Source organism: Aminobacter aganoensis, from assembly GCF_014206975.1.
Lineage (GTDB): Bacteria > Pseudomonadota > Alphaproteobacteria > Rhizobiales > Rhizobiaceae > Aminobacter > Aminobacter aganoensis.
The window spans coordinates 1-53,842 of sequence record NZ_JACHOU010000021.1 but is presented as its reverse complement, the minus strand read 5'-3'; the positions used below and the strand labels follow the sequence as shown (position 1 = coordinate 53,842).

58 protein-coding genes and 1 pseudogene (1 of these 59 cut by a window edge) are annotated in these 53,842 nt (G+C 63.7%); 20 read left to right on the top strand and 39 right to left on the bottom strand.

From position 1 onward, the window contains the following. The 15 genes from trbJ to GGR00_RS28705 form a co-directional block, all read right to left on the bottom strand. Window positions 1-512, bottom strand: the 5' portion of a protein-coding gene (gene trbJ, locus GGR00_RS24815) for a P-type conjugative transfer protein TrbJ (protein WP_184701900.1). Its footprint begins 229 nt before the window's first position; the window shows 512 of its 741 coding nt (coding positions 1-512); it begins with the start codon at window positions 510-512; the stop codon falls past the left edge of the window. Next, window positions 509-3,016 carry a conjugal transfer protein TrbE gene (gene trbE / locus GGR00_RS24810; RefSeq protein WP_184701899.1) on the bottom strand — a complete coding sequence of 836 codons (2,508 nt, stop codon included), beginning with the start codon at window positions 3,014-3,016 and terminating at the stop codon, window positions 509-511. The genes trbJ and trbE overlap by 4 nt, the downstream gene beginning before the upstream one ends. Before the next feature lie 9 nt (window positions 3,017-3,025). Continuing rightward, entirely contained in the window at window positions 3,026-3,292 is a 267-nt protein-coding gene (locus GGR00_RS24805) for a VirB3 family type IV secretion system protein (protein ID WP_184701959.1), read from the bottom strand. Beyond that, the gene (locus GGR00_RS24800) at window positions 3,292-3,558 is read right to left on the bottom strand and encodes a TrbC/VirB2 family type IV secretion system protein (RefSeq protein WP_377863857.1); all 267 of its coding nucleotides are present in this window, start codon (window positions 3,556-3,558) and stop codon (window positions 3,292-3,294) included. Before GGR00_RS24800 ends, GGR00_RS24805 begins: the two co-directional genes overlap by 1 nt. Window positions 3,559-3,623: 65 nt before the next feature. After that, a complete protein-coding gene (gene trbB / locus GGR00_RS24795) occupies window positions 3,624-4,580 on the bottom strand; it encodes a P-type conjugative transfer ATPase TrbB (protein WP_184701895.1) in 957 nt (318 codons plus the stop codon). A gap of 203 nt (window positions 4,581-4,783) precedes the next feature. After that, on the bottom strand, window positions 4,784-5,242 hold the full coding sequence (locus GGR00_RS24790; RefSeq protein WP_184701893.1) for a CopG family transcriptional regulator: 459 nt from the start codon (window positions 5,240-5,242) through the stop codon (window positions 4,784-4,786). 6 nt (window positions 5,243-5,248) lie between these two features. Beyond that, a complete protein-coding gene (locus GGR00_RS24785) occupies window positions 5,249-7,240 on the bottom strand; it encodes a conjugal transfer protein TraG (RefSeq protein WP_184701891.1) in 1,992 nt (663 codons plus the stop codon). A 160-nt stretch (window positions 7,241-7,400) separates the two neighbouring features. Beyond that, window positions 7,401-9,140 (bottom strand): relaxase/mobilization nuclease domain-containing protein, encoded by a 1,740-nt coding sequence (locus tag GGR00_RS24780; RefSeq protein WP_184701957.1) that lies wholly within the window; start codon window positions 9,138-9,140, stop codon window positions 7,401-7,403. Between the two features lie 246 nt (window positions 9,141-9,386). Beyond that, a complete protein-coding gene (locus tag GGR00_RS24775) occupies window positions 9,387-10,415 on the bottom strand; it encodes a lytic transglycosylase domain-containing protein (protein ID WP_246441628.1) in 1,029 nt (342 codons plus the stop codon). A 46-nt stretch (window positions 10,416-10,461) separates the two neighbouring features. Further along, complete coding sequence (locus tag GGR00_RS24770; protein ID WP_184701887.1) at window positions 10,462-10,788, bottom strand: DUF736 domain-containing protein; 327 nt, start codon at window positions 10,786-10,788, stop codon at window positions 10,462-10,464. Then, window positions 10,785-11,381 carry a S26 family signal peptidase gene (locus tag GGR00_RS24765; RefSeq protein ID WP_184701884.1) on the bottom strand — a complete coding sequence of 199 codons (597 nt, stop codon included), beginning with the start codon at window positions 11,379-11,381 and terminating at the stop codon, window positions 10,785-10,787. Before GGR00_RS24765 ends, GGR00_RS24770 begins: the two co-directional genes overlap by 4 nt. Continuing rightward, the gene (locus tag GGR00_RS24760) at window positions 11,378-11,890 is read right to left on the bottom strand and encodes a DUF2840 domain-containing protein (protein ID WP_184701882.1); all 513 of its coding nucleotides are present in this window, start codon (window positions 11,888-11,890) and stop codon (window positions 11,378-11,380) included. Before GGR00_RS24760 ends, GGR00_RS24765 begins: the two co-directional genes overlap by 4 nt. 327 nt (window positions 11,891-12,217) lie before the next feature. Further along, the gene (locus GGR00_RS24755; protein WP_425488817.1) at window positions 12,218-13,099 is read right to left on the bottom strand and encodes a replication initiator protein A; all 882 of its coding nucleotides are present in this window, start codon (window positions 13,097-13,099) and stop codon (window positions 12,218-12,220) included. A 7-nt stretch (window positions 13,100-13,106) separates the two neighbouring features. Then, entirely contained in the window at window positions 13,107-13,394 is a 288-nt protein-coding gene (locus GGR00_RS24750; protein WP_184701877.1) for a helix-turn-helix transcriptional regulator, read from the bottom strand. A 137-nt stretch (window positions 13,395-13,531) separates the two neighbouring features. Then, window positions 13,532-13,807 carry a DUF2285 domain-containing protein gene (locus GGR00_RS28705; RefSeq protein ID WP_377863855.1) on the bottom strand — a complete coding sequence of 92 codons (276 nt, stop codon included), beginning with the start codon at window positions 13,805-13,807 and terminating at the stop codon, window positions 13,532-13,534. A gap of 90 nt (window positions 13,808-13,897) precedes the next feature. Between GGR00_RS28705 and GGR00_RS28700 the strand changes: the two genes are divergently transcribed. Then, a complete protein-coding gene (locus tag GGR00_RS28700; protein WP_184701874.1) occupies window positions 13,898-14,074 on the top strand; it encodes a hypothetical protein in 177 nt (58 codons plus the stop codon). A gap of 31 nt (window positions 14,075-14,105) precedes the next feature. Here the strand turns inward: GGR00_RS28700 and GGR00_RS24735 are convergent, their stop codons facing one another. Then, complete coding sequence (locus GGR00_RS24735; RefSeq protein ID WP_184701871.1) at window positions 14,106-14,321, bottom strand: transcriptional regulator domain-containing protein; 216 nt, start codon at window positions 14,319-14,321, stop codon at window positions 14,106-14,108. Window positions 14,322-14,450: 129 nt separating this feature from the next. After that, the gene (locus GGR00_RS24730) at window positions 14,451-14,729 is read right to left on the bottom strand and encodes a DUF2285 domain-containing protein (protein WP_184701955.1); all 279 of its coding nucleotides are present in this window, start codon (window positions 14,727-14,729) and stop codon (window positions 14,451-14,453) included. Between the two features lie 261 nt (window positions 14,730-14,990). On the opposite strand from GGR00_RS24730, the gene GGR00_RS24725 reads away from it, so the two are divergent. From GGR00_RS24725 to GGR00_RS24715, 3 genes are all read left to right on the top strand, one after another. Continuing rightward, complete coding sequence (locus tag GGR00_RS24725) at window positions 14,991-15,224, top strand: helix-turn-helix domain-containing protein (RefSeq protein WP_184701869.1); 234 nt, start codon at window positions 14,991-14,993, stop codon at window positions 15,222-15,224. Between the two features lie 141 nt (window positions 15,225-15,365). Beyond that, window positions 15,366-15,647, top strand: a complete 282-nt coding sequence (locus GGR00_RS24720; RefSeq protein WP_184701867.1) for a helix-turn-helix domain-containing protein — start codon at window positions 15,366-15,368, stop codon at window positions 15,645-15,647. A gap of 129 nt (window positions 15,648-15,776) precedes the next feature. Further along, window positions 15,777-16,325: a Ros/MucR family transcriptional regulator gene (locus GGR00_RS24715; protein WP_184701865.1), complete on the top strand. Its 549-nt coding sequence runs from the start codon at window positions 15,777-15,779 to the stop codon at window positions 16,323-16,325. A gap of 191 nt (window positions 16,326-16,516) precedes the next feature. On the opposite strand, the gene GGR00_RS24710 is transcribed toward GGR00_RS24715, so the two are convergent. The 3 genes from GGR00_RS24710 to GGR00_RS24700 form a co-directional block, all read right to left on the bottom strand. After that, on the bottom strand, window positions 16,517-17,716 hold the full coding sequence (locus GGR00_RS24710; protein WP_184701863.1) for a DUF932 domain-containing protein: 1,200 nt from the start codon (window positions 17,714-17,716) through the stop codon (window positions 16,517-16,519). 372 nt (window positions 17,717-18,088) lie between these two features. Next, window positions 18,089-18,403, bottom strand: coding sequence for a DUF736 domain-containing protein (locus GGR00_RS24705; RefSeq protein WP_184701861.1), 315 nt, complete (start codon window positions 18,401-18,403; stop codon window positions 18,089-18,091). Window positions 18,404-18,626: 223 nt separating this feature from the next. After that, window positions 18,627-18,842: a hypothetical protein gene (locus GGR00_RS24700; protein ID WP_184701859.1), complete on the bottom strand. Its 216-nt coding sequence runs from the start codon at window positions 18,840-18,842 to the stop codon at window positions 18,627-18,629. 89 nt (window positions 18,843-18,931) lie between these two features. Here GGR00_RS24700 and GGR00_RS24695 point away from each other — a divergent pair. Beyond that, window positions 18,932-19,039: pseudogene (locus tag GGR00_RS24695) on the top strand (DUF736 family protein); the annotation flags it as partial. A gap of 220 nt (window positions 19,040-19,259) precedes the next feature. On the opposite strand, the gene GGR00_RS24690 reads toward GGR00_RS24695, so the two are convergent. The 4 genes from GGR00_RS24690 to GGR00_RS24675 form a co-directional block, all read right to left on the bottom strand. After that, the gene (locus GGR00_RS24690) at window positions 19,260-19,679 is read right to left on the bottom strand and encodes a hypothetical protein (protein WP_184701951.1); all 420 of its coding nucleotides are present in this window, start codon (window positions 19,677-19,679) and stop codon (window positions 19,260-19,262) included. Window positions 19,680-19,738: 59 nt separating this feature from the next. After that, the gene (locus GGR00_RS24685) at window positions 19,739-20,110 is read right to left on the bottom strand and encodes a DUF2958 domain-containing protein (protein WP_184701857.1); all 372 of its coding nucleotides are present in this window, start codon (window positions 20,108-20,110) and stop codon (window positions 19,739-19,741) included. Then, the gene (locus tag GGR00_RS24680) at window positions 20,107-20,451 is read right to left on the bottom strand and encodes a PIN domain-containing protein (RefSeq protein ID WP_184701856.1); all 345 of its coding nucleotides are present in this window, start codon (window positions 20,449-20,451) and stop codon (window positions 20,107-20,109) included. Before GGR00_RS24680 ends, GGR00_RS24685 begins: the two co-directional genes overlap by 4 nt. 118 nt (window positions 20,452-20,569) lie before the next feature. Beyond that, the gene (locus GGR00_RS24675; RefSeq protein ID WP_184701854.1) at window positions 20,570-22,912 is read right to left on the bottom strand and encodes a ParB/RepB/Spo0J family partition protein; all 2,343 of its coding nucleotides are present in this window, start codon (window positions 22,910-22,912) and stop codon (window positions 20,570-20,572) included. 483 nt (window positions 22,913-23,395) lie between these two features. Here GGR00_RS24675 and GGR00_RS24670 point away from each other — a divergent pair, with 483 nt between their 5' ends. The 7 genes from GGR00_RS24670 (at window position 23,396) to GGR00_RS24640 (ending at window position 28,668) form a co-directional block, all read left to right on the top strand. After that, entirely contained in the window at window positions 23,396-23,575 is a 180-nt protein-coding gene (locus GGR00_RS24670) for a hypothetical protein (RefSeq protein WP_246441623.1), read from the top strand. After that, window positions 23,568-24,716 carry a DNA cytosine methyltransferase gene (locus GGR00_RS24665; RefSeq protein WP_184701850.1) on the top strand — a complete coding sequence of 383 codons (1,149 nt, stop codon included), beginning with the start codon at window positions 23,568-23,570 and terminating at the stop codon, window positions 24,714-24,716. The genes GGR00_RS24670 and GGR00_RS24665 overlap by 8 nt, the downstream gene beginning before the upstream one ends. Beyond that, window positions 24,713-25,564, top strand: coding sequence for a hypothetical protein (locus GGR00_RS24660; RefSeq protein ID WP_184701848.1), 852 nt, complete (start codon window positions 24,713-24,715; stop codon window positions 25,562-25,564). Before GGR00_RS24665 ends, GGR00_RS24660 begins: the two co-directional genes overlap by 4 nt. A gap of 11 nt (window positions 25,565-25,575) precedes the next feature. Next, the gene (locus GGR00_RS24655) at window positions 25,576-26,508 is read left to right on the top strand and encodes a DUF4928 family protein (RefSeq protein WP_184701846.1); all 933 of its coding nucleotides are present in this window, start codon (window positions 25,576-25,578) and stop codon (window positions 26,506-26,508) included. Further along, complete coding sequence (locus GGR00_RS24650) at window positions 26,505-26,948, top strand: very short patch repair endonuclease (RefSeq protein WP_184701844.1); 444 nt, start codon at window positions 26,505-26,507, stop codon at window positions 26,946-26,948. Before GGR00_RS24655 ends, GGR00_RS24650 begins: the two co-directional genes overlap by 4 nt. Next, window positions 26,930-27,724 (top strand): hypothetical protein, encoded by a 795-nt coding sequence (locus GGR00_RS24645; protein ID WP_184701841.1) that lies wholly within the window; start codon window positions 26,930-26,932, stop codon window positions 27,722-27,724. The genes GGR00_RS24650 and GGR00_RS24645 overlap by 19 nt, the downstream gene beginning before the upstream one ends. 182 nt (window positions 27,725-27,906) lie before the next feature. Then, window positions 27,907-28,668 (top strand): GIY-YIG nuclease family protein, encoded by a 762-nt coding sequence (locus GGR00_RS24640; protein ID WP_343065640.1) that lies wholly within the window; start codon window positions 27,907-27,909, stop codon window positions 28,666-28,668. Window positions 28,669-28,824: 156 nt separating this feature from the next. Here GGR00_RS24640 and GGR00_RS24635 read toward each other — a convergent pair whose 3' ends face one another. Both GGR00_RS24635 and GGR00_RS24630 read right to left on the bottom strand, forming a co-directional pair. Continuing rightward, window positions 28,825-29,586 (bottom strand): HNH endonuclease, encoded by a 762-nt coding sequence (locus GGR00_RS24635; RefSeq protein WP_184701839.1) that lies wholly within the window; start codon window positions 29,584-29,586, stop codon window positions 28,825-28,827. Between the two features lie 44 nt (window positions 29,587-29,630). Further along, window positions 29,631-31,970 carry a Z1 domain-containing protein gene (locus GGR00_RS24630; RefSeq protein WP_184701837.1) on the bottom strand — a complete coding sequence of 780 codons (2,340 nt, stop codon included), beginning with the start codon at window positions 31,968-31,970 and terminating at the stop codon, window positions 29,631-29,633. Window positions 31,971-32,616: 646 nt separating this feature from the next. Here GGR00_RS24630 and GGR00_RS24625 point away from each other — a divergent pair. Both GGR00_RS24625 and GGR00_RS24620 read left to right on the top strand, forming a co-directional pair. Further along, window positions 32,617-35,070, top strand: coding sequence for an AAA family ATPase (locus GGR00_RS24625; protein WP_184701835.1), 2,454 nt, complete (start codon window positions 32,617-32,619; stop codon window positions 35,068-35,070). Window positions 35,071-35,297: 227 nt separating this feature from the next. Next, window positions 35,298-35,663, top strand: a complete 366-nt coding sequence (locus GGR00_RS24620) for a helix-turn-helix transcriptional regulator (RefSeq protein WP_425488816.1) — start codon at window positions 35,298-35,300, stop codon at window positions 35,661-35,663. Window positions 35,664-35,760: 97 nt separating this feature from the next. Here GGR00_RS24620 and GGR00_RS24615 read toward each other — a convergent pair whose 3' ends face one another. From GGR00_RS24615 to GGR00_RS24605, 3 genes are all read right to left on the bottom strand, one after another. Next, on the bottom strand, window positions 35,761-37,014 hold the full coding sequence (locus GGR00_RS24615) for a tyrosine-type recombinase/integrase (protein ID WP_184701833.1): 1,254 nt from the start codon (window positions 37,012-37,014) through the stop codon (window positions 35,761-35,763). A gap of 315 nt (window positions 37,015-37,329) precedes the next feature. Next, the gene (guaA, locus tag GGR00_RS24610) at window positions 37,330-38,892 is read right to left on the bottom strand and encodes a glutamine-hydrolyzing GMP synthase (protein WP_055978128.1); all 1,563 of its coding nucleotides are present in this window, start codon (window positions 38,890-38,892) and stop codon (window positions 37,330-37,332) included. Window positions 38,893-38,989: 97 nt separating this feature from the next. Next, complete coding sequence (locus GGR00_RS24605) at window positions 38,990-39,448, bottom strand: MarR family winged helix-turn-helix transcriptional regulator (RefSeq protein WP_055978126.1); 459 nt, start codon at window positions 39,446-39,448, stop codon at window positions 38,990-38,992. Window positions 39,449-39,508: 60 nt separating this feature from the next. Between GGR00_RS24605 and GGR00_RS24600 the strand changes: the two genes are divergently transcribed. Then, entirely contained in the window at window positions 39,509-39,835 is a 327-nt protein-coding gene (locus GGR00_RS24600) for a hypothetical protein (RefSeq protein ID WP_055978124.1), read from the top strand. On the opposite strand, the gene GGR00_RS24595 is transcribed toward GGR00_RS24600, so the two are convergent. The 6 genes from GGR00_RS24595 to GGR00_RS24570 all read right to left on the bottom strand — a co-directional run bounded on the left by GGR00_RS24595 (window position 39,832) and on the right by GGR00_RS24570 (window position 45,519). Continuing rightward, window positions 39,832-40,467 (bottom strand): 5'-methylthioadenosine/S-adenosylhomocysteine nucleosidase, encoded by a 636-nt coding sequence (locus GGR00_RS24595; RefSeq protein ID WP_055978122.1) that lies wholly within the window; start codon window positions 40,465-40,467, stop codon window positions 39,832-39,834. The genes GGR00_RS24600 and GGR00_RS24595 overlap by 4 nt on opposite strands. A 3-nt stretch (window positions 40,468-40,470) precedes the next feature. Further along, window positions 40,471-40,929: a PaaI family thioesterase gene (locus GGR00_RS24590; RefSeq protein ID WP_055978120.1), complete on the bottom strand. Its 459-nt coding sequence runs from the start codon at window positions 40,927-40,929 to the stop codon at window positions 40,471-40,473. 72 nt (window positions 40,930-41,001) lie between these two features. After that, window positions 41,002-41,454, bottom strand: a complete 453-nt coding sequence (locus tag GGR00_RS24585; protein WP_055978118.1) for a TspO/MBR family protein — start codon at window positions 41,452-41,454, stop codon at window positions 41,002-41,004. Between the two features lie 96 nt (window positions 41,455-41,550). Next, on the bottom strand, window positions 41,551-42,837 hold the full coding sequence (locus GGR00_RS24580) for an RsmB/NOP family class I SAM-dependent RNA methyltransferase (RefSeq protein ID WP_184701831.1): 1,287 nt from the start codon (window positions 42,835-42,837) through the stop codon (window positions 41,551-41,553). Between the two features lie 177 nt (window positions 42,838-43,014). Next, window positions 43,015-45,228: a catalase/peroxidase HPI gene (katG, locus tag GGR00_RS24575; protein WP_184701830.1), complete on the bottom strand. Its 2,214-nt coding sequence runs from the start codon at window positions 45,226-45,228 to the stop codon at window positions 43,015-43,017. Window positions 45,229-45,297: 69 nt separating this feature from the next. Next, window positions 45,298-45,519 (bottom strand): hypothetical protein, encoded by a 222-nt coding sequence (locus GGR00_RS24570; RefSeq protein WP_184701828.1) that lies wholly within the window; start codon window positions 45,517-45,519, stop codon window positions 45,298-45,300. Between the two features lie 18 nt (window positions 45,520-45,537). On the opposite strand from GGR00_RS24570, the gene GGR00_RS24565 reads away from it, so the two are divergent. After that, on the top strand, window positions 45,538-46,443 hold the full coding sequence (locus tag GGR00_RS24565; protein ID WP_055978110.1) for a hydrogen peroxide-inducible genes activator: 906 nt from the start codon (window positions 45,538-45,540) through the stop codon (window positions 46,441-46,443). Here the strand turns inward: GGR00_RS24565 and hisG are convergent. From hisG to hisS, 3 genes are all read right to left on the bottom strand, one after another. Continuing rightward, window positions 46,409-47,113, bottom strand: a complete 705-nt coding sequence (hisG, locus tag GGR00_RS24560; RefSeq protein WP_055978109.1) for an ATP phosphoribosyltransferase — start codon at window positions 47,111-47,113, stop codon at window positions 46,409-46,411. The genes GGR00_RS24565 and hisG overlap by 35 nt on opposite strands. After that, window positions 47,113-48,231 (bottom strand): ATP phosphoribosyltransferase regulatory subunit, encoded by a 1,119-nt coding sequence (locus GGR00_RS24555; protein WP_184701826.1) that lies wholly within the window; start codon window positions 48,229-48,231, stop codon window positions 47,113-47,115. The genes hisG and GGR00_RS24555 overlap by 1 nt, the downstream gene beginning before the upstream one ends. Before the next feature lie 168 nt (window positions 48,232-48,399). After that, window positions 48,400-49,917, bottom strand: a complete 1,518-nt coding sequence (hisS, locus tag GGR00_RS24550) for a histidine--tRNA ligase (RefSeq protein WP_184701824.1) — start codon at window positions 49,915-49,917, stop codon at window positions 48,400-48,402. Window positions 49,918-50,114: 197 nt separating this feature from the next. On the opposite strand from hisS, the gene GGR00_RS24545 reads away from it, so the two are divergent. Both GGR00_RS24545 and GGR00_RS24540 read left to right on the top strand, forming a co-directional pair. Next, window positions 50,115-50,306 carry a hypothetical protein gene (locus GGR00_RS24545; RefSeq protein WP_055978438.1) on the top strand — a complete coding sequence of 64 codons (192 nt, stop codon included), beginning with the start codon at window positions 50,115-50,117 and terminating at the stop codon, window positions 50,304-50,306. Continuing rightward, window positions 50,306-50,734, top strand: coding sequence for a hypothetical protein (locus GGR00_RS24540; RefSeq protein WP_246441622.1), 429 nt, complete (start codon window positions 50,306-50,308; stop codon window positions 50,732-50,734). Before GGR00_RS24545 ends, GGR00_RS24540 begins: the two co-directional genes overlap by 1 nt. Before the next feature lie 186 nt (window positions 50,735-50,920). Here GGR00_RS24540 and GGR00_RS24535 read toward each other — a convergent pair whose 3' ends face one another. Next, complete coding sequence (locus GGR00_RS24535) at window positions 50,921-51,559, bottom strand: DNA-3-methyladenine glycosylase I (RefSeq protein WP_184701822.1); 639 nt, start codon at window positions 51,557-51,559, stop codon at window positions 50,921-50,923. Between the two features lie 205 nt (window positions 51,560-51,764). On the opposite strand from GGR00_RS24535, the gene GGR00_RS24530 reads away from it, so the two are divergent. Both GGR00_RS24530 and GGR00_RS24525 read left to right on the top strand, forming a co-directional pair. After that, window positions 51,765-52,559, top strand: a complete 795-nt coding sequence (locus tag GGR00_RS24530) for a L,D-transpeptidase (RefSeq protein WP_184701820.1) — start codon at window positions 51,765-51,767, stop codon at window positions 52,557-52,559. A 237-nt stretch (window positions 52,560-52,796) separates the two neighbouring features. Further along, window positions 52,797-53,720 carry a bifunctional 5,10-methylenetetrahydrofolate dehydrogenase/5,10-methenyltetrahydrofolate cyclohydrolase gene (locus GGR00_RS24525; protein WP_055978099.1) on the top strand — a complete coding sequence of 308 codons (924 nt, stop codon included), beginning with the start codon at window positions 52,797-52,799 and terminating at the stop codon, window positions 53,718-53,720. Window positions 53,721-53,842: the final 122 nt, after the last annotated feature.

Genomic DNA, 53,842 nt, shown 5'->3' with positions numbered 1-53,842 from the left:
CTTGCGCCGACCAGGCTGCTCGTCTGCCGCTCGATGGCATCGATGTTGTCGACGGCGACCGCGCCTGCCTTCAGGGAATGCTCGAAGGCGGAGAGCGATTCCTGCCAGCGCTCGCGCGCGCCGTCGACAAGCTGAGCGCCCGTCTTGTCAACCGCGAAATCCTCGAAGGTCGACGAGAATTGCTCCTCGATGTCGTCGACGCTGTAGGCAAGCTTCTCGGCTTGATCGAGCAGGCCCTTCATATCGGCGAAATTGCCTTCGATCTGGTCGAGCACCGATGTCGGCAGCGAGGTGAGGTTCATCGCATCGTTGATCAGCATCTGCGCCTCGTTGGCGAGCGAGGTCACCTGATTGTTGATCTGCTCCAGCGCCCGTGCCGCGCTCAGGATGTTCTCCGCGTGGTTCCAGGGATCGTAGACTGTGAGCGCCGAAGCTGGCTGCGCGGATATTGCGGTGCCGGCGACGAGTGTCGCCATTGCGATACGGCGAATGCGGACAGAAATGGGACTCATGGCGAAGTCTCCTTTGCGGATTGGTCGATGACGTTGGTGAGGTCGGGGATGAGGTCGGCCGCCCAGGCGAGGCCGCGATGAGCGAGCCATGCCCCGAGGAAGTATTGCGAGCCGGCTTCGGCCAGGGTGCGCTCGATAGCCGCCTGGTCGGTCTTCGCCGATGCTGCGCAAAGCGCGAGCGCTATCGGCCCGAGGCCCAGCTCGAACAGCCGGTTGCCGCGGCGCGACTGGCAGTAATAGTCGCGTTTCGGCGTCGCTCTCGCCACGATCTCGATCTGCCGGTCGTTGAGGCCGAAGCGGCGATAGATGGAAAGGATCTGTGGCTCGATAGCGCGCTCGTTGGGCAGGAAGAGCCGTGTCGGGCAGCTCTCGACGATCGCCGGCGCGATCCTGCTGCCATCGATGTCGGAGAGCGACTGCGTGGCGAAGACGACGGAGGCGTTCTTCTTCCTGAGCGTCTTCAGCCATTCACGGAGCTGGTCGGCGAAGCCGCCATCGTCTAGCGCGAGCCAGCCTTCGTCGATGATGAGCAGCGTGGGGCGGCCGTCCATTCGCTGCTCGATGCGGTGGAAGAGATAAGCGAGCACGGCGGGCGCGGCGCCGGTGCCGATCAGGCCTTCCGTTTCAAACGCCTGGACGGACGCATCTCCAAGATGCTCCTCTTCGGCATCGAGCAGCCGACCGTAGGCGCCGCCGAGACAGTATGGCCGCAGCGCCTGCTTCAGCGCCGATGATTGCAGCAGCACCGAAAGTCCTGTGAGCGTCCGCTCCGCGACCGGCGCGGACGCCAGCGACGTCAGCGCCGACCACAGGTGCTCCTTCACCTCCAGGGTCGCGGCCACGCCTTCCCGTGCGAGAATGTCGACCAGCCAGTCGGCGGTCCATGCCCGCTCCGGCGTGCGGTGGATGCCGGCGAGCGGCTGAAGGGCAACCGTGCTCGTTCCGCTTCCGAGATCGGAAAGCGCGAGCTGCGTCAGCGGATCGTCGTCCTCGCGATAGCGGACGGCGTTGCCACCAAGGTCCTCCCAATCTCCGCCCATTGCCAGCGTGGCGGCGCGGATCGAGCCGCCGAAGTCGAAGGCGAAGATCTGGCTGTTCTCGTAGCGGCGGAACTGCAGCGCCATCAGCGCGAGCAGCACGGACTTGCCAGCGCCCGTCGGGCCGACGACAAGCGTATGGCCGACATCGCCGACATGCAGCGAGAAGCGGAACGGGGTGGCGCCTTCGGTCTTGGCGTAGAAGAGCGGCGGCGCGCCAAAATGCTCGTCGCTCGCCGGCCCCGCCCATACCGCCGACAGCGGGATCATGTGGGCGAGGTTCAATGTCGAGATCGGCGGCTGTCGGACGTTCGCATAGACGTGGCCGGGAATGCTGCCGAGCCAGGCCTCGATCGCATTGACCCTCTCGATGATCGCCGTGAAGTCGCGTGATTGGATGACCTTCTCGACCAGTCGCAGCTTCTCGTCGGCTATGCTCGCGTCGGCGTCCCAGACCGTAACGGTGGCGGTGACGTAGGCCTCGCCGATCTGGTCCGAGCCGAGATCCTGCAGAGCCGCATCGGCGTCTGCCGCCTTGTTTGCAGCATCGGTGTCGAGCAGCACCGAGGCCTCGTTGGTCATCACCTCCTTGATGATGGCCGCGACGGATTTCCGCTTGGCGAACCACTGCCGTCTGATCTTGGTGACGAGCCGCGTGGCGTCGATCTTGTCGAGCATGATCGCCCGGGTCGACCAACGGTAGAGGAAGCTCATGCGATTGAGGTCGTCGAGGATTCCCGGAAACGTCGTGGTCGGGAATCCGATGATTGTGAGAGTGCGCAGGTGGAAATCGCCAAGGCGCGGCTCAAGCCCACCGGCAAGCGGCTGATCGGCCAGAAGCGCGTCAAGGTGCATCGGGGTTTCCGGCACGCGGACACCATGCCGCTTCGTCGAGATGGTCGAGTGCAGGTAGGTCAGCGTCTCGGCGTCATCGAGCCATTCGGCCTCCGGAACAAAACCCTCGACCAGGCTGAGCACCCGGTCGGTGCGATCGACGAAACCCTTGAGCAACTCCCAAGGATCAATGCCGGCCTTCTCGCGGCCCTCGTAGAGCCAGCTTTCCATGCGCGAGGCTTCCTCGGCCGGCGGCAGCCAGACAAAGGTGAGGAAGTAGCTCGACTCGAACAGGACGCCGCTGTCCTCGAACTGCTCGCGCCGCTCGATTTCGATCAGCGCGGACGCCGAGTCCGGAAACAGGCTTTCCGGATAGTCGGTCGCCGGGTTGCGCTGCGCCTCGACGAAGATCGCCCAGCCGGAGCCCAGTCGGCGCAGCGCGTTGTTCAGCCGCGCGGTCGTGCCGACCAGCTCGGCCGGCGTGGCGCTGTCGAGGTCGGGACCGCGAAAACGTGCAGTGCGCTGGAAGGAGCCATCCTTGTTGAGCACGACGCCCGGCGCGACGAGTGCGGCCCACGGCAGATAGTCAGCAAGCAGGGTGCTCTTCTTCCTGTATTCGGCGAGATGCATCATGAAATTGCCTCACACGCCGAGATGGGTCGGATAGCGGACGTGCCGGCGAACGACATCGACGAACTGCGCGTCGCGCTTCGCGGCCCAGACCGCCGCGAAGTGTCCGATCGCCCAGATGACAAGGCCGGCGAGCCACAGCCGCAGGCCGAGGCCCACCGCACCGGCGAGCGTGCCGTTGGCGATGGCGACCGCGCGGGGAGCGCCGCCGAGCAGGATCGGCTCGGTCAGCGCCCGATGCACCGGCGCGAAGAAGCCGCGGACCTCGTCTTCGAGCATCACACCAGCGCTCCGCCGCCGAAGGAGAAGAAGGACAGGAAGAAGGAGCTCGCCGCGAAGGCGATCGACAGGCCGAAGACGATCTGGATCAACCGCCGAAAGCCGCCGGCCGTGTCGCCGAAGGCGAGCGTAAGGCCGGTCACGATGATGATGATCACCGCGACAATCTTGGCCACCGGCCCTTCGATCGATTCGAGGATCTGCTGAAGCGGCTCCTCCCACGGCATGGAGGAGCCGGCTGCCCGCGCGGGAACGGCGGTCAACATTGTGACCGAAGCGATCGCGCTGGCGTGCACAATGCTGTTGCGGATGTGGGCGAGGACAGAAAACCTCATTCTTCTTCTCCTGTCGGAAGGGATTTTGGATCGGATTCGAGCTGGGCGTTGAGCGTGCGGTAGTCGCCGGTCGCCGGATCGAGCCCTTCGACAAGGGCGATCTCGACAAGGCGGCGATCGGCGCCGCGGCCGGCCAGAACGGCGATGAGTTGAATAGTCTCTGCGATCAGCGCGCGGGGCACCGTGACGACGGCCTCCTGCACGAGTTGCTCGAGACGACGCAGAGCGCCGATCGCCGTGTTGGCGTGGATCGTGCCGATGCCGCCCGGATGGCCGGTGCCCCAGGCCTTGAGAAGATCGAGCGCTTCAGGACCCCGCACCTCGCCGATCGGAATGCGGTCGGGGCGCAGACGGAGAGACGATTTCACGAGATCGGACAGCGAGGCGACGCCATCCTTGGTCCTGAGCGCGACCAAGTTCGGCGCGGCGCACTGCAGCTCACGGGTGTCCTCGATCAGCACCACACGGTCCGAGGTCTTCGCGACTTCCGCCAGCAGCGCGTTGGTCAGCGTCGTCTTCCCGGTCGACGTGCCGCCGGCGACCAGGATGTTCTTCCGCCTCTCGACCGCGAGCCGCAGCACGTCGGCCTGGGACTGAACGATGATGCCGGCGGCCACGTAGTCGGCCAGCGTGAACACCGCGACCGCCGGCTTGCGGATGGCGAAAGTCGGCGCGGTCACGACAGGCGGGAGCAGGCCTTCGAACCGCTCGCCGGTCTCCGGCAGCTCGGCCGACACGCGCGGGCTGCCCGCATGCACCTCGGCTCCGACATGGTGCGCGACTAGCCGCACGATCCGCTCGCCGTCGGCTGCGATCAGCATATCGTCGGTAGCGACGAGTCCCTCGCGCAGCCGGTCGACCCAGAGCCGCCCGTCCGGGTTCAGCATCACCTCGACGATCGCGGGATCTTCGAGATAAGACGCGATGGCGGGACCGAGCGCGGTGCGCAGCATGCGCGCTCCGCGCGAGACCGCTTCCCTGCCGTGGTGAAGGTGGTGGGATGCCACGATTGTCCCCGTCCTGTGATGACGCGCGGCACCGCGCCGCGAACGGGGATGAGTAGAAGAGGCAGGACTCCGGCTATGGCAACAAGCATGTCGAGGCCGTCATGCTGCGGCGTGAAATGACCTGCGGGATTCGGTTTTGGCGTTACGGTTCAGCCTGCGGTCGATGGTCTGGCAGTCGAATCATCCTCGTCGGCACGAGGCGCTGCCGGCACTTCTTCGGCGATCTCCTGCTTGAGCTTCGGCCCCTTCGCCAATCGGCGGCCGAGCACCGCGACGAAACCGTCATAGCGCTGCTGTGCCTTAGCACGCGCCTCGGCCTGGACGGATTCGGGCAGCGCCGGCGTGGCCGACAGCCAAAACCGCACGAACAATGCCATCGTCTCCGTGGCGATGCCGATGTCGCGCTCCACGCGCTGGATGCGACGGTCGAGCTGGTCGAGGCGGCGGGTGATCGCGGCCTCCTTCCGCTCTGTTGCGTCTGGCGACAGAAAGGAAGCTATGGCGGCCTCGGCGATCAGCGACAGCGATACGTCGCGTTTGGCCGCGTAGTCGGCAAGCGCGTTCATCACGTCGGAATCGAGATAGGCCGAGAGCCGCTTTTTCTTCATCGCCGGTCAAAGCTCGATGCCATCGTTGCGATCCATCGACGCCTGTCGCGCCACCTGCCGCATCGTGCGGTCGAGCGCGCGCCGTCGCGTTGCCGCGTCGTCGTCAGGCTCGTCCGCGTCGAGATCGAACTCGAACTGGGGAGACTTTCTGGGCTGGATATCCTCATGCTCTGGCAGGTCCGGCTCGCGGCGGATGCCGGCATTGGCCGGGTCGCCCTCCTCGGCATTGTGCCTGTCCTTGGATCGCGCCGGAGCATCGGGGACGGCGAGCACCGGCAATTCGCTCCAGTCGTCCGGCCGCGGAGGCGTCGCCATCTTGTCCGGTTTCGGCGGAGGAAGTACGCGTTCTGCAAGTCGGGGGTCTGCGAAGTAGCGGGCCTTCTTCGCCTTGGTCGGAAACATGCCAGACACCATCACGATCGCATCCGACGGCGGAAGCTGCATGATCTCACCCGGCGTCATCAATGCCCGCGCCGTCTCCTGGCGCGAGACCATGATGTGGCCGAGCCACGGCGCCAATCTGTGACCGGCGTAGTTCTGCATGGCGCGCAGCTCGGTGGCAGTGCCAAGCGAATCCGATACACGCTTGGCCGTGCGCTCGTCATTGGTGGCGAAGCTAACGCGCACATGACAGTTGTCCAGAATGCTGTTGTTCGGTCCGTAGGCCTTCTCGATCTGGTTGAGCGATTGCGCGATGAGGAAACTCCTGATGCCGTAGCCGGCCATGAAGGCGAGCGCGGATTCGAAGAAGTCGAGACGGCCAAGCGCCGGGAACTCGTCGAGCATGAGGAGGAGCTGCTGTCGCCTCTCCTTCGCGTGCAGATCCTCCGTCAGCCTTCGGCCGATCTGATTGAGCACCAGCCGGATCAGCGGCTTGGTGCGGGAGATGTCGGACGGCGGCACGACGAGATAGAGCGTCGTCGGCCGGTCCCCTTCCACGATGTCGGCAATACGCCACTCGCAGCGTGACGTCACCTCGGCCACGACCGGATCGCGGTAGAGACCGAGGAAGGACATGGCGGTAGAGAGCACGCCGCTTCGCTCGTTCTCGCTCTTGTTGAGCAGCTCGCGCGCGGCCGACGCCACGACGGGATGCGGTCCTGCCTCGCCGAGGTGCTTCGTGAGCATCATGGCGCGCAGGGTCTTCTCGATCGGTCGCCGTGGATCGGACAGGAAGTTCGCCACGCCGGCGAGCGTCTTGTCCTGCTCGGCGTAGAGCACATGCAGGATGGCGCCCACCAGCAGCGCGTGGCTGGTCTTCTCCCAATGATTTCTCCTCTCGAGCGAGCCTTCGGGATCGACCAACACGTCGGCGACGTTCTGCACGTCGCGCACTTCCCATTCGCCGCGCCGGACTTCCAGCAGCGGGTTGTAGGCGGCTGACGCCGCATTGGTCGGATCGAACAAAAGAACGCGGCCGAAGCGCGAACGCCAGCCGGAGGTCAGTTCCCAATTTTCCCCCTTGATATCGTGGACGATCGTGCTGCCCGGCCAGGTCAGCAGTGACGGCACGACCAGCCCGACGCCCTTGCCGCTGCGGGTCGGGGCGAAGCAGAGCACATGCTCCGGCCCGTCGTGACGCAGATAGTCCTGCTCGAAGCGGCCGAGCACCACCCCGTCCGGGCCGAGCAACCCAACAGCAGAGATTTCCTGTCTCGTGGCCCAGCGGGCCGAGCCGAAGGTCTCGGCGTTCCTGCCCTCGCGTGCCCGCCACACCGACATCATGATGGCGATGACGATCGCGATGATCCCGCCGGAGGCCGCGATGGCAGCGCCTTCGTAGAACACCCACGGCGCATATGCGTCGAAGAAATACCACCACCAGAAGAAGGCGGGCGGCGGATAGACCGGCCAACCGCCCAACTCGAACCAGGGCGAGCCGAGCTGCGCCTGAAACCCTAGCCGCCATGCCGTCCACTGCGTCGCGCCCCATGTGGTCAGGAGCACGATGGTCAGGACGATGAGGATCTGTCCCCAAAGGATGCGTGTAGCGGACATGCGCGTCTCCCCGGACGAAAGGGTCGGAGTGTGAAGAGAGGGTGCCGGGGTAAGATCAGGGCAAGGACGAAATCGTATCGATCGTGCTGCGACCTGAAAAGACTAACGCGCTGCGGTTTGGACCCTCGGACGGCCCTCGATCCTTCAGGGCGGAGGCTCGCTACAGGCCGAGTCCCCGCTTGCGCCCCAGCGACCATTCGACGCCGCCATTGGCGCGCGCGAAGCCTGAGACATGTCGGTCGAGATGCTTCTCGATCGACGGCGACCAAGGCACGAGCTGGAAGCCAAGCTCATCGTCGATCATGGCGAAGCGGCCCGACGCAAGGGAGAACCGTCGGCTGTAAATGCCGGACAAGGTATCGCCCTCCGTCGCCTTCACAAACGGCAGGCCGGTCTCGGTCGCAAGGCGCTGCCCCAGCGCGTCGACTTCACGCTCGCGCAGCGTGGCGAGCAGATTGCGCGCGAACACGATTCGCTGGCCGGCACGACGGGCATGGCCCTCCTCGATCAGATGCTCGGTGCGGGCGTCGAGCGCCTCCTTCACCTCCCGGCCGAAACCGCCCTCGCCGAAATTGGCCGGTTGGCGGGCGATGAGCTGCCTGTCGAGCCAGGTCGCGCCATCGGCGTGGATTTGATCTGCGAGCGAGAAGTCGGAGCGCGCAGCCAGTGCGACGCGCTCCCGTCCGCTCCTGTCTTCATACCGACGCAGCTCGACGATCGAGCCGGCCGGGGAATCGCCGGTGGAATCAAGATCATTGAAGCGAATGTGGTGGGTGCGGCCGTCGACACCGTCGACGATCGCGTAGGCCGAGCCGTACAGCTCATCGTGCAGACCACGCTCCAGCAGCCGGCCGACGACTGGCGTGTGGATCTCCTCCGCCGAGAGAACATAGCTCGCCGCCTCCCGGTCGAGACCGTGTTCTGTCAGGCTGCGATGCAGGCGCTTGATGATGTCGCCACGCTCTCCCAACGCGCGCAGGGTCGACTCGGCTTCTTCGACCATGATCCATTGGCCAGGGCCGATCGCGGTGGCGAGGCCAAGGCTTTCGAGCTTGCGCAGCCGGCCGACCTTGAGCGTCAGGTATTCGTCGGGCGGCTTGTCGGCCGCGAGCGCGACGTCAATGATCCCGTTTCGGTCGGCGTCCCGCTGGATCTGCCGATCGAGCTGTGTCCAGCGCTCGTTCTCAACCTGCTTTTCGATGGATCGACGGATGTCGAGATCGGTTCGCGGCCCGAGCGTCTGGGTCAGCACGTCGCTTGCCCTGTCGCGCATTCCCTGACGAATGTAGTCGCGTGAGATAACCAGGTTCTCGCCGCCCTCCGTCACGCCGCGCACGATGATGTGGATATGCGGATGCTCGGTGTTCCAGTGGTCGACGCCGATCCAGTCGAGCTTGGCGCCGAGATCGCCTTCCATGTCGCTCATCAGCTCACGGGCGAAGCTTCTAAGGTCTCCAAGCTCAACGGCATCGTCGGGCGAGAAGATGAAGCGGAAATGATGGCGATCGTCCTTGCAGCGATCCGCGAAGGCATCGTGATCGGCCTCGTCGGTCTCCTCGCCGAACATGCGGGCCTTGGCCCCGTCCTTTGTCACGCCGTCACGGCGAAGATATCGCAGATGCGCCGACAGAGGCGTCGCCCATTTCTGCTGGCGCACGACGCGGGCCTTGACCATCGCGCCGCGCGAGCGGCTGGTGATGAGGCGGTTGGCGCGGATGCTTGCGGAGCGGCCACGGCCGAATGTGGAGGCGCGCGGCGAGACGATCCGCCCCTGTCGCGTGATCCGTCCGCCGGCGCGTTGCGCGGATGCAAGCGCCTGCAGGACGAACGGCCGGGCTCGCTCGGCGCTGCGTGAGCGGATGCGGCCTGGCCTGACGCGGAAATCGTCGTCCTTCCCCATCACCGTTCCTTGCGATGTGCAAAGTTCATTGGAAACATTGCGGAAATCGTCATGGCGCACCTCGCATGGGCTGTTCCGCACATCGCGAAATCGAGATGCAAACCCCTGCAAAACCGCCAACCGACCGAGCCGCACATCGCGGCCCTTTATCCTGCCTCTCCTCCTCGGTTCCCTCGGCGGCCCTCCCACCCGCCGAACACAGCGCGCCGGCACAGGCCGGAGCGCGATTGACGCCCAAAGCGCTTGTCATGGCGTCGAATCCGCGGAACGGCGGAAAAACAGGCTGCCGTCATTGGTTCGGGCAACCACGCCGGAATCGTTGGAGGCGCGAGCAGCCGGCGGCTCGATCGCCGTCAGGTCGGACACCGTATCGCTCTCCTTTGGCGGATCGTCCGGCTTACCGACCAGCATGAACACGTTGTCCGAATGTTCATTCGAGCCGTGCTCGGCACGCGTTCGATCAGCGTTACCGCTGTCGCCGAGCTGCGCGAAGATCGGCGAGCGACGCGCATCGTGATGGACGGCTGACCGGCGCGTCCCTGACGGCACGGCCGCCGTGCCGTCGATGATCGGCATGAGCTTCGCGACGTAGTCGAGCGTCTCACGCGGCAGGGGCCGACCGGTCGTGAGATGCTGCTCGTAACGACTCGGGCCGGCATTGTAGGCGGCGAGAAAACCCTTCCTGCCGAAGCGGTCGAGCATCTCACGCAGGTAGGCCGTGCCGGCCAGGATATTGTCGCGAGGCTCGAACGGATTGTCGCCGAGACCATGCTTGGCGCGCAGTTCTTGCCAGGTCGCCGGCATGACCTGCATCAGGCCGACCGCGCCCTTGGGCGACACGGCGCGCATGTCGTTGGTGCTCTCGACCAACATCACAGCGCGTATCCAGCGCTCGGGAATAGCGAAGCGTTTTGCCGCTTCTGCCACGTGCGCTGACCACGGATAAGCCGGTGGCGTGGCATTGGCGACGCGCCCGGTAGGAGACCGAAGCGCAGGCTCGGCGTATGCCGAGCACGTCGCGATGGACGCCGACAACACGATGACGACCAGCAGGACCGCGTGCGGTGCACCGATCCGATGCGCCGTCAGCCTGCCACCGTGCTCGCTTTGCTCAAGGGCAAGGCTTCGCCGGCGGCCGCAGTTTTCCGGACGGGCATAATCGGAAGACATCACGGTCACCCGGAAAACAGGCCGCCGCCCTTGAGCTTCGCTGCGCGCGTCGGCCGCCCGACGGGCGATCGGGTCGAGGGGATTGATCGGCGTTCGATCGATCAAGGGGATTGAGGGATCGGACCGGCAGGATCGCGGTGAGCGCATGGCTTCAAGCCCGTTCGTCGCGCTTCGACAGCCGGTCCCAATGCAGGGTCCAGGTGCCTTTCTCGGCGTCGGCCTCGAACAGCCGCGCCCGTAGCGGCTGCACGAAGGTCGGGTCGTCGACGGCGACCGACAGCCACAGGCCGGCCTTCTCGCCGGTGCGGTTCCACGCAGCGCCAACTTCGAGGCCTTCGCAGAAGATGCGATGGTCCGGCGCGTTCTCCGCGTCCGATTTCTCGGCCGGCAGAATGGAGAGCTTCACATCGAGGGTGAGCGTTCGGATGTTGCCGAAGAAGCCGTCATCGTTGCGAGTGAATGTGCCTATCCTGCTCATGGCGCGTTCCTTTCGTTGGCATGGAAGTGCGATTTGGGTGGCGTGCTGAGCGGCGTCGCCGGCGAAGCGGTGACGGAATCGGCGTCGTCAGCGATCCAGACGGGGACCGCCCGGCCGACGATCGAGGCGATCGGCAGCGGGCCGACATAGCGGCTGTCGAAGCTGTGGGCGGCGTCCCAGTTCATGAGGAAGGCCTCGCCTTCCGAGACCACGGCGCAACCCTGCCATTCCGGCAGCTTGCGGCCGCGACTGTCGCGCTCGCGCGCGCGGCCGTAGGTCACGTCATAGGCGACGATCTCCGCGCCACGCCGGCAGACTTCCGTACCCGCGAGCGCCAGCACGCGCTTGATCAGCGGCACGCCGCGCGGCAGGTAGCCGCGCTCCGACAGGAAAGCCGCCAGCGGCTCGGGCGGCATGACCACGACAAGATCGGCAACGTCGACGCCACCGATCGGCTCGACGCGGTACAGGCCGATCGGCACGCTGGCGGAGGCATTCCAAATGAGGCGCGGCCGGAATACGGCCCACGTGGGAACGGCGATCATCGCCGTGCCAGCGAGCATGGTGACGGCGATAACCCGGCGCGCGCTCATGGCTCGATCCGCCGGCGCAGAAGCCAGGCCTCGTGACGCTGACGGCTATATGGCCGCGGCGTCTCGCGGACGGCGAAGCGGCTGTGAACGTGCCGCCAGTGGTCGGGCGAGGCATCGGCCGCGTCGATGCCGAGCGCCTCGATCTGGTCGATGACCTGAAGCACCTTCTCGACATTCGGCCAGCCGCTCACGGTGAGCAGGATGTCGGCGCCGGGCCGCACATAGGCGACGGTCGAGCAGCGCTCGCCCGACTCGACCGCGCGCAATATATCGATGCGCGAGGCGATTGTGCCAAAGTCGTTCGCCGTCCAGCGCACGAAGCCGAAAACGCTGCCCGGCGTGAAGGAGACGATGCGGCGGCTGCGGTCGAGCGTCCGCTTCGCCGCCACGTGGCCGAAGCGGATGTAGTTCTCGATCCGCTTCCTGACCCACACCAGCTCGACATCGGTGAGGTCGTCGTCATCCCACCCCGGTGCCCTGCCAGGATGCAGGCGATCGCGCCTCGTCATGGCTTTGCTCCGTTGATTTTGGGAATGATGGCGGCTCGCCGATCGCGGGTGCGCATGTGCCGCCCTCGCCAATCGTCGGAAACAAGTTTCCGAAAAGGTGCAACTTGTTTCCGGTGTCTCGGAAACTGCGTGCGTCCACAGGGCGCGGAAACCGCCTGCCGCGTTAGAGGGAATCCGAAGGATTCCCGGTTAGTAAAGTTAGGACGCCCGCAACTGCCCGCAGCCCCGGGCTTCGGGTCGGATTTGGGTTCCCGATAGTACGGGAATCCGGTTCCCGATAGTACGGGAGTCGCGGTTCCTGATAGCACGGGCATGTCCACAGGAACCTCACAGTCGGCTCGAACGACGGCGTGTCGGGCGCGTGCCCGTCCTGCTGCCTGTCGGATTGTTCGGATCGGGGCGGAAGGTGAGGCGTTGGCGGCCGTTCGGGTCGGTGGCCAGCGCGAGCCTGTAGCCCGGCAGCGGCTGGCGACGGACGATCTCGCGCAGCTCGAAGGCGAAGCGCTTGAGCGGCGAGAGGCTGCCCGATTTCAGATGAAGGTGGCGAAGATCGAAGCTCCATCCCCAAGCCTGCCGACCGCCGTGCTTGCGCACCAGGCGGTAGAGCCAGCGTTCGAGACCGCCCGTGAGATCGAAATACTCTCGGTCGATAGTCAGGATCAGCGCGTCGTCGAGAACGCCGGAATAGAACCAGTCCGGCAGGATCAGCTCGATGCCGAGCGGCCGCCCGTCGCCGTCCAGCCGCTCTTTCCATTCGTTGATCCAGGAGAACCGATGGCGGCGGCGCTCGGACGGCTGTCGGATCGACGTCGCGACAGTCGTCGACTGCAGCCGGTCGAGCGCCGCCTTCAGCCGATCGTAGTTCGGTCCGGCATCGCCGCGGCCGATGAAGGTCAGGATCTCATAGGGCGTGGCGGCCATCAGCCGCGAGGTAAGCAAGCCCTTGTCACGGGCGTCGACGATCTGGCTGGCAGCCCAGATGAGGATGTCGGCATCCCAAATGGTCGCCATTCCGTGCTCGAGCGTGGCCTCGACGCGTATGGAGATGTTGCCCATGTGAAAGTCGATCGGCGTGATGCGGCGGGATTTCGCCAGCGAGAAGAACGGCCAGGCCATCAGGTCTTGCGAGTCGCGCGCCGCCATGTCGCCGCCGCGCGCCCGGAACCGGAGAAGCTGCTCGTCCTCGACCAGACGCCGCCGCATGATCATTCTCCGATCAGCGCTCGCGCGGCCGGCCGACATAGGCAGGCGCGCGGGCGGCATGGGGCTTTGCCGGCGGGATGTCGGTGGTGTCGGTGTCGCTGGTCGAAGAGCGCCGGCTGGTGGCGATCCACTCGCGCAGGTCCTCGATGTCGTAGAGGATTCGGCCGCCGACCTTGCAGTATCGCGGCCCGGTGCCGTAGGTGCGATGCTTCTCCATCGTGCGGGCGCACAGCCCGACGAAATGGGCGGCCTCCTTGGTGCGCACGAAGCGGCGGGGAAGCTCGTCGGTGTCTTTCGCCATTCTCGTCCTGCTCCCTTGCGGTGGCGGTGTCGTCCCGGGCCTGCCGGGGCGCGTGGAGAGGACGATGGCGAAGTTCGACGGGGCCGAGGGAGGGAAAAGATGAGGGGTGTCGTTTTTGCCCACCCGCCCAGGAATGCCTACCGGGGAGCCTTTCCCGGGTAGTAAAGCAGGTCGCGATAGCCGCCGGCGACCAGCCGGCCGGCACGGCGCAGAGTCGTGCGAGCTTTGTGACGTAGCGGATGATCGCGCCAGTCACGAGCCGGAATTGGCGAATTGGCGAACAGCGTCTCGGCGATCTCGCGCAGCGACGAGCCGGCGCGACGACCATCCAAGGCGCGAAGGTTTATGACATGGCGCGCGGTCGACTGCCGCGGCAGGGCGCCGTAGGCAGGCGTCGGACGCCTGCCCTTCAATGCGCGCCAGAAGCGGCGGGCAGCGTCGAGGCGCAACTCGAAGGCGTCATCGAGCGGCAGAGAGATGGCATTGACGTCGGTTTTGGCTTGATGGCCGTCGAAAACAAGGTCGTGCGCGCCATCGGCGGGCCAGCGCGCGAGGGATCGGCCAATGTCGGCCGCGCGTTGGATGTCGCCGGCGTTGGAAAGATCGACGGCAGGCGGCCTCGGGGCATCCGGATCGGTCAGCCTGGTCGCGCGCAGAACGCGAGGAAAGGCCTTCTCTGACCAGACGATCTGCTCGGGTGCAGGCGGTCCGTCATCTCCGGCGACGAAATCGCAATCCCCACCGTTCGACGAACTCGGATGTGCCTACCAGCTCGCCGCGCCGCGCTTTGACGCGTTCCAGCAGCGCCTGGCATTCGGCGACGAACTCGTCGTTGCGCAGCAAATATTCGATGGCGAAGTCGGTCGGCTCGTAGCTCAGCATGTCCGCCCAGGCTTCGGGATCGCTCCAGTCGCGCCGCTGCGACATGGCAATCGTCCTTTCCACGACCGCCCGCCCACCATTCGAGCAAGCTTCCGTGAAGGCGAGGAAAAGTGGAGTCGGTGAGTCAGCAACCTGATTTGCAAAGAAGACAGGCCGGTCGCTTACCTGTAACGATCAGTGGGGCGCGCCGCCGGAAACGATGTAGCTATAGCCCTTCTTCGTCATCCAATGCGCTCGGGCGAGATGGGTTTCCCAGGCGCGGTAAGCGCGCTCGGGCTCCTTCTCCGGATCGATGTGCAGGACGATCTTGGCGACCTCTCGCCAGTCGGCATTGTCGATCTCGGCTTGCAGCAGACGCAGATAGGTCAGCAGCCGCTCCTCGTCGTATCCAGTCAAGATCGGCGATGTCGGCGCCTCGTCGGCAACATCAGGGTCGAGCAGCGGCACGCGCAGCAAGGCGGCCTCCAGTGGCAGTAAGCCAAGATGAAATGCTCGATCGATGGAAAATTATTGCACCAAACGAGCGTCGGACTTTCTGTATTGAGGCATTCATTGCACTTCATACGACGTTAGAGGCCTGTATTGACTGTCCCAATCAGTGGCTCGCGAGACGATGAAGCTGGGGGCAGCACCGGCGCAAATATAGCATATCGACACACGAATAGGAACGATGATTCCTAGAACGATCGTTCCCATGCTGGTTCCCCTCTTGTCATGGATCTCAAGGAGATCATGGCGAGAAATCTGCGTCAGGCACGCCATGACAAGACGCTGACGCAAGAGGAACTGGCCCATCGCGCGGGCCTCAGCATGCGATACGTCGGCGCAATCGAACGGGGCGACGTGTCGGCCAGCGTGACCGTGCTTGGCCAAATCGCAGATGCGCTCGGGATGGAGCCCGGCGAGCTGGTGAAGCGGCCGGAGGCTTCGGGACGACGGAAACGTTAGCTGCGATCTCGTCATATCCGCGGATGTCTGGTCAGCGGGCTTCGCGACGGCTACGTCGTGAAAGGGAGCCGCTAACCAGATTTTCTGGTTATCTGAAATTCCATTTAATTGAACTGCCGGTTTCGTCAAGGGCCGGCAGGGATGCAGAAGACACTTCGTTCACCGAGGCATGTGCGTCTCGTCCAGTTGATCGTGGACAAGCGCAAGGAGGCAGGCTTGAGCCAGGCCGATCTTGCGGAAGCGATAGACCGATACCAATCCGTCGTTGCGGCAATCGAATCTGGCGGTAGACGGATCGACGTCATCGAGTTTCTTGACCTGGCGGAGACGATCGGCTTCGACCCACATGAACTACTGCGGGACGTCGCCACTATCGCCCCGTCTCAGAAAAGAAAGAAATCAAGGACGCTGTCCATCACGTAATCCCGTTATGTCGGCAGTCGCACCATAACGTAAGATAGGAATCGGCCGGCCCGCCGTTCTTGCAGGCCGTGCTCGATTGCGGCATGGAGCTTCGCTACGACTTCAAATCCTTAGCCGGGAGGGACGCTCATGACAGATGAAGCCACGCGCAACGACAGCTCGGGTGCGGTCGCGCTCGCGTCCGATATCGTCGTGGCCTACGTCTCGAACAATTCGGTGCCTCGCGCCGAGCTGCCGGCGCTGATCGCCGACATTCACGCGGCGATCCAACGGCTGCGCACCGGCGCAACGCCTGTACCGGACGAAACGCGCTCCCCTGCGGTGCCGATCAAGAAGTCGGTGACGGCCGACTACATCGTCTGCTTGGAGGACGGGAAGAAGTTCAAATCGCTGAAGCGGCACCTTTCCACCCACTACAATCTCAGCCCCGACGAATACCGCCAGAAGTGGAGCCTGCCGCTCGACTATCCGATGGTGGCGCCGGCCTATGCGGCGGCGAGGTCCTCGCTGGCCAAGAGCATGGGACTTGGCCGCAAGCGCGCGGCGCAGGCACCCGCTCCGGTCGTTGCCGAAAAGCCGAAGCGCCCGCCGGCATCTCGGGCGGCGGCCCCAGCGGCAAAAGCGCGAACGGCAAAGTCGGCCGCGAAGCCGACGCGCAGGAAAAAGGCGGACGCCTGAACGGCCGACATTCGGCCCGTCGATTTCATTTCGTGCGTGGCCGCATGATGTCGGTCGCAATCATGGTGGTCCTCGCATTGCGAGCCGGGCGAAGCCCGGCGAGCGCGGCCGTGCCGGGCATTGACGCGACGGCACAAGATATCGGAGCCGAATGCCGCGCGGCGGGAAATCCAGCCGCGCGGCTTCGGTGGTTATGCCGCCTTTTCAAGCAAGGCCTTGGCCTTGCCCTCAAGCTCAAGCCGGCTGTCCTGATTGGTCTTGTCTCGCGCATGGGCGGTGATGCCCTGCACGAAATCGAAGATGCTTGCGGGCGGATGTCCTTCCTCGGAAAGCACGGTCTCAATGATCTTCGCAGTCTCGGCCTTGCCGAACCCGCGCTTGCGCAGGAAGCTCTCGCGGTCTTCGTCGGTGCGGGCGACGATCTTCTCCCGCGCCGCCTTGATGCCGGCCACGAATGGGGCGGGCGAGGAATTGGCGAAGCTGGTCAGCGCCGGGGCCGCTTCGTGCGCGAAGCGCTGTGCCGCGAACTTCGAGTGCCGGATGGTGATTTCCTCGAAATTTTCGCAGCCCCACAGATTGCGATTCATGCACACGGCGCGCAGGTAGAAGCTCGCAATTCCAAGGGTCTTGCTGCCTACCTCGCTGTTCCATGCGTAGAAGCCGCGAAAGTACAAATCGGGCTCGCCGTTCGGCAGGCATCCGGCCTCGATGGGGTGCGTGTCGTCGACCAAGAACAGGAAAACGTCGCGGTCGCTGGCGTAGAGCGTGGTGGTGTCCTTGGTGATGTCCACGAACGGATTGTGCGTCATGGCCGCCCAATCCAGAACGCCGGGAACCTTCCACATGGTATCGCCGGTGCCATTTCCGGCGATCTTCATGACGGCGGCGACAAGCTCGTGATCCCAGATGCGGCCATAGTCCGGGCCGGTCACGGCGCTAAGCTCAATGCGGCCATCGTCCGTTTCCAGCGTCTTGACAAGCTCGGCACGGTGCGACAGCAGGCCATGCTGCAGGTTGATGCCTGCCAGCGGCGCGGGAAGCTGGCGCATATAGGATGCCGGCGCGCCGACAAGGCTGCACAACTGGCCGAAGCTCCAATGCGTCGGCGCAATCGGCTGCTCCTGTCCGGGGACGATAAGCGAAAGCCTCTCCGCATCCTCCCGGCTCGCCTCGACGCGCATTGCTCGGCTTTCCACTGTGCGGGCCGTGGCGCGATCCGCGCGCGCCTTCACGCCGTCGTAAAGCTCGCTGAGCGACAGATAACGCTCGTCATCGGGTCGCGAAAACCATTCCGACGAAACACGCCCGATGCGCTCGCCGCGCGAGATGTCCACGCGGAAACCGCTGCTGACTGCCGGCTGCTGGTTCTGCCTGGTGCTGATGATGTTCATTGTCCTTGTCTCCTTTTCCGTTAATGCCGGAGGCATGTCCCCGACATGCCTCCCGGGGGCGCGTGAGCGCGCGGGGATGGGAGGGGACAAATGCCGGCGAGCATGGCCGGCCTGCATGGTGAGCGGGGCGGATTGGAATCATGGAAGAGACAGCGGTTGTTTCCCGCTTTGCGAGGCTGCGGGCCTGCCAGTGCGCAGGCGGCATTTGTGGGGAGAAAGGGGTAAGACCCCTTGGCTTCCCACTGATCGGCAAGGCGTCAGCCGCAGCCGATCATGACAAAAGCGAGCGAAGCTCTCCGTATTCTCTGATGGCGGCGGCGGGCATGAGCATGGAAGAGCCCCGCTTTCGCGGGGCTCCGCCTGTGGCCTGTCCTAGTTGACGGCGCGGCGGCGCGACCAGATCAGCGCCAGATCCCCGGTCTCCGTCTCGACCAGGCTCGCATAGATCGGAGCGGGGAAGCTCGGATCGTCGAGCTTGACGGAGAGGTAGGCGTTACCCTTGTCGGACTGCTTCTTCCAGGCGGCTCCGAACTCAGTGGCGCCCGCGAAGATGCGGAAGTCGGGGCCGCCGTTCTGGTTTTCGCCCTCGACCGGCGTGAACTTCACCGCCTTGACGTTGAGCGTGAGGGTCTTGACCGAGCCAGCGAAGCCGATGTCGGTGCGGGAGAAAGTGCCGATAGTGGCCATGACGTGGTTTCCTTCTGCTGATCGGATCGCGCCCATCGCGATCTCGATGATGGGTCAATGACCGGGGACGGTCGGCCCGCACCCTTCAGGGCCGGAACAAGGTGGAGGGCGGCCGGCGACAGCTTTTTTGCTTCGCGATGCAAAGCCGAAGGCGGCGGAAAAAAGCTGGCTGCGGACGTTGCGGGTTCAAGAGCGAGGCGGCGCTTGCGTCGCCGGTCTTCGGTCAGACCTGATCAATCGAGATCGCGATGGGCGTGGTCTGGTCAGCGGACAAGGAGGAAACCGCGTCATGGCTGCTGTCGATCAGCGCTTTCCTTTTCCCGGGCCGATATCGGCTTTGCTGTTCCTTGCGGGCAAGGCACTCGGCCTCAGCGCCAAGACGATGCAGTTCCCTGCCCTCCGAGGGCGACAACCAGAACGGCGGTCCCGGCTTGCGCATGTTTGCCCCCTGATGCGCCACCGTGTTCGGGGCTGCGTGGACGATGCTGGCCGTGTTGACAAGGGCAATGCCTGGCTCTCTGCCTTGGCAAGCTGGACGATCCGAGCTTTGCCGCTCCGATCTATGCGGGCGTGATCGAGACGGGGAGCGAGGATGTGTTTCAGCCGATCTGGTCGCGCCGCCGCGCTGTCAACTAGGACAGGCTATCGGCCGAGGGTCGCGGAAGCGCTGGCTTTTCTAGGCGAAATGTCCGTCGCCGCCATCCCTTGCGTTAGCGATCGTGACCGAAGTCGAAAACCCGCTGGGCTTCGTGAGTCGCCGAAGGCGGCGAGTAGAGCGCGGCCCGAAGGGAACGCCCGAAATCCACGCTAGACCACCAACCACTGCATTCCAGAGCTATGGCATGGCGACAACGATTCACCGATCCTGATCGGAGATTGACGGATTGGCCAGCCGCGCCAGCGCCGAACAGCCGACGAATATACCGCCCGCAACGCAGAAGATTTGCCGCCAGATTTCTGAGGGAACGGCCTCGCGCGTGACGCCATGCAGGAGGGCATAGCCCGCCACGGCGGCGGGTGCGGCGAAGATCAGAGCGACGGCCACACGCAAGATCGGGGCGCGCAACGTGGCGAACAGGAACGCAAGAATGCCGAACGCCGCCACGCCCGCAAAGAATCCGACGATGCCCGCGCCGATCCATCCGGCTCCGGTGGCGTAGGCGAAGAGCACCGTCTCGAGCGCCAGCATGAACGGCACGGCGTAGGTGGCAAGTCGGTAGGCGAGGACGCACAACATGATCAGCAGCGGCACGGTCAGAAGAATAACGGCGATCATCATGCGCCTCCATCGGTATCGATCCGGCGCGTCGGGCCGACGACGCGCCGGATCTTGTTTTAGGTGACGATCATCCCGGCATGCCGGGCGATCTTGGCGTATATGCTCAAGCGATGCTCGGCCTCGAAATAGAGGTCGCGTTCGACCGGCAGGCCAAGCTTGCCGCGCACGTCTTCTATTTCGCTCAGCATCAGATAGCCCAACTCCGGGCTACCCAAGCCGGGATCACACAGGCCGTACAGCCTGATGTCCGCGCCTTCGGGATAGGCTTCGGTGATGAGCCATGTCGCGGACAGATCGGGCGTGAACAGCTTCACGACCGGGAACGGATCGAAGCCGTCCTGAACCTCGGCGGTGCGACCGTTTTCGATGAGGCGGTCGAGCAGATCGTCAGGGATAAGGGGTTCCGTGCGGAGAAAGCGCCGTGTCATGACACCGCCTCCCGTTCCGGCTCGTTGACCCGGTAGCGGACGCGGAAGGCGGCGATGGCTCCGGTCTGTCGCGCCAGCTTGCGGGAGAGCGCGTCGATCTCGCCGCGCCGCTCGAAACGGATCGCGGCGAGGTTTTCCTGAAAAATCCGCTCATCGGTGAGCGTCCACATGCTGTTGGAGCGCCGATGCCTGCTTTGCCGGGATTTGGCTTGGCTGGTCACCGTCATGCGCTCGGCGCGGGTAGCGATCTGCCGGTCTACGATGGCAAGGTGACGCTCGGGTTCGGCGCGCGCCGCCTCCATGCGGGCCAGCCTCGCCCGCTGCTCGACATAGCTTCTCATGGTTCTGGTTCCTGCTGTGGTGTGGTCGAGGTCCCCGGCCGCGCTGGCGCGGCCGGAAAATCCTCGATGATGTCGAAAGGCTGGCCGGAACCGCCAAAGCGGTTCCGGCCGTGGCGGTTTACTCAGCTGCGTGCTGGAAGGCTTCACCGTCCATGGCCTCGCCACCATCTTCGGCGTCGGCGTCGGGGTCTGGACCGACAGGGGCCGTCTCCGGGTCAGCGGGTGCGTCAGCGTCGGGGTCCGGGGTGTCCGGTGCCGTCTCGTCGGCGTCCGGCGCATCCGGGTCGGCAGCTTCGGCGTCAGGGTCCGGCGTCTCGGGGGCCATTACCTCCGGGTCGACGGGCTCCTCTGCTCCCGCCTGCGGCGCGTCCAGCCAAGCGGGCCTCTCTGTGCGCAGCAGCGGCGGGAGCCAGCCAGTTCCGGCAAGAAGCTGCTCGGCGGCTTCCGCCATCGGCTGCTTCTTCATGGAGGCGATGCGATCCGCCGCCTCGTCGTCAACGGCTTCGCGCACGGCGGCGACGATATGGGCCTTGGTGACGCGACCGAGATAAGTCCGCACCGTGGGCGTCCAGTGCGCCGTCATGTCGAGCGCGACCGCCGTCGCCAGCCTGTCCGCCGTCTCATGAGCGCGCGGCTTGCGCTCCCAAGGCAGCTTCACCGCATTGACGGTCAGCGAGGCGCAATGCGCGAACAGCGCCATGACGCTCGCCTGATCCAGACCGGCAATGAAGCCCCACAGGTCCGCGACGTTGCGCGGCATGTCAGCCGCCCATCCGCCATGACGGTCCTCCAACGCCTTCGCCGCCGCCGTGTCCGCGATGCCGTCCGCGTGTCCGCCGAGGCTGGCGCTGACGGGACGGATTTCGAAGCAATGGGCGTCCTCGCCGCGATAAAAGGTCTGCGCCGCGAGTGTGTGCGTGACGGCGATCAAGGCCATATCCGGCTGCTGGCCGAGCGCGAGGCGCAGGCCAAGCGTCCGGTAAGCGGTGAGGTCTCGGATGAGAAGGTCGGACAGCGGCTTGCCGACTTCCTCCCCTTCCTCGTCCTCGGCGTCGAGTTCGGAAACATGGTTGCCGTCCTCGTCATATTCGCCGTCCTCGATGACTTCGCCGTCGCCATTGACGCGAACGCCGTCGATGACGGTTTCACCGTTATCCGCCTCGTCGGGTTCCGGGGCCTCGTCTTCGGGTCGGATGAAACCGCGCTCGATGCGGGCTTCCCCGTCATGGGACAAGACAACGAACACACCACCGTGCGCGATGTCGTCGGGATCGTAGGCATGGCGCTTGGCGTCGATGCGCTCGATCTCGGCTTCAAGCTCCGCGAAACGCTCGTCCACATCGGGCGGCAGGTCGTCGTCCGTGCCTTCCCAATCCGCAGTAAGGCGGTCGTATTCGTCCTTGGCTGCGGCATAGGCGGCTTCGTCGTCCTCGGACAGGTCCACGGGCTGCGGATAGGCACGACGCATGCCGTTGCCGTGCGGATAGTCGATATGGACGTCCGACCACTTCCAGCCTTCGGCTTCCTGCACCTGCCGCGCGGTCCTCTCCAGCTTCTCGATGACAAGCTGGTCGAGCAGCGCGGCGTCCTCGTAGAAGCCGCCACGGTCCTCCGTGAACAGGTCACGGATGATCGTGCCGCCGGCCTCGGTGTAGGCTTCCGGCCCTATGAAAATAGCGCGCCGGTCCGTCGCCGCCACGTTGGTCTTGGTCAGGTCGCGGCGGATGATCCACGGCTCCTTGTTGTAGCCGAGACCGTCATAGACTTGCTCCTGCCGGGCATGATCCTCGGTGATGGCGAAGGCCATAAGCTGGTCGAGGGTCAAACCGCCGTCGCGATAGACCTGCATCAGCTTCGGGCTGACAGCGCCAAGCCGAAGCCGCTGCTTCACGACATGCGCCGACACGCCGAAGCGGGCGCCGATTTCTTCCGCTCCGCATCCGCGATTTACCGATAGCTCGCGGAACGCCTCGAACTGATCGGCAGGCGACATCGCCGTGCGCGTGACGTTCTCGTCCAGGCTGATCTCGAACGGGTCGTTGGCCGTGTCGATGACGCAGCGGATGGCTTCCGTCTTCTTGATCTCCTTGCGCTTGGCGCGCAGAAGCTGGGCCAGCCTGCGGCCTTCGCCGATAGTGACGAGGTAGGAGCCGGTCGGCTTTCCCTCGCCATCAAGCTCCGGCTCCACAACGAGGTTCTGGAACATGCCCTTTGCGGCGATGCTGGCTGCATAGGCTTCGATCTCCGCCTCGGTGTGCGGGGTCTTCCGCGCATTCCGGGGCGACTTCTTCAGCTTGTTGAGCGGGATGAAAACCGTCTCGCCGCTCGCGGGAGCCGCTGCCGTTTCCGCCGCTGCAACAGCTTCCGTCGCCGTTTCTCCGACGGTGCGGATTTCCGCATCCGCAACCGCTTCCACCGTCGCGGCCGTGGCGGCCTTCGCGTTCTTCGATGTCCTTGCCATTGTCCTGATCCTTTCTCTCGTAAATGCCGGAGGCATGTCCCCGACATGCCTCCCGGGGGCGCGTGAGCGCGCGGCAGAGAGGGGGGCCATTGCCGGCGAGCAGGGCTGGGCTGCGCGCCGAGCGAGGCGGATCGGATCAGTGTAGAAGGGGACGCCTTGCGAGCGGGCGGCCCCGCCCTTGCGCAGGCGGCGATGGCGGGGGAGAGATGGCCAAGACCATCTCTCCCCCGATCTCTGTGATTTTACCTGTCGCTACGGAATTGGTCAGAGACCGCTTCTAACCAGCCGAGTCGGCTGAGCGCGGCAGCTGATCGGCGTTGAAGCCTCTCCGCCGCTAAGCGTTGTCGGTACTTAGCGTCTTCGCATCGAAGACGCTGTTATTCTCGCTCAACAGGAACATTCCAAGAACACTCTGGACATCAGCCGTCCATGGCGCCATCATGGCGCCATGGACGAATCAATAAATTCTCAGGAGTCCGCACGTTGGATCGGATCAACCTTCGTCTTTCTGCGGAAACGTTTCGCGCTGTAGACGAGGCGCGTGGAAGACGCGCGGGCAACGTTTCTCGCAACACCTGGATAGCGGAGGCGATCGAAGAGAAGCTTGCTCGCGAATCTGCGCAACCGCGGGTCGATGAAGTCGGACAGGCGGCAAATGCCTAGCTTCTATGAATTCTTCGCCGGCGGCGGAATGGCCCGTGCAGGACTTGGTCGGAATTGGACATGTCTGTTCGCCAACGACTTCGATCATAAGAAAGGGCTCACGTATCAGGTGAATTGGGGAACGGGCGGCGAGCTGAAAGTTGGTGACGTCAACGCCATCAAGCCGACCGATCTGCCGGGAGTCGCCGATCTAATCTGGGGATCGTTTCCGTGCCAGGACTTGTCGCTTGCAGGCGGCGGCGCAGGCCTGAAAGGAGAGCGATCCGGGACGTTTTATCCATTCTGGAAGGTGATTGAGGGTCTGGTCGAAGACGGACGAGCGCCGAAGATCATCGCGCTTGAGAACGTTGTCGGCACACTTACGTCGCATGGTGGTGGGGATTTTGACGCGATCTGCCGGACATTCGCAGATGCCGGATACCGCTTTGGCGCGTTGGTCGTGAACGCAGCGCTCTTCGTCCCGCAGTCGCGACCGCGATTATTTGTGATCGGGGTCCATGCAGATGTTGAGATCGATCCCTGTCTGCTTGCGCCCGAACCGCTAGAGCCCTTCCACACGAAGGGGCTCTGTCGCGCGGTTGATGGCCTATCGGACGCCGCGCGTGATAAACTCCTGTGGTGGAATATTCCGACTCCTCCTCATCGGAATACAACCTTCGCCGATCTAATCGAAGAGAACCCGACAGGCGTCGCCTGGCACACTCCTGCCGAGACCAAGCGCCTGCTCGCGATGATGTCGGCGACAAATCTCGCCAAGGTGAACGCAGCCAAGAGGGCCGAGCGACGGATGGTCGGCGGGATCTACAAGCGCACGCGTCTCGATGAGAACGGCGTCAAAGTTCAACGAGCCGAAGTCCGCTTTGACGACATTGCTGGGTGTCTTCGGACGCCGGCCGGAGGATCGAGCAGACAGACCATCATCGTCGTGGACGGCTCGACCATACGTTCGCGGCTGATTTCATCGCGGGAGACGGCTCGGCTGATGGGGTTAAATGACGACTACAAGCTGCCCAAGAATTACAACGAGGCCTATCATCTGACCGGAGACGGCGTCGCGGTTCCGGTCGTTCGTCATTTGACGCACCATATCCTTGAGCCGCTGCTAGGCCTAACGGCGAATGAAGGTCGAGAAGCTGCATGAGCGTAATCCCCTGCGAGCAAAACAAGGGATTGCGGGACCAGATCGAGCGGTTCGCAGAGGTTCTCAAAACGGAAGCGCACCGGCTTGGAAACCATGGTCTGGATGAGCGCGATTTTTATAATTCGGGGCTTTTCCGGGGGGCCGTCGAGCGAGTTCGAGGACAATTCTCGGCGACGATGCGCGGCAAGCGCGAGTTCGCGCAACACGCCCTGAATCATATGGAGGACGGTGGGTTCATCGCGGGGTGGGATCTTACGGACGACGCTAATCGTAACGACTATATTGTCCGCCTGAACAGCGGCCGAACCGCTGTCATCGATCTCAAAGGCTGCCTGGACGGCAACAACACCAACATTTTTGAACGCCCGGCAAGCGCCGACGAGTTCATTATCTGGAGCATTTGCTCAAATCCAGGGGCGGACCCTCGCCGCAACGCCTGGTCCGGCATCCATACCCGGTTGAGCGCCGAGATGATCTCGCGCAATCAACGGGTGGACGGCGTGGTGCTTTGGGACATGGTCTGCGGTACGATCGGGCGGCCGTGTCCCAAGCTTTCGAATCCCAGCCGCGCGACTGACCTTGGTCCGTTCCGCACTCCGCCGCCGTGCATTTATCTGCTACCCGCGACCATACCTTCGCTCGCAGAACCTCATGTTGTCGCGCAGGGCCTCGCCAACGTCGAATTGCTCGCGGCGTTTCACGCCTGCTTCCATGGACAGGACAATGAGATTTATCAGGTCGATTTCAGTGTCTCCCAGAGCGGAGACCAGTTGATGCGGCAAACTACTGTTCGCCGCGCGGCCGGGGTGGCGCAGATCTCAGAGATGACCGCGCTTCGCCGGGTCTAGAAAGAGACGCCATGACGACCGCACAACGAGCAATCCTGACCGCGTTCGACGATCAGCATATCGGTTTGTCGAAGGGGTCGCTTTCGCTTGTTCTAATCCTGACGCGCAACGCGAAGTCAAAGACCTTTCCGTTGGATAAGGCCGAGTTCGTGACGTCCAGAGGCGGTCAGGTCGCTGGTTTGGGTGGGCCTGCCGTCAAGAGAATCCTCAACGACCACGGCGTCGAGCGCATTCTTTCGAACGAAGGCGGACGAACCAGCCGCGGGAACATGGAGCGCATGAGCGCGTATGTCGATGTGATGAACGAGCTCGCGTCACGCGATGAACTCGATCTCGAAGCGGCGGAGCGGTATTGGGTCGAGCGCGCGTTGGCGTATTTCGACGCACTTCCCTTCACGTTCAAGCTCGACCCATCCCGTTCCCTTCGCGCTTGCGTCCGCGATCTCCTGGCCCAAGCCGTCGAACGGCAGCGCGAGGTCAAAGGAACCATGTATGCGGGCGCGGTCATGCAGCACCTGGTCGGTGCGAAGCTCGACACGATCACGAAGGGCCTAGTCACGCACCACGGCTTCTCCGTCGCGGACGCCCCGTCCAACCGCTCCGGTGACTTTCTGATCGGCGACGTCGCCATCCATGTCACGACAGCTCCGGGCGAGGCGCTGATCCGGAAATGCCAAGGAAACCTCTCTTCCGGTCTCCGCCCGCTGATCGTGACCACCGAGGACGGTGTCGGCGGCGCGAAGGCTTTATCCAAGCAGGCGGGCGTGGATGACCGCGTCGACGTGATCGAAATTGAGCAATTCATAGCGACGAACGTCTACGAATGGAGCGTCTTTCAGCGCGATGCGCGCCCGGCGACCATCAAAGACATTATCGATCGCTACAACAAAATCGTCGCCGAATGCGAAAGCGATCCGAGTCTTAGGATCGAATTTGAGGGATGACCGTCGATCCTATTCGTTCCCGTATGATGCGAGCGGTGAAATCGAAAAACACCGCTCCCGAAATGATCGTGCGCAAGATTGTCCATCGGATGGGATACAGGTTCCGGCTCCATCGAAAGAATCTTCCAGGCCATCCTGACTTGGTATTCCCCTCACGACGGCTGGCGTTGTTCGTGCATGGTTGCTTCTGGCACGGTCATGACTGCGCGCGCGGCGCGCGAAGCCCAAAGACCAATGCCCAGTATTGGGCGCAAAAGATCGAACGCAATCGAAAGCGTGACGCCGCGACGCTAGAGGCGCTGTCACAGGAAGGTTGGCGAAGTTGCGTCGTCTGGGAATGTGAATTGCGCGAGCAAGAGCAGCTTCGCACAAAGCTCGGCGACCTGTTGATGTCCGCCTCGACAACGAAAGGCAAGGGTCGATGCCGGCTGACATGGTGATCAGCCGCTTCATGAAGGAGCTCCGGATCGCAGTGCCGACCCAATTCACGCGGGAGGGCTCAAGCGATCCCAACATCCGCAACCGCCAACTACCGCCATACCGACATGTGTTTCATGCGCTTTGCCTGTTTGAACATTCGAACGGGTATCGTCTTCCGCGCTACGAACGTTTCAAGCGTTCCTATCTGCTCGCGCTCGATAACCATCCTCGGTATCGGCGCCAAAAAGAGGAGTTCTGCCCTGGCGGACATCCTTCTCCCGGGCTCCTGCACCGCATCGGAGGATGGTATCTCGACGGGCTCGCCCATACTCATCTCTATTGCACGCTTGTGCAGGCTTACGAAGAACAGCGGCGCGTCGGCGCGGTCATGATGGACGCCCGCGTCGACGCCAAACTGAAAACCGATATCGCGATCGTCACGCCGGACAAGTCCGTGCGCGTGGACATTCGCTTTGGAGATGGCTTCCGTCAAAGCCGCATCCTAGCGCAGCGGGCCAAGGCTGAGGCGGTTGCCAAGACCCGAAATTCGTCCAGTTCCCAACTAGGAAATCCATTCTTCGAACAGAGCAAGACGGCGGTGATCTTACATGACGAGATGGTGTTGGACGCCAAAACCGGGGTGCCGTTGTTCAAGCCTCTGGCGATCGACCGTCTCCTGACCGATATCGATCGGCATCTTGGTCTGGCTCCTGAGCAAGCTATTTTCTACGAGGCGATGAAAAATCTGAGTATGTCCGAGTTGCAGCGTGACGCTGGGCAGCTTGGCGCGCCTTGAGCCACTCAGTTTCAGTGTTTCAGGATCGAGCGACTTAAATCAATTCGACACTCGAGAGTTGGCTGCCACGCGGCCTAGTCACCCTCCGCGACGGGATCGCATTGCAAGATGCGATGAAGGCAGCCATGGGCAGGAGGTGTGGTACATCGGAAATGACAGGATAGCGATTCGCGGGGACTATAGTGGGCAAGAAGAAGAATGTCGCCACCGGCGATGCAATCCGGACGCCTCCCATGGAGACCGACGAACTTCGCAAGGGCATCGAGGCATTCTTTCGCACGATACAATATCCTGACAGCAATGGCGTCGATCGAAACGTCGGCGGTTACAAGTGGGGTGTCTATGCGTTCTACGACTACGACAAGGAACCGATCTATGTCGGCCAGACAAAGGAAAAGTTGAGCGGCCGTGTTCGCCGCCATATGACGAACCAGCGTACCGACGCCGTGGCCATGTCGGTGCTTGATCCTTTTGAAGTCGCCGAGATTGAAGTCTGGCCGTTGCCGCAGTTCGAAGGGATCAATAGTAAGCACCCCGATTATAAGAAGACAAAAGACTATCTCGATGCGCTTGAGCATCTGGTCCTTACAAGACTTCGCAACGAGAGCCGCTTCAAAGCTATCTTGAACGAGAAGGATCCTCCTACGCCCAAGGTAGCTGTCGTCGAACCCGAGAGACGGCGAGGCACAATTGTCTCCGATCAGGTTCGAGCGCTGCGGGAGCACCCGGACACTCGTCTCGCGCGTCGAGCTTTAATTGTCTCAAAGTTGGCTCAGGTTATTTCAGAGCGCGAACTGAAGCACACTGGTCTCCGCCGCGTGCTGCTAACCCAGGCCAAACGCTTACAATGGTTAGCCGAGCGGCGGTTCGTAAGTCTTGGTGGGGATGCTTCGGTGGAAGCAGGGCCGGAGAATGACGACGAAATCTTCGTCGGCGAAGCTTAGCTCGCAGATCCGCCCGCGGCTCGGATGCCTAAAGACAACGCCAACTATTGGCGCGCCAAGATCGCTCAGAATGTCGGGCGTCGTGCCCGCAATAGGCGGCCCTGCTCGAGGCGGGCGGGACGTCCGACAGTGTGGGATTCCAGATAGGCACTTTTCTCAGCGCGGAATTATAGCCCGCGGGTACAAGGGCGAAACGGATTGCATCGCGGCAGCCTTCTTCGAATTGCATGCTTCGCACAGCAACTGCAGATTTGTGACATCGTTCGCTCCGAAGCGAGCCAATGGGACGATGTGATCGTAACGTTCGGTCTCCATTTGATTCACGGTTGCAGCCAAACTCCGCTTGCACTCACGGCATTCGCCCTTGTCGCGATGAAAGATAGCGCGCCGTGCCCACATCGGGATCGCCACTCGTTTAAGCTGCCCAGTCCTGGTTGTGAGTTCAGCGCCGAAACCTGACGTCTCGATATGGCCGGAGCAAAGCCTGTTGAAAGTTTGCAGGAAGCCGACGTCGTTGAACAGAACGTGAAACACCTCGTCGGCCAACTCTTCGAGAGCATTGTGGTATCGATCAGACTCTGCGGTGAAGTCGTAGAAGGAGTCTTCGTCCTCGAGATCATTGGGGGAAAATGGCACTCGATAGGTCGACAGGAATTTCCGCAAGAACCGAGGCTTGTCCTCGTCGAGCCGTTCAACCTCTTCCTCAACTATCTGTCGGATAATCGCTTCTAGGAAATGATGCAGGTTTGTGAAGCGATGGAACGGGCGCATGAGCATCATTGTCTGAGCATCGCCAAGGACATCCTCGATGCCTCGCAGGTACGAGCCGGATTCGTTCACGATGTTGAAGACTGCGTTGGCGAAATAGTAGACGCTGAAACCTCTCGCTTCGTAGTAAAATTTCCGCTTGTCGGCCATGTTGCCCTCCAGACTGGGCAGTTCCCTGCCAATTGATCAGGCAGCTAAGCGGCGACCTTTGTCGCAAACACGCAGGGCTCCGCGTCGGTGGGTGCGGCGAACAGGGGCCACCAGAACTTGTGTGCGGTCCAACCGAGATCTCGGCCGCCTTCCTGCTGGAGCAGGATCAGCGCCGGCTTCGACCGCGGTTCGTCCAGCACTTTTTTGCGGAGCGCGGTACCAAGGATCGAACGGCCGGACTTGTCGCCCGATCCGGACCGTGAGAGTTTCCTTCCCGTCTCGACCCAGAGCAGGATCTTACCATCGCCGCCCTGCGCCACATCGGCGTAATAGTCTATCAGACCGCGCATCGCGTCCCACTCGAACTCAACCGTGTCAAATTCCATGCTTTGCTGGATGGCGTCGATGATGGCCAGGGCGATCTTGCGGTCAACCAAAACGAAGTCGTCGATGCTCCGCCACTCAGGCTTGATCAACCGATCAAGCTCCGTCTGGATCTTCGTCATGACCGCACCGCCCTTGGTCTGAAAGTCGCTGGGTAGGAGCATGTCGTTGGGTGACACAGCGACCACATCGCTGAGCAGAATCTTGTTCGGTGCGCATGGGCGAACGCGACGGGCGGCGTCCGACTGGATGAACACCACTCCGGCGTCGTGAGCACCGGTTTCGAACGCGTTGCGCAGCGAATTCTCAAGGGCATTGATTGTGTAGAGCCGGTCATAGACGGCACGCGAGGTATAGAAGCGCGTGACAGCCAGATCGCGCCGGTCGCGATTGCCGTACATGCGCGAGTGCTGGAGCACTGTATCCGCCTGCATCGTCTTGGGATTTCGGCCATAATAAAAGGAGATCAGGTTCGGGATCGTGATGCCGCGATCGAGAATGTTGCCACCAACCCATATGTTGTAGGGCGTGCGCAGTTTGAGCTCGGCATTAGCATCCAGCAAAGCCATGACGTCGGTGTCGGAGTTTACCTTCTCGACCACTACGTCATCGCTCTGCAAGGCATCGATGAAGGCGTCGAAAGCTTCGTCGCGCGGCGGCATGCGTCCCTTGTCCGCAAGCACAGAAGTCTCGAGATCGTCGAAAGCCCCGTCGAACAGCGGACGCAACCGATCGGGATCGTTCTCTGCGGCATCGACAATGGCGCTAAAAATCCAATCGATCACCTGATCCTGCCACGCGTGGGCAGCGCGCTGGATATCATTGTGGATCACCATCGCGTACTTCTTCGGCCGGTCTCCGGCCTCACGCTGCTGCCACTGCCGAACGCCGACCGCCACGACAAAGGTGATGATCGCGCGGCGCAAACCAATGACATTGTCGCTTTCGAGGACATTGTTGGAGCTGATGCGTCGCTTGTCGGCTCGACGGAGCGCGTCCTGTTCCTGCTCGGTGACTTCCACGATCAGCTTCGACCGCGGATCATCTGTGTCGAAGGGGCCAAAATAGTCGTCTCCGCCGACGTAGCCGGAATGGATCGGCAGGAGCTTAGTGAAGGCAGGGCGCTTAGGCTTGAACACGTAGCTCGAACTGTTGTTCGTGGCGTCGTCATAGCCTTCCGGCTGGAGGTAGAGAGAGTAGGGCGTTGCTGTAACCTGTAAAAAGGCGATTCCCTGGGTTTTGTCGCGAAGCTTATCGATCTGATCGGCGATGGTGCCTTGATTGATGTTCGGATCGCCGGTCTTGCGGACGAAGCGGACACTGGCCAGATCGGCCTCGTCGTCGACCAGCAGCACTTTGCGATCATGCAAGTCCTCATGAGCGTCGATGAACTCGATGAGGCGGTCAAGATTCCGCGCCTGCTTCTTGGCTACTATCACGACTTTCCGGCGCAGCTCGCTGCGGCGCAGGGTGCCGGGAAGGTTCATGATGTCGACCACCAGGAACTCATCGTCCTCGATGAATTCCTTGAAGTCCGCCTCAAGTCGGCGAACCGTCTGGGCCGAGAGCGTTTTGGTGCCTTTGGTCAGCACGACGGCCATATCGAAGCCGCGGTCGAAGGCGCGTGCGATGACCCCGACGAAACCGCGTGTCTTCCCTGACTGGATCTTACCGAGAAGCATGCCCGGCTTGTCCCCTGTGGTCGACGCGGTTTCGAGCTCGGTGACGATTTCCTCAATGCGTTCCGAAAGTGCATCGTCGTCATTACGGAAGCTTTTGAGACGTGCATAGTACGACGACGAAGCGCCGAGCGATCCTAGCTTGCGATTGTTGCGCTTGAGCCAAGCCCGAATTTGTGTCCGGCGAAAGACTGGGCCTGAAGCCAGCTCTTTCAACGGCTGCGGGAAGTCGGACGAGCGCACTCGCCAGTTGGCCACGGCTTGAGTGGTCACTTCCGCCATCGCCGCGATTTCGTTGATGCCTACTAAATCGTTGTCCATATCAACCGCCTGTGAGCATTTGTCACACTGTGAGTATCACTCACATGATATTTGTCAACACCTGTGACGCCCTTTTCTGGTGCGTACGCCTCGTATCGCGTCCCAGTGGTTCAGCAAGATTTCCCGCATCATGAGTCTGGGTCGCCGGGGCAACCAAACAGGGCTGATCGGTTCGCTTTCCGCTCACCCATGCCAATGAGATCGATCCCGAGGACGTGAAACGCAGCCCGATGGCTTCAGGGGCCGCCGAGGCCACGGTTGGACCGCAGTGCCCAAAGGTGCGCCGCATGACTCGCGCAGCGAGACGCCTCGCCTAACGCGATGGAGACCTTCGATGGCGGTCTGATTCCCAACAGACGGATGGCCCGAGCGCCGTGGATGATTAGAGCGATTGACCACCTCCAATCCCATTTTTTGTGAACTAACCTTACGCTACAATTAAAGTGGGCTTTGTAGTCAAAAAGTGAGTCCTCATGGCAACGCTGCAGGCGAAAATTGCAGAGTAATTTCTTTCGTCGCTCGCGGAAGGCAAGGAAGTCGATCCCGAGAAGATCGAACAAATCCGAAAATTGCTGGCCGACGCCAAGAAACCGAAGGCTGATGATTTTGTGAAAATCTTTACGGCCCCGATTGGCGGTGAAGTGAAGTGATTAAACTCGAAACCGCCCACATCGAAGAGGTCCGTGGAATCCGCAAGCTTGATATCGACTTTGGGAAAGGGACCTTCGCGATCTCTGGTCCGAACGGCTCCGGCAAAAGCGGTGTCATCGACGCGATCGAATTCGGGCTCACCGGAGAGATAGGCCGCCTCACTGGACGGGGCACCAAGGGCCTCTCGGTTTCAGAGCACGGCCCTCATGTCGACAAGGTCAAGTTCCCGGACGCCGCCTTTGTGGAATTGAAGGTTTTCATCCCAGCGCTTGGCAAGTCGGCAACGCTCACGCGGAAAGTCTCCGCGCCCAGCAAACCCAAGATTGTGCCGGCCGATTCCGATGTGAAGGCAGCGCTCGCCGAAATTGCCGATCATCCTGAAGTCACGCTCGCCCGGCGCGACATTCTGCGTTTCATTCTCGTCGAGCCGACAAAGCGCTCCGAGGAAATCCAAGCGATCCTAAAGCTGGAGGAAATCGGGCAAACGCGCGCAGCGCTCAACACGGCGCAGAACAAGCTTCAGACTGCCCACAAGTCCGCATCGAATCTTGTTCAGTCGAGCCGAGATACATTGCAGCGCCACCTGCAAATCGCGACCTCCGGAGCGAGCGAGCTGCTGGCCGCTGTCAATCCAAAGCGCGAAGCGCTCGGCCTTCCGAAACTTGAAAAGCTGACATCCGACACGCAGTTGGATGCGGGCCTGTCGGATGCCGACAAGCTCCCCGAGTTCAATAAGCAATCCGTGCTGCGTGACCTGAAGGCGACGTCAGATGTGCTCGGCAAGCTTGCGGACTCGGCAAAGGATGATGCCACTGCCATCCTCGCGGGTATCGCGACGCTCGAAGGTGATCCGGCTCTGCTTCGGGCGCTACAACGCCGTTCACTGGTCGAGAAAGGCCTTGACCTGGTCGACGGCCCCGAGTGCCCGCTTTGCGATCATCCATGGCCGGATGAGGACCATCTGCTTGGTCATCTCAAGGCGAAGCTCGCAAAATCCGAGGATGCAGGCACGCTTCAGACCTCTCTCCTCAAGAGTGGAGCTGCGATCGCCCAGCACGCGGACACCCTGTTGGGCCTGCTCAGAAATGCTCTCAGGATCGCAAAGGCTGAAGGCGATGCTGTCTGTGCCGAGCTCATAACCGCTTGGGGAACGGATCTGCAGCAGCTGAAGGGGCAGCTTTCCAATTTCGATGGGCTGATCGGTTTGAAGGATCGCCTGGCGGATGGATGGTCCAGAATGCCCACGGAATTCCCTTCCAAGCTTGCCGAGCTGGAAGCCAAAGTTCAGGCGAAGCCTGATCAAAGCGCGGCCATCGAAGCGCAGACATTCCTCACGACAGCGCAGCTCCGGCTTAATGACTACCGCGACGCCATGCGGAAGAACGAGGCGGCGAAGGTTGCCAGCACCTCTGGGAAGGCGGCCTACGATACCTATTGCCGCGCCATGGAAGACGAGTTGAATGCGCTCTATGAGGCTGTTCAGGACGATTTCAGCACTTTCTACCGCCTGATCAACGAGGGCGATGAGGTGAAGTTCACCGCGAAGCTGACGCCGAGCGAAGGGCGGCTCGATTTCGACGTGAACTTCTATGAGCGTGGCCTTTTTCCACCCGGAGCCTACCACAGCGAAGGGCATCAGGACGGCATGGGGGTGTGTCTCTACCTCGCCCTGATGAAACGCATGTTTGGAAAGAACTTCACCATCGCCCTACTGGATGATGTCGTCATGTCGGTCGACTCGGGGCATCGCTATCAGTTCTGCAAGCTGTTGAAGACGCACTTTCCCGACACGCAATTTATCATCACAACCCACGATCGCCTCTGGGCGGAACAGATGAGATCGGCCGGGCTTGTCACCGCGAAGACCTCGCTGGCGTTTCATAGCTGGACGGTGGACACAGGTCCGCTTGTCGAGTCGAACGCCGATATCTGGGATGAGATCGCGGCCGCTCTCGCCAAGGGAAAAGTCGAGACGGCCGCTCATGGGCTGCGTCATCACTTGGAGTATGCGTCACGTCATCTCGCGGACCAACTTGGCGCGCGTCCAGTCTTCCGGGCTGACGGCAACTATGAGCTGGGCGAACTCCTGCCCAGCGTCCTCTCGCGCGTCAAAGACCTGTACGGGAAGGCTGCGGATGTGGCGCAGTCATGGGGCAATGTCATCGCAAAGGAAGCAGCGTTGGAACGTAAGACCACGCTCTCCGGTTCGAGCGGTGCAAGCAATGTCGAGCAATGGGCTGTCAACAAGGCGGTGCACTACAATGAGTGGGCCAACTTTGGAAAGAAAGATTTCGAGCCTGTTGTCACAGCGTTCAAGGAACTGCTGGAGTGCCTGCGCTGCAAGGACTGTCAGTCTTGGCTTTATGTCACGCCTCGCGGCGGCAGCCCGGAATCTCTACGTTGCCAATGTACTGCCGTAAACCTGAATCTCAAGGTGAAACAGAAGTGACCCGATCGCCACGCTACCCCGAAATGAGAACCTAGTGACAGTATGACCAGATTGGACCTCTGACTCGATCCCTCGGTGCGCTTAGATCATCGACGAGACACAGGCAGCGCAAGTATCCTATTTGTAGGTCAGAGCAGTTCGTTGCCGACTGGGTCGGCAATTGGACTTCCATTTTTGACGCTGAGCCGCATCATTCGCTCCAGGTCCAATTTGATCTGGTGATTGCTATGACCGGAACAGCGGATGCTGGGAACCAAAATCCGCAACAGGCGCGGGAGAAGAAGCTTGCCGCGCCAGATGGCGACGACGCGCCGTCGGACTCTTATGCCTCTTTGCGCACGGCCATGAAGCGAACCGTGCGGCGACCCGAACTTCGCATGATCGTGCCACTGGCCGACACGACCATCTACGAAATGGAGCAGCGCGGCGAATTTCCGCGGCGCTTCTACCTGACGTCGCGCTGCGTGGTCTGGGATCTGGCGGAGGTCGAAGCCTGGATCGAGGAGCGCCGGCAAGCGTCAGATGCCGAGCGGATCAAGTGCGCACCGGCGCCGGACGTGCGCAAGCGCAGAACACGGCCGGTTCGAGGATAGCTGCAGCCACGGAAAACTGCGCCGCGCGGCAGCTCCTCCGACGACATTAAGTCGGGCGCGCCCGCCGACAACCCGTTTTTCGCAATCCGGGATCGGATCACGCGGCCTCCGAAGCTGACGGATGCATCGAGGGTGGATAGAGCACCGGCGTCCTTCTCTGGCCAGCAACCCAAGCGTCGATCATGTTCGCCCACTCCTGCAGCATATGGCGTCGCTGCTGCTCATATTCGGCCTTGTTGTAGACGCTGCGGGACGAACGTCGCTCCTCGTGAGCGAGGCACTTCTCGATCCAGTCGCTGTTGAAGCCAAGCTCGTGGAGCAAGGTCGAGCCGGTCCGGCGCAGATCGTGAACCGTGAACGGTTGCAGCGCGAGACCCTTCTTTTTCGCCCGCTCGATGATGGCCATGGTGATGCGGTTGAACGTAGCTTTCGACATCGTCTCGTCTGCATCGTAGCGCGACGGCAGTACGTAGCGCGAGTTCGCAGCGCAGGTCTTGAGCGCGATCATGATGTCGAGCGACTGCTGCGACAGATAGACGTTGTGGGGCTTGCCGCGTTTCATGCGCTCCTTCGGGATGCTCCACACCGCATTCTCGAAATCGACCTCGTCCCAGGTCGCCTCCAGAAGTTCGCTTTTCCGCACCATTGTCAGCAGGATCAGCCTCAACCCGAGACGGATGGTGGGCAGCGTCGGCACATGCTCCAGTTCCTGGAGCATGATGCGGATCTCGGTCGGCGTGAGCGCGCGGTCCCTGGCGACGAAGGTTGCGATCGAGGCGGGGGCTACGTCATCGGTCGGGTTGCCTATCTTCTCGCCGTGGAGAATCGCGAAACCGTAGACCTGTTTGACGATATCGCGGACATGGATGGCAGTAGCCGGCGCGCCGCGATCCTTCACCTTGTGACAGAGCGTCCGCACATCCTCGGGTGTGATTTCGGTCAGCAACCGGTTCTTCCATGTCGGCAGGATGTCGCGGTCAAAGATTGTCTTCCGCATGGATCGCGTGCTCTCGGCCATGCGCGCCTCTTTCAGCCAGCGCCTGCCGACCTCCTTGAAGCTCGACGCAGGTGTCAGGCGCCGCTTCTTGCGTTGCTTATCGAGAGCCGGGGATTGCCCTTCGGCCACCAGCTTCCTCGCAGCCGTGCATCGGTCTCTGGCTTCGGACAGGCCAATGCCGTCCAGGCCGTAGCGCCCGATGGTCAACGTCTCGCGGCGATCGTTGAGACGATAGTCATAGCGGAAGGTAATCAACCCCGAGGGCGCGACGACAACGTACATACCGTCACGATCCGACAGCTTGTACAATTTGTCTTTTGGTTTCAGCTTCTTAAGAGCGAGATCGGTCAGCATCGGAAAGGCCTTTCGACGTCAAGCACCCCGTCGAATGGCCTATTTTTACCGTCACGCGAAATACCGTCAACCAATTATTATTTCACTTCAATATCAGCATGTTAGCTTCTAAATCGACGCGCTGCTTGGTGTTGCAGCGCTGACGGTATTTGGAAAGCGGCTCGTTGACGAAAATCCAAATACCGTCAGCAATACCGTCAAATGGTCGCGCTTTGGGACGATAGGCCGCGATAGATGGCGAGACCTTTTTATTTTATTTTCAATGAGATAGGTTGGTTTAGCGATTGACCGCGAAACGCCCTGAAGGACGCCGGGTCACTCCCACTCGATCGTGCCGGGCGGCTTGGAGGTGACGTCGTAGACGACGCGGTTGATGCCGCGGACTTCGTTGATGATGCGGGTCGCGGCCTGGCCGAGGAAATTCATGTCGTAGTGGTAGAAGTCGGCGGTCATGCCGTCGACGGAGGTCACCGCGCGCAGCGCGCAGACGAACTCGTAGGTGCGGCCGTCGCCCATGACGCCGACGGTCTGGACCGGCAGCAGCACGGCGAAGGCCTGCCAGATAGCGTCGTAGAGGCCGGCCTTGCGGATCTCGTCGAGATAGATGGCGTCGGCCTGGCGCAGGATGTCGAGCTTTTCGCGCGTCACGCCGCCGGGGCAGCGGATGGCGAGACCGGGCCCGGGGAACGGATGGCGGCCGATGAAGCTGTCGGGCAGGCCGAGCTCACGTCCGAGCACGCGGACCTCGTCCTTGAACAGCTCGCGCAGCGGCTCGACCAGCTTCATGTTCATGCGGTCGGGCAGTCCGCCGACATTGTGGTGCGACTTGATCGTGACCGAAGGGCCGCCGGTGAAGGAGACGCTCTCGATGACGTCCGGATAGAGCGTGCCCTGGGCGAGGAAATCGGCGCCGCCGAGCTTCTTGGCCTCTTCCTCGAACACCTCGATGAACAGGCGGCCGATGGTCTTGCGCTTGGTCTCCGGGTCGGCCTCGCCTTCGAGCGCACCGATGAAACGATCGGCGGCATCGACCAGGATCAGCGGCAAATTGTAGTGCTCGCGGAACATGGCGACGACGTCGGCCGCCTCGTTCTGCCGCATCAGGCCGTGGTCGACGAGGATGCAGGTGAGCTGGTCGCCGACCGCCTCGTGGATGAGGAGTGCCGCGACGGAGGAATCGACGCCGCCCGAAAGCGCGCAGATGACCTTCTTGTCGCCGACCTGCTGGCGGATCGCCTCGACCGCATGCGCGCGATAGGCATGCATGGTCCAGTCGCTCTCGATGCCGGCGATCTTGTGGACGAAGTTGCGCAGCAGCTTGGCGCCGTCCGGCGTGTGCACGACCTCGGGGTGGAACTGCACGGCGTAGAAATTGCGGGCCTCGTCGGCGATCGCCGCAAATGGGGCGCCGCTGGAGGTGCCGATGACGCGGAAACCGGCGGGGATGGCCGTGACGCGATCGCCGTGGCTCATCCAGACCTGGTGACGGGTGCCCTTGGCCCAGACGCCGTCGAACAGGGCGCTGTCGTCCTCGATCTCGAGATAGGCGCGGCCGAACTCGCGATGGTGGCCGGCCTCGACCTTGCCGCCGAGCTGGGCGCACATGGTCTGCTCGCCGTAGCAGATGCCGAGCACCGGGATGCCGGCCTCGAAGACGGCGTCAGGAGCGCGCGGGCTGCCGATGTCGACGGTGGAATGCGGGCTGCCGGAGAGGATCACCGCCTTGGGATTGATCCGCTTGAAGGCCTCGGCGGCCGACTGGAAGGGAACGATCTCGGAATAGACCCCGGCCTCGCGGACGCGACGCGCGATGAGCTGCGTCACCTGGCTGCCGAAGTCGATGATGAGGACGGTTTCAGGGTGCTCGGAGTTCTTCATGGCGGGCGTTTAAAGAAAGATTCGAGTCTGTGCAATGGGCTGGATTGCATGGCTGGCAGGCAGCGCGTGCAATGGCTGCCCAACATTCCAGCGCCAATCACCTGCCCTGCGGTTCGGCAAGCCCGCGCAGGGCTGCCATCAACGCGGCGAAAGGCCCCTCGCCCAAACGCTCGCGGTAACGCTTCTCGATGTCGAGCTTGATGCGGTCGCCGTCGTCGAGCGCTTCAAGCCCCTTGCGGGTGTAGATGACCAGCTTGCCGCGCCTGTCGCCGGGATCGGCGGCGCGCTCGATCACGCCCTCGGCCTCCAGGCCGTCAAGAAGCTGCTGCACGGCCTGCTTGGAAATGCCGGCACGCTCGATCAGCGCCGCCTGTTTGGCGCCGCGGCGGGGTATGTGGCCGAGGAGCCCGGCACGGCTCTCGCTGAACCAGCCATGGCCGGCAGCGCGCATCGCCTCGGCAAACTCGGCCTGCCAGGCACGGCTCGCCTGCCACAGGCGCCAGCCGACGTGGTCGGGCAATGCGCCCGCACCAGTTTCGTCAAGTTGCTTGACCATTTTTCCAATCGCGCCTATCGTCAAGAAGCTTGACTATATTGGTAAAGGAAGGAACCGAAGATGGCAATTCTCGACCAGGCCTCGCTGAAGGTGCTGATTGGGGGCACGACCCATGTGCTCGATCGCAACGGCAAGGAGGCGTACGTCTATTTCGAAACCGGCGACCAGGCGCACATGCTGCTCGACGACGGCGAGACGCGGCAAGGCACCTGGGCGCTCGCCGAAGGCGGCTACGTCGTCGATTGGGACAATGGCGCCGTCGGGCGCTGGACGCTCGACCACGAGGCAGGATCGGTCAGCTATGTGAACCGGGACAACGATGCCAGGGTGAGGCTCGCCGGCATCCTGTTCGGCAATGCCAAGGGCCTGCCGCGCAGAGAAAACTAGAGCTTCAATTCGCCGCTGGAGATCGCCTCGCCGAGACGCTGGACGGCGTGGGCCAGCTTCTCGTCGACGACGTGGAGGTATTCGGTCCAGTCGTCGACATGGCTGATGTCGCTGGCGCCATCGGAGATGCCGCGCAGGCCGACGAGCGGCACGCCGAAGACCTGGCAGGCGCGCAATACGGCAAAGGTCTCCATGTCGACCATGTCTTCCGCGATGGCGTCGTAGGCGGCGCCCGAAATGATGGTGCTGCCCGTCGACAGGCTGGCCTGCCGCACATCGGGAATGCGCAGCGGCAGCTCCAGGGTGGCGGGAAGGTCGAGGAACGGCGTCCGCCCCTTCTCGAAGCCCATGGCGGTCGCGTCCATGTCGCGGAAACAGACCGACGTCACCTGGTAGACCTCGGTCTGTTCAAGCCGGCGGCTGCCGGCGGATCCAAGGCAGACGACGAGATCGGGGAGATAGTTGGAAGCGGCGAGCAAGGCCAGTTCGGCGCCCACCCTGACGCCGGCCTCGACCGGGCCGACGCCGGTCATCAGCGGCGTGAACAGCTTTTGCAGATGCGGGCCGTATTCGGCCTCGGCGGCCATGACGAACAGCACGTTGCGGCCAGCGAATTGCGTCATGCCCGGCATGGCCTATCCCTCTATGCCTTCGCGGCCGGCAATCGCCATCATCGTGCCGGTCATGGTGGCGATCAGCTTGGCCTCGCCGTCGGCAGCGATGGCATAGGCCTGACCGTCGGCGACGACGATGGTGCGGCCGGGCTTGGTGACCGAGCCGCGGAACAGGAAGCGCTCGCCCTTGCCGGGGGCGAGCAGATTGACCTTGAACTCGATGGTGAGCACGCCTGTGCTTTCCGGAAACAGCGAAAAGGCGGCGTAGCCACAGGCGGAATCGAGCGCCGTCGAGATGACGCCGGCGTGGAGAAAGCCGTGCTGCTGGGTCAGCTGATCGGAAAACGGCATCTCGATCTCGATGATGCCCGGGGTGACGAGCGTGAGTTCGGCGCCGATGGTCCGCATCGCGCTCTGACGCGCGAAGGACGCCCTGACGCGTTCGTCATAGTCGGGTGTGGGTACGATCTTGGCTGCCATGTCGGTGTCCTCTCGGCTCGCTTATCGCAAGGCCGGCAGATGCAGGCAATTGCAAATGCTGCGGAGCAAACATCAGTTGAGCCACCAGATCGAGGCATTGAGCAAGCTGGCGAAGGCAACCCAGGCCGCATAGGGAGCAAACAGCCAGGCGGCAACGCTGTCCTTGCGGCCGGCGAGCGCCATGAAGCCGAGGATGGCGCAGAAAAGCGCCGCGATGACGAGCAATGCCAGACCGGGCTGCTGCAGGCCGAAAAAGACCGGCGACCACAGGAAATTGAGCACCAGCTGGCCGATCCACAGGCGCATGGCGGCGCTCCAGGGGTCATGCCGCCAGACGCGCCAGCCGGCGACGGCGACGAGAATGTAGAGCGCCGACCAGACGGGTCCGAAAATCCAGTTGGGCGGGTTGAAGAAAGGCTTGGCCAAGCCGGCATACCAATCGCCCGGCAAGGTGAGGTAGCCGATCAGCGTACCGCCGCCGAGCACGACCACGATGAAAGCAAGCAGCACGACAAACCTGGCCATCGAACCTCCGGAACCGGCTGGGCGGCTGGATGCCGCCCGACCTTCAACTGGAGGACAAGTCCGGTTCGTCAATAGCGATGCGTCGTGGGCCGCAGCTCAGCCGTTGCGACGCATGGCGGCGAAGTAGAAGCCGTCGGTGCCGCTTCTGGCGGGGGTCAAGGACAGGCCTTGCCCGCCAAACCGCACGGCATCGTCGCGGCCGGGAAAGCGCGATGCCCACAGCGCCCGGTGATCGACGACGGAGAAACCCTTGCTGCGCTCCACGAAGGCGTCGACCTGATCGGCGTTTTCCTCGTCGAAGACGGAGCAGGTGATGTAGACGATGAGGCCGCCCGGCTTCACATAGGCGCTGGCGGCGTCAAGGATGGCCGACTGCTCGGCCTTGCGGACGTCGAGCTGCCGCTGGGTGAGGCGCCACTTGGCATCGGGCCGGCGGCGCCAGGTGCCGCTGCCGGTGCAGGGCGCGTCGATCAGCACCAGGTCCATGTGGCCGGCGAGGCCCGACAGTTCGGACGGCTTGGTGACGACCTGGACGTTGCGGTTGTCGGAGCGGCGCAGGCGATCGAACATCGGCGCCAGGCGCGACTTCTCCGAATCGTGGGCGAAGATCTGGCCGCGGTTTTCCATGGCGGCCGACAGCGCCAGCGTCTTGCCGCCGGCACCGGCACAGAAATCGAGCACCTGCATGCCGGGCGTTGCGCCGGCGAGTTCGGCGGCAAGCTGCGAGCCTTCGTCCTGGATCTCGAACCAGCCCTTCTGGAAGGCCGGCTCGGCCTGGACGTTGGGGTGGCGGCCGCTGCCGTCGATCGGCGGGATGCGGACACCGTGCGGAGCCAGCGCCATCGGCGAAGCCTGGGTGCCCTCGAGCTCGCCTATGACGCGGTCACGGTCGGCCTTCAGCGTGTTGACGCGGATGTCGAGCGGCGGACGGGCGGCAAGGGCGGCGCCCTCCTCCACCCAGTCTGCGCCGAATGCGCGTTCGAGAAGAGGCGCGCACCAGTCGGGGCTGTCGGCGCGGACGACGTCGGGCGCGTCGTCGAGCTTGCGCTCGGCAATGGAGGCCAGTTCTGCCGGGCTCAGCGGCTCGGGCGCGAACTTGTCGCCGTCGAGCGTCTGGTTGAGGGCCGCGGCCGACTGGTCCCATTCGAGCAGGAGCGCGCCGAAGCCGAGGGCGCGCGAGGTCTCGTCGCCGAGCATCCAGCCGGCGGAGCGCTTGCGGCGCAAGGCGTCGTAGACGATGTTGCCGATCGCGGCGCGATCGCCGGCACCGGCGAAACGGTGGGAAAGGCCCCAGTCCTTGAGTGCATCCGCGGCAGGACGATGCCGCCTCTCGATATCGTCGAGTACTTCGATGGCTGCAGCCAGCCTTCCGCCAAGTCGCATGTTCGGTGATCCGTCTTCGGTTGACCCGTATCAGGCCTAGCTAAACAGCCGGGACGGATTGCACAAGCGCCGGCCATGGTTCGCACGGCAAAAACTTTCCACCAGAAGGGCCAGCCGCAAAACAAAACAGGCGCGGATCGCTCCGCGCCTGTGCAGTCGATGGGAGGCTGATGCCGGTCAGGCCGCGCGGGCTGCCCGCGCGATGTCGAAGCGGTCGGCGTTCATCACCTTGGCCCATGCCGCCACGAAGTCCCTGGTGAACTTCGCGCCGGCATCGGACGAGCCATAGACCTCGGCCAAAGCACGCAGCTGCGAGTGCGAGCCGAAGATCAGGTCGACGCGGGTCGCGGTCCACTTGACCTCGCCGGTGGCGCGGTCACGGCCCTCGAACACGTCCTTGGCTTCGGATGTCGCCTTCCACTCCGTGCCCATGTCGAGCAGGTTGACGAAGAAGTCGTTGGAAAGCGTTCCGGGACGGGCGGTGAAGACACCATGGGCCGAATCGCCGGCATTGGCGCCGAGCACGCGCAGGCCGCCGACCAGCACCGCCAGTTCCGGTGCCGACAGCTTCAAGAGCTGGGCCCGGTCGACCAGGTTTTCCTCGGCGGTCAGGCGCTGCCTGCCGCTGGTGTAGTTGCGGAAGCCGTCGGCGGACGGCTCGAGCGGAGCGAAGGACTCGACGTCGGTCTGCTCCTGCGAGGCATCCATGCGACCTGGCGTGAACGGCACCTTCACGTCGTTGCCGGCATCCCTGGCGGCCTTTTCGACGGCGGCGGCACCGCCGAGGACGATGAGGTCGGCCAACGACACCTTCTTGTCGCCGGACTGCGCAGCGTTGAACTCCTTCTGGATCGCCTCGAGCTTCTCCAGCACCGAGGCCAGCTGAGCCGGCTGGTTGACGGCCCAGTCCTTCTGCGGGGCAAGACGGATGCGCGCGCCGTTGGCACCGCCGCGCATGTCCGAACCGCGGAAGGTCGAGGCCGAGGCCCAGGCGGTCGAGACCAGCTGCGCCACGGTCAGGCCCGAGCCGAGGACCTTCGCCTTGAGGGCAGCGATGTCAGCGTCGCTGACCAGCACGTGGTCGACGGCGGGGATCACGTCCTGCCAGATCAGCTCTTCCTTGGGGACGAGCGGGCCGAGATAGCGTGCAACCGGGCCCATATCGCGGTGGGTAAGCTTGAACCAGGCGCGGCCGAAGGCGTCGGCGAACTGATCCGGGTTCTCGAAGAAGCGGCGCGAGATCTTCTCGTATGCCGGATCGGTGCGCAGCGCGATGTCGGAGGTCAGCATCGCCGGCGCGTGGCGCTTGGACTTGTCATGCGCGTCCGGCACGGTGCCGGCGCCCATGTTGTGCTTGGGCGTCCACTGGTGCGCGCCGGCCGGGCTCTTGGTCAGCTCCCATTCGTAGCCGAGCAGGTTCCAGAAGAAGTTGTTGCTCCACTTGGTCGGCGTCGTCGTCCAGGTGACTTCGAGGCCGCTGCCGATGGTGTCGCCGCCCTTGCCGGTGCCGAAGCTGTTGTGCCAGCCCAGGCCCTGCTGCTCGATGTCGGCCGATTCCGGTTCGACGCCGACATGCGCCGCATCGCTGATGCCGTGGGTCTTGCCGAAGGTGTGGCCGCCGGCGATCAGGGCGACGGTTTCCTCGTCATCCATCGCCATGCGGGCGAAGGTCTCGCGGATGTCGCGCGCCGATGCGAGCGGATCCGGGGTGCCGTTCGGACCCTCCGGGTTGACGTAGATCAGGCCCATTTGTACCGCTGCCAGCGGATTGGCGAGGTCGCGGTCGCCGCTGTAGCGCTCGTCGGCAAGCCACTTGCCTTCTGAACCCCAGTAGATGTCCTCTTCGGGTTCCCAGACGTCGGCGCGGCCGCCGGCGAAGCCGAAAGTCTTGAAGCCCATCGATTCCAGCGCGACGTTGCCGGCCAGGATCATCAGGTCGGCCCAGGAAATCCTGCGGCCGTATTTCTGCTTGATCGGCCACAGCAGGCGGCGGGCCTTGTCGAGGTTGACGTTGTCCGGCCAGCTGTTGAGCGGGGCAAAACGCTGCTGGCCGGCTCCGGCGCCGCCGCGGCCGTCACTGATGCGATAGGTGCCGGCGCTGTGCCAGGCCATGCGGATGAAGAGCGGGCCGTAATGGCCGAAGTCGGCCGGCCACCAATCCTGCGAATCCGTCATCAGCGCCTTGAGGTCGGCGCTCACGGCATCGAGGTCGAGGCTCTCGAACTCCTTGGCGTAGTCGAATGCCTCGCCCATCGGGTCGGACAGGCTGGAGTGCTGGTGCAGGACCTTGAGGTCGAGCTGATTCGGCCACCAATCGCGGTTGGTCCTGCCGGCAGTCGAGTGTGCGACCGGGCATTTGCCGGCGCTGTTTTCGTCAGTTTTCGCGTCCATTTTTATCTCCGAAACGTCTTCGTGTAGGTGCTTGCGGGCATCCGCCCGCCTCTCGACGAGTTGGCAGCTCTACAGCAGGGCCAGGCGGCACTCGCCGGCAGTGATTGGGTTGTGAACGTCCGATACCGGCGTGCCCGCACTGGTGGTCATCGTCGGTGTTGTCATGGCTTGCGCCTCCCTCTTGGCTTTTATCGCTAGACCGTTCCAAACAGCGCACGGCAGCACCGCTTCATTGGAACCATTCCAGTCTAGGACCGGATTTTGATAAAGCCAAATTGCCTTTTCAAACAATCTTGATAACCTTTGATTATGATACGGCTGACAATCCGACAGATGGAATATTTCGCGGCACTGGCCCAGATGCTGCATTTCGGCCGGGCGGCCGAGTTTGCCGGGGTCAGCCAACCGGCGCTTTCGGCGCAGATCGCCGAGATGGAGGAACGGCTCGGCTGTACGCTGTTCGAACGCGGCGGCAAGGCGGTGCGGATGACCGAGGACGCGCTCGAACTGCAGCCGCGGATCGAGAAAATCCTGGCCGAAATCCGGGACGTCGAGACCATGGCGCGGCGCGGCAGGCCGCCGATGGAGGGGCGGTTGCGGCTGGGCGTGATCCCGACGGTGGCGCCCTATCTGTTGCCGCACATCCTGCCGGCCATGAAGCGCGAATATCCCAAGCTCCGGCTGGAACTGCGCGAGGCGATCACCGGCTCGCTGGTCGAGGAGGCGCTGAACGGGCGCATCGACGCCTTCGTCGCCGCCCTGCCGCTCGATCATTCGGGGCTGACGACCGAGGCGTTGTTTGCCGACCGGTTCTACCTTGCCGTGCCTGCCGACGACCCCGACTTCGTCTCGCCGCCGGTGCCGCCGGAAAGCCCGGCCCTGGAAAGGCTGATGCTGCTGGAGGAAGGCCACTGCCTGCGCGAACAGGCACTCGCCGTGTGCGGCAGCGTCAAGCCGGTGGCGATGGCCAATTATGGCGCAACGAGCCTGACCACGCTGCTGCAGATGGTGGCGCACGGGCTGGGGGTGACGCTGATACCGGCGATGGCTGCGGGACCGGCGCACGACCAGCGCGACCTGAAGATCGTGCCCTTTGCCGAACCGGTGCCGGAACGGCGGATCTGCCTTGCCTGGCGCCGCAACAGCCCCAGGCACAACGAATGCCTGGAACTGGCGCGGATTATCCGCGGACTGCAGCCGCTACTGCAGCATTGAACCCGGCGAGCGTTGCCTCGTCGGCTGCGCTGCGCGCCTTGCGCGACTGCACCAGGCAAGCCTGCGAGCGCAGGATGACGCCATCCGACAGGATCTTGAGGTGATTGGCGCGCAGGGTCGAGCCGGTCGAGGTGATGTCGACGATAACGTCGGCCGAGCCGGCAGCCGGCGCACCTTCGGTGGCACCCAAGCTCTCGACGATGCGATAGACCTGGATGCCGTGCATCTGGGAAAAGAACTGCTGCGTCAGCCGCCAGTACTTCGTGGCTATGCGCAGGCGGCGGCCATGGCGCTGGCGGAAATCTGCGGCAACGTCGTCGAGGTCGGCCATGGTGTCAACATCGAGCCAGATGTCGGGCACGGCGACGACGACATCGGCGTGACCGAAGCCGAGGCGGGCGACGATCTCGGCCTTGCTTTCCCAATCGGCGAGGTTTTCGCGAATCAGGTCCTCGCCGGTGATGCCGAGATCGACATTGCCCTGGCCGATCTCGCCGGAGATCTCGGACGCCGACAGGAATGCGATCTCGATATCCGCCCTGCCCTCGATCGAAGCGCGGTAGCGACGGTCGTCGTCGGGCAGGTTGACGACAAAACCGGCCTTGGCCAGCACGTCGAGCGCCTGCTCCTTGAGCCGGCCCTTGGAGGGAAGTGCGATCGAGATGGCCATCAGCGCGCCTCCCTCAAGGCTTCGATGCGGTCGAGCCAGACGGAGAAACCAACGCCGGGGATGGGCTTGCCGGCGCCGAGCAGCGTCAGCAGCCGGTCGTAGCGGCCGCCACCGGCCAGCGGCCGGTCGGCATCGGGACCGGAAATCTCGAACACCAGGCCGGTGTAATAGTCGAGCGGGCGGCCGAAGGCGGCGTCATAACGCACCGAGCCGGCAGCAAGGCCATGGCCGGCGACCGCCTCGGCACGGGCGGCGAAATTGTCGAGCGCGGCCCCGAGCGTGAGCCCGGCGCCGGCGGCGAACTCGCTGAGTGCTGCGGGCGCCTGGTCGAGCGAGACATGGATCGCCAGGAAGCGCTCCAGCGCCTCGAAGGCATCGCTGGACAGGCGGACGCTGCGCAGCTCGGCCTTTTCGATCAGGCGGCGGGCGATGTCGTTGGGCGTGCGACCGGCGGATGGCGACAGGCCTGCCTGCTCCATGCCCTGGGCAATATGCGCAGCCAGCGCATCGTGGTCGCCATCGGCGACGAGCGAGGCGACGGGTTCGGCAAGGGCCGAACCGCGGGTGGGCGCGGCCAGGTCCTCAAGGGCGGTGGCAAGCTGCTCGGCCGAACCGAAGGCACGGGCAAGACGCATGCGCCAGCCGCGCGGCAGGCCGAGTGCTGCCAGCACCGCCTCGAAGATCGCCTGGTCGCCGAGCGTGACGGTGAGGTCGCGCCCCGGCAGGCACAGCGAAAGCAAGGCGTGCGCATCGGCCACCGAACGCGCGTCGGCGGCGGCGATGTCCTTGTCGCCGAGGTCCTCGACGCCGGCCTGGAAGAACTCGTTGCCGCCCTCGCGGCGCTGGCGGAAGACCTCGCCGAGATAGGAATAGCGGCGCGGCGTGCCTGACTGGGTGTGGATGTGGTCGAGGCAGACCGGAATGGTGAATTCCGGGCGCAGGCAAAGCGACGCCCCGGTCTCGCTTTCGGTCAGGAAGATGCGGCGGCGCAGGTCCTCGCCGGCCATGTCGAGGAAGGGATCGGCCGGCTGCAGCACAGGCACGTCGACGGCATCGGCGCCGCGCGCGGCGAAGAGCTTGAGGATGTCGGATGCGATGGCAGGGTAGCGCGTGTTCATGGCCTACAGACCTCCACGGAAGCGAGGCGCTGCCCCTCACCCTTACCCTCTCCCCGTAAACGGGGCGAGGGGGGCGTCAGCGTTGCGGCCATCCTCCTTCTCCCCGTTCCACGGGGAGAAGGTCCCGGCAGGGGGATGAGGGGCAGCGCAAGCAGCTGCATGCATTCGCTAGCCACGGCTGCGCTCTTCCGCCTGCGCGGCGAGGATCTTCTTCACCTCGGCGACGAGATCGGCTTCCGGTACGGTGATCTGGGCCGGACGCGCGGCGCGCCACTCTGCGTTGTCAGTGATTTCGGCCGACATGCGGGCGCCCTCGATCAGGTCCTTGATCTGAACCTGGCCATTGGCGCGCTCGTCGCCGCCCTGGATGATAACGACGCCCGAGCCGCGGCGGTCGGCGTATTTGATCTGCGCCTTCATGCCGGAGCCGCCGAGATACATCTCGGCGCGCACGCCCGCGCGGCGCAGGTCGGCGACCATCTTCTGGTAGCGGCCGAGGCTTTCGGTGTCCTTGTCCATGACCAGCACGACCACGGGGGCGACGACGTCCGAGGTGTCGAGCTTGCCGAGGTTCTTCAGCGCCGTCATCAGGCGCGAGACGCCGATAGAGAAACCGGTGGCAGGGACGGGCTCGCCGCGGAAGCGCGAGACGAGGCCGTCGTAACGGCCGCCGCCGCCGACCGAGCCGAAGCGCACGACCTGGCCGTCGTCATTGGGGATCTCGGCGAGCAGCTCGGCCTCGAAGACCGGGCCGGTGTAATATTCGAGGCCGCGCACGACGGACGGGTCGACCTTGACGCGGCCGTCGTCATAGCCGGCCGCAGCAGCGAGCGCGCCGATCTGGGCGAGCTCTTCGACACCTTCGGTGCCCCTGGCATTGCCGGCGACGATGGCGCGGAGGTTTTGCGCTGTGATCGCGGCGTCGGCCGAGCCTGCCTCGGTGAAGGCAATGACGGTGGCAATCGCCGCATCGTCGAGCCCAGCACCCTTGGTGAAGTCGCCCTCGCCTTCCGCACCACCGTCCCAGCGCCCCTTGCCGAGCAACAGCCTGACGCCGTCGGGGCCGAACTTGTCGAGCTTGTCGATGGCGCGCAGCACGGTGAGGCGGCGGTTGGCGTTGTCGTCGCCGCCGAGGCCGATGGCCTCGAGCACGCCGTCGAGCACCTTGCGGTTGTTGACGCGGATGACGTAGTCGCCGCGCTTGATGCTGAGCGCTTCCATCACGTCGGCCATCATCATGGTCATCTCGGCATCGGCCGCGACACCGGGCGTGCCGACCGTGTCGGCGTCGAACTGCATGAACTGGCGGAAGCGGCCGGGGCCGGGCTTCTCGTTGCGGAACACCCAGCCCGAGCGGTAGCTGCGATAGGGCTTGGGCAGTTTCTCGAAGTTCTCGGCGACGAAACGCGCCATCGGCGCGGTCAGGTCGTAGCGCAGCGACAGCCACTGCTCGTCATCGTCCTGGAACGAGAAGACGCCCTCATTGGGACGGTCCTGGTCGGGCAGGAATTTGCCCAGAGCATCGGTGTATTCGATCAGCGGCTGGTCGACGGGCTCGAAGCCGTAGAGCTCGTAGACCTCGCGGATCTTCGCCATCATCTTCTCGACGATCCGGATGTCGTCCGCGCTGCGGTCGACGAAGCCGCGCGGCAGCCGCGCTTTCATCTTTTCCGATTTGTCGGCCATGTCGAGAATTCCGCAATTTTTCCAGAAATTTTGGCCGCTTGCGCAGCGCGCCGTGTCGTAACCGAAATGGGATGGAGCGGCAAGCGTTTGGCGCGCGCCGCAAGCGGCAAGGCCGAAACAAAGCGGCTGCGCGCCGACATCGTGCCGAAACAGCCGCGCCCGATAAGCCGCCGCAACCGAACGATGGAACGACTGCCATGTCCAGCAACACTGGAGAAATCGACGAGACGACGGTCCGGCTGCGGCCGGCGGGACCGGAAAAGCCCAAGGCGAAGAAGCCTGCGACCGCGCGCGACGCGCTGATGACCTGTGTGCTGGTGCTGTATCCGGCGCTGGCGACGGTGGGCGCCATCGCGGCGAGCCTGCTGTTGTCGGGCACGAGCGCCTGATGCCGATGCGCCGCGCGAAAGCAACGCCGAAGACGATCGTGCCCCTTGCGGCCATGGCTGCGCTGGCTCTTGCCGCCTGCACCACCAGCGGCGGAACATTGGCCGGGGGCAGTTGCAAGCCCAGCGATGCAAAGCTCGCCGGGCACTATTACCTCAACGGGGTGATGGAGGTCGGCTCGGAGCTGCTGCTGCGGCCCGACGACGGCTTCGAATTCATGCTCGCCTACGGCGCCAACGACCAGTACGGCAAGGGCTGCTGGGTGAGGCGCGGCGGAACCGTCGAGGTGATCCCATCAGGGCGGAGCGCTGCCTCGCGGCGGCATACGCCGGAGGATCGCGGCTTCGGCGGGCTGGTGCTGACGGTGTCGGGCCGCAGCCTGGTGTGGGATATCGCCGGCAGCGGGTACAAGGGACGGTATGAGCGGTAGTACCTTCTCCCCTTGCGGGAGAGGTGGTGAGCAAAGCGAGGTCGGATCAGGGGTGCTGCACGGAGTGCGGTGCTGCCGAACTTCCTTCTACAACGCTCGTCCTCGACTCTCTCACTCCGGCCAACACCCCTCATCCGCCCCTTCGGGGCACCTTCTCCCACAAGAGGAGAAGGCAAGAGCGCGCCCTCACCCTGGCCGCTTGAACGCCTTGCGCTCGGCCTCGATCTTGCCGCGGCACATGCAGCCTTCGATGTGGTCGTTGACCAGGCCCATCGCCTGCATGAAGGCGTAGACGGTGGTCGGGCCGACGAAGGTCCAGCCACGCTTCTTCAGCTCCTTCGATATCCGCGTCGAGGTCGGCGTCGTCGGGTTGGCGACCAGGGTGGGATAGTCGACCACCTTGGGCCGCTCGTCGGCGCCCGGCTCGAATTTCCAGAACCAGGCGGCGAGCGAGCCGGCCTCGTCGGCAAGCGTCCGGGCGCGGCGGGCGTTGTTGATGGTCGAGACGATCTTGCCGCGGTGGCGGACGATGCCGGGATTGCCGAGCAGCCGCTCGATGTCGGTCTCGCCATATTCGGCGACCTTGTCGAAGTCGAAGCCGGAGAACGCGGCGCGGAAATTGTCGCGCTTGCGCAGGATCGTCAGCCACGACAGGCCGGACTGGAAACCCTCCAGGCAGATCTTCTCGAACAGGCGGTGCTCGTCGGCGACCGGCCGGCCCCACTCGTTGTCGTGATAATGCAGGTAGTCTGGCAGCACTCCCGGCCAGAAGCAGCGTGTCGCCCCGTCGGCGCCCAGCACCAGGCCCGTCTTTTTCTGTTCCATCTGAAATCCATTCGTTAACAGCGAGAAGCGCCGATTTACCCGTGCTTTACCAGACTCCTGAACGAGCCGGTAACCACACCAAAAGCTTTCCTGACAATCTCGCATTTTAAGCAACCCGATTCACGTTTCGGTGGCGGGGCGCGGACAACATGTCGCCAAACCGGGGAGATTCCCCCGCAGCGACGAACGTGTTGAGAGTGCGTCCATGAAGAAACGTCTGATGCTTTTGGCGACGGCGGCACTACTGGCCGAACTGGCCTCGCCGGCCCTTGCCTATGACCGCTATGCCGAACGGCCGCCGGTGGTGGTGAGCCCCGACCTGTCGGCACCCTGGGTGCTGCAACTCGGCCGCAACCCGAACGAGGCGATGCCGCGGCAGCAGCGGCGCCAGGCCGTCCAGCCGCGCGCAAGGCAGGCAGCGCCCAAGGTCCAGCAGCGCAGCGCGCACCAGCAGCGCAGCGTCCAGCCGCGCCAGCCCAAGGCCGCCCAGGTGCAGACGGCAGCGCTGCGCGCGCCGGAAAAGCGTACGGTCAAGCCGCAGATAAACCCGATCTACCTGCCGCAGACGGTCGCCTATGACGGCGGCGAGAAGGCCGGCACGATCATCATCGATACGACCGAGAATTTCCTCTATCTGGTGCAGGCGGACGGCGAGGCGCGGCGCTACGGCGTCGGCACCGGCAAGCCGGGCTTCGAATGGTCGGGCACGCACAAGGTGAGTTCCAAGCGCGAATGGCCGGACTGGCGTCCGCCGGCGGAGATGATCGCGCGCGAACGGGCCAAGGGCCGCGTGCTGCCGGCGATGATGGTCGGCGGGCCGGAAAACCCGCTCGGCGCTCGCGCACTCTATCTCGGTTCGACGCTCTACCGCATCCACGGCACCAACCAGCCCTGGACCATCGGCGGCGCGGTGTCGTCAGGCTGCATCCGCATGCGCAACGAGGATGTGATGGACCTCTACGAGCGGGTTCCGGTCGGCACCAAGGTCGTCGTCAGGTAATTTCCGGTTACGGGGGCGGAGCCGGGCCGAAAGGCCTGGTTCCCGAGCAAAGGGGCGGCGCGGCGGAAGATCGCGCTGCCCTTTTCGCTTTTCGGCAGCGAAACGGCCTTCTCCGGCTCGATCTCTTGGGAAAAAATGTTTATCATGGATGAAAATTGACCTGATCGACCCATTCCATCCCAGGCGTACGGACGTATCCGGGGGCATCCTGGGTCGACGACCGCCGAAGGATGAAGAATGCCGCCGCTCGACGACAACCGCTACCTGAAAGGCGGCCCCGTGGCCGCCCGCATCATCGCCGAAGTGCGCGCTGCCGCGCAAAAGGCAACCGAAGAAGGCTTCCGCCCGAAACTCGTTTCGATCACCGTCGGCGACGTCGCCGCGGTCGACGTCTATGTCCGCAACCAGCGCGCCAAGGCGGAACTGGCCGGCATCGACTTCGAAGAACGCCCCTTCCCGGCCGAACTGACGGCAGGCGAGCTCGAAGCGGCCATCCACGGCATGAACGCCGACCCGCGCATCACCGGCATCATCATCCAGCGGCCGGTGCCGGCGCATATCCCGATCAAGGCGATCCAGGCGGCGGTGCATCCGCTGAAGGACGTCGAGGGCATGCACCCGTCTTCGATCGGCAACATCGTCTACAACCAGCTCGATCTGGCGCCCTGCACGGCGGCTGCCTCGGTCGAACTGCTGAAGGCCACCGGGCTCGACCTGAAGGGCCTGGAAGTGGTGGTCGTCGGCCATTCCGAGATCGTCGGCAAGCCGATCGCGTTCCTGTTGATGAGCGAAGGCGCGACAGTGACGGTCTGCCACCACATGACACGCTCGCTGGCGGCGCATGCGCGCCGGGCCGACGCGCTGTTCGTGGCGGTGGGCAAGCCGCGACTGATCAAGGCCGACATGGTCAAGCCAGGGGCCGCCGTCATCGACATCGGCATCAACGCCGAAACGCTGCCGGACGGGTCCAGCCGCATCGTCGGCGACGTCGACACCGAATCGGTCAAGGAAGTGGCGTCGTGGATCACCCCGGTTCCAGGCGGCGTCGGCCCGGTGACGGTGGCGATCCTGCTGCGCAACACGATGGTGGCGCTCAACCGCCAGCGCGCGGTCTATCGCGCCACCTTCGGCACGGCGGAAGCAACGCTGGCAGCGGAATAGAATCGTGGGGCGGCCGCCACCCCGCGCGCCCCCGGCCCGCCCCCGCCCACGGGCCGAAGCCCCGAGCGCAACCCGGGGGGGCCCCCCGGGGCCCCCCCCGCCGCGCACAAAAAGCGCCACCG

Coding starts and splice junctions, on each gene's coding strand:
- trbB (WP_184701895.1), bottom strand. CDS start 4,580: ATGCTGCGCACCGCGCTCGGTCCCGCCATCGCGTCTTATCTCGAAGAT.
- GGR00_RS24525 (WP_055978099.1), top strand. CDS start 52,797: ATGCCGCCGCTCGACGACAACCGCTACCTGAAAGGCGGCCCCGTGGCC.
- GGR00_RS24780 (WP_184701957.1), bottom strand. CDS start 9,140: ATGGGGAAGGACGACGATTTCCGCGTCAGGCCAGGCCGCATCCGCTCA.
- GGR00_RS24595 (WP_055978122.1), bottom strand. CDS start 40,467: ATGCCGGGCATGACGCAATTCGCTGGCCGCAACGTGCTGTTCGTCATG.
- GGR00_RS24615 (WP_184701833.1), bottom strand. CDS start 37,014: ATGCTGACCGATCTCGCTCTTAAGAAGCTGAAACCAAAAGACAAATTG.
- GGR00_RS24635 (WP_184701839.1), bottom strand. CDS start 29,586: ATGGCCGACAAGCGGAAATTTTACTACGAAGCGAGAGGTTTCAGCGTC.
- GGR00_RS24585 (WP_055978118.1), bottom strand. CDS start 41,454: ATGGCCAGGTTTGTCGTGCTGCTTGCTTTCATCGTGGTCGTGCTCGGC.
- GGR00_RS24790 (WP_184701893.1), bottom strand. CDS start 5,242: ATGAAGAAAAAGCGGCTCTCGGCCTATCTCGATTCCGACGTGATGAAC.
- GGR00_RS24705 (WP_184701861.1), bottom strand. CDS start 18,403: ATGGCCACTATCGGCACTTTCTCCCGCACCGACATCGGCTTCGCTGGC.
- GGR00_RS24675 (WP_184701854.1), bottom strand. CDS start 22,912: ATGGCAAGGACATCGAAGAACGCGAAGGCCGCCACGGCCGCGACGGTG.
- trbE (WP_184701899.1), bottom strand. CDS start 3,016: ATGATGCATCTCGCCGAATACAGGAAGAAGAGCACCCTGCTTGCTGAC.
- GGR00_RS24800 (WP_377863857.1), bottom strand. CDS start 3,558: ATGTTGACCGCCGTTCCCGCGCGGGCAGCCGGCTCCTCCATGCCGTGG.
- GGR00_RS24805 (WP_184701959.1), bottom strand. CDS start 3,292: ATGCTCGAAGACGAGGTCCGCGGCTTCTTCGCGCCGGTGCATCGGGCG.
- GGR00_RS24590 (WP_055978120.1), bottom strand. CDS start 40,929: ATGGCAGCCAAGATCGTACCCACACCCGACTATGACGAACGCGTCAGG.
- GGR00_RS24665 (WP_184701850.1), top strand. CDS start 23,568: ATGCCTAGCTTCTATGAATTCTTCGCCGGCGGCGGAATGGCCCGTGCA.
- GGR00_RS24765 (WP_184701884.1), bottom strand. CDS start 11,381: ATGAGCGCGCGCCGGGTTATCGCCGTCACCATGCTCGCTGGCACGGCG.
- GGR00_RS24530 (WP_184701820.1), top strand. CDS start 51,765: ATGAAGAAACGTCTGATGCTTTTGGCGACGGCGGCACTACTGGCCGAA.
- GGR00_RS24710 (WP_184701863.1), bottom strand. CDS start 17,716: ATGAACATCATCAGCACCAGGCAGAACCAGCAGCCGGCAGTCAGCAGC.
- GGR00_RS24605 (WP_055978126.1), bottom strand. CDS start 39,448: ATGGTCAAGCAACTTGACGAAACTGGTGCGGGCGCATTGCCCGACCAC.
- GGR00_RS24555 (WP_184701826.1), bottom strand. CDS start 48,231: ATGAACACGCGCTACCCTGCCATCGCATCCGACATCCTCAAGCTCTTC.
- katG (WP_184701830.1), bottom strand. CDS start 45,228: ATGGACGCGAAAACTGACGAAAACAGCGCCGGCAAATGCCCGGTCGCA.
- GGR00_RS24760 (WP_184701882.1), bottom strand. CDS start 11,890: ATGACGAGGCGCGATCGCCTGCATCCTGGCAGGGCACCGGGGTGGGAT.
- GGR00_RS24725 (WP_184701869.1), top strand. CDS start 14,991: ATGGATCTCAAGGAGATCATGGCGAGAAATCTGCGTCAGGCACGCCAT.
- GGR00_RS24540 (WP_246441622.1), top strand. CDS start 50,306: ATGCCGATGCGCCGCGCGAAAGCAACGCCGAAGACGATCGTGCCCCTT.
- GGR00_RS24645 (WP_184701841.1), top strand. CDS start 26,930: ATGCCGGCTGACATGGTGATCAGCCGCTTCATGAAGGAGCTCCGGATC.
- hisS (WP_184701824.1), bottom strand. CDS start 49,917: ATGGCCGACAAATCGGAAAAGATGAAAGCGCGGCTGCCGCGCGGCTTC.
- GGR00_RS24580 (WP_184701831.1), bottom strand. CDS start 42,837: ATGCGACTTGGCGGAAGGCTGGCTGCAGCCATCGAAGTACTCGACGAT.
- GGR00_RS24735 (WP_184701871.1), bottom strand. CDS start 14,321: ATGTCGCAGCGGCGCGACTGGAGCGATCCCGAAGCCTGGGCGGACATG.
- GGR00_RS24565 (WP_055978110.1), top strand. CDS start 45,538: ATGATACGGCTGACAATCCGACAGATGGAATATTTCGCGGCACTGGCC.
- GGR00_RS28700 (WP_184701874.1), top strand. CDS start 13,898: ATGGCCGTCGAAAACAAGGTCGTGCGCGCCATCGGCGGGCCAGCGCGC.
- GGR00_RS24690 (WP_184701951.1), bottom strand. CDS start 19,679: ATGATCGCCGTTATTCTTCTGACCGTGCCGCTGCTGATCATGTTGTGC.
- GGR00_RS24785 (WP_184701891.1), bottom strand. CDS start 7,240: ATGTCCGCTACACGCATCCTTTGGGGACAGATCCTCATCGTCCTGACC.
- GGR00_RS24680 (WP_184701856.1), bottom strand. CDS start 20,451: ATGAGAAGCTATGTCGAGCAGCGGGCGAGGCTGGCCCGCATGGAGGCG.
- GGR00_RS24545 (WP_055978438.1), top strand. CDS start 50,115: ATGTCCAGCAACACTGGAGAAATCGACGAGACGACGGTCCGGCTGCGG.
- GGR00_RS24630 (WP_184701837.1), bottom strand. CDS start 31,970: ATGGACAACGATTTAGTAGGCATCAACGAAATCGCGGCGATGGCGGAA.
- GGR00_RS24720 (WP_184701867.1), top strand. CDS start 15,366: ATGCAGAAGACACTTCGTTCACCGAGGCATGTGCGTCTCGTCCAGTTG.
- GGR00_RS24650 (WP_184701844.1), top strand. CDS start 26,505: ATGACCGTCGATCCTATTCGTTCCCGTATGATGCGAGCGGTGAAATCG.
- GGR00_RS24770 (WP_184701887.1), bottom strand. CDS start 10,788: ATGAGCAGGATAGGCACATTCACTCGCAACGATGACGGCTTCTTCGGC.
- GGR00_RS24755 (WP_425488817.1), bottom strand. CDS start 13,099: ATGATCATGCGGCGGCGTCTGGTCGAGGACGAGCAGCTTCTCCGGTTC.
- GGR00_RS24535 (WP_184701822.1), bottom strand. CDS start 51,559: ATGGAACAGAAAAAGACGGGCCTGGTGCTGGGCGCCGACGGGGCGACA.
- GGR00_RS24685 (WP_184701857.1), bottom strand. CDS start 20,110: ATGACACGGCGCTTTCTCCGCACGGAACCCCTTATCCCTGACGATCTG.
- GGR00_RS24600 (WP_055978124.1), top strand. CDS start 39,509: ATGGCAATTCTCGACCAGGCCTCGCTGAAGGTGCTGATTGGGGGCACG.
- guaA (WP_055978128.1), bottom strand. CDS start 38,892: ATGAAGAACTCCGAGCACCCTGAAACCGTCCTCATCATCGACTTCGGC.
- GGR00_RS24660 (WP_184701848.1), top strand. CDS start 24,713: ATGAGCGTAATCCCCTGCGAGCAAAACAAGGGATTGCGGGACCAGATC.
- GGR00_RS24700 (WP_184701859.1), bottom strand. CDS start 18,842: ATGCGCAAGCCGGGACCGCCGTTCTGGTTGTCGCCCTCGGAGGGCAGG.
- hisG (WP_055978109.1), bottom strand. CDS start 47,113: ATGGCCATCTCGATCGCACTTCCCTCCAAGGGCCGGCTCAAGGAGCAG.
- GGR00_RS24620 (WP_425488816.1), top strand. CDS start 35,298: ATGACCGGAACAGCGGATGCTGGGAACCAAAATCCGCAACAGGCGCGG.
- GGR00_RS24750 (WP_184701877.1), bottom strand. CDS start 13,394: ATGGCGAAAGACACCGACGAGCTTCCCCGCCGCTTCGTGCGCACCAAG.
- GGR00_RS24715 (WP_184701865.1), top strand. CDS start 15,777: ATGACAGATGAAGCCACGCGCAACGACAGCTCGGGTGCGGTCGCGCTC.
- GGR00_RS24655 (WP_184701846.1), top strand. CDS start 25,576: ATGACGACCGCACAACGAGCAATCCTGACCGCGTTCGACGATCAGCAT.